Origin of the sequence: Streptococcus sp. 2018110, from assembly GCF_019754115.1 — a bacterium.
GTDB classification, from domain to species: Bacteria; Bacillota; Bacilli; order Lactobacillales; family Streptococcaceae; genus Streptococcus; species Streptococcus hashimotonensis.
Genome location: NZ_JAIJZO010000003.1, coordinates 57,672 through 115,342, shown reverse-complemented (window position 1 = coordinate 115,342; position 57,671 = coordinate 57,672). Strand labels below are relative to the sequence as shown.

Sequence of the window (57,671 nt, the reverse complement as noted above, 5' to 3'; positions counted from 1 at the left end):
ATGATTAAAATATTCATACCATTCAGAAATCTTCTGCGCTTGCAACTTCATCAATGGAATTTGTTCGGAATCTATTTGTTCTGCCCAAGAAAGAGCGCCTAGACTATTTACTGTTACATAAAGAGCCATAAGTCTCCAAAATTCCTCTGGAACGCTTCCTTCAAAATAGGCATCTACCTGACCACGCGCAAAGGCTGGAGACAAATCTGCCGTGAAAATCAAACGGTTGAATTCTTCCCAGGGGTCTCCTATGTCGTAGCGATCAAAGTCTAAGATTTTTAGTTTTCCATCTCTTCCCAGTAGAAAATTCCCTGTATGAAAATCTCCATGATGGTAGGCAATCTGTCTCCCTTCAAGCAAGTGACGATTGGTCTGGACAAAGTCTATCATAGCTTGACCATTTGGATAGGAATGACTAGCTGCTTGGTAGGCAGCTAATTTACTATCAATCTTAGCCTGATAAAAACTGTTCCAGTCCCGTTGACCTTGGTCAATCGGTAGAGCATGCAAGGTTCGCAAAAACTGCCCTGACTGACAGCCCAAATCATACAAGACAGAATCAGGCAGATCGGAAGCCACTTCATTCATGTCCTGACCTTCCACCCATTCATAGAGGGTGTATACGGACAAGTCATCCGCCCAAAAACTTAGTGGCACTGCCACAGGCAAACCTAGACCAAACAGGTTTTCAACTAACTGAAACTCTAATCGCTTAGCCTCATAGGCTGGTCGCTCTGCTATTCTCAACAGACCAAAGCGACCATCTTCTAGCTGGACCTTGTACTTTTGGTCCGTGGACCAGCCTTTAGTAAGGGGCTGTCGAGACACTATCCTAACTGCCATTAGTCGATATTGGGCTTATAGAAGGCGCGGTTATCCATGGCAAAGATACGGTTGGTCATCTCGCCTGGGCCAACCTTGTCCAAGGCCGACAGCATCATCATCATTTCCGCATCGATGTTGTCAATCATGTGGAGGATTTCCGCCTCCATAATCTGCGGACGGACTGGGCTACCATACTCTAAGAGGCCGTGGTGGCTGAGGATAACGTGGCGCAGAACAGTCACTTCCTCCAGACTGTCATCGATGCCCAATTCCACCAAAACCTTGGTAATCTCTTCATCAATCAAGGAAATGTGTCCAATCAGATTGCCACGGACAGTGTAGCCTGTGTTATCAGGTCCTGTCAGTTCAATCACCTTTGCTAGGTCATGCAGCATGATTCCAGCAAAGAGCAGGCTCTTATTGAGCTGGGGATAGATGTCACCAATTTTATCAGCCAAACGGACCATGGTCGCCGTATGGAAGGACAAGCCTGAATAGAAGGCATGGTGATTGGTCTTGGCCGCTGGATAGGAATAAAATTCCTTGTCGTACTTGCTGTAAAGAGCACGGACAATCCTCTGCCAAGTGGCATTTTCGATGCGGAAAATCATCTGGCTCAGATAATCCTTTGTGTCCTTGACATCCACAGGCGGTTTTTCCTTGAAATCCGCAGGGTCGTTTGGTTCGCCAGCTTTTGGCAAACGGAGAACCAATTGATTGACTTGGGGTGTATTATTGTAAACTTCGCGGCGTCCCTGCATGTGAACAACTGTCCCAGCAGTAAAATCCTTGATTTTCCCTGGCTGGGCGTCCCAGACCTTGCCTTCAATCTCACCAGTATCATCCTGGAAGGTCAAAGCTAGGTAGTCTTTGCCAGCCCGTGTTTGACGGACATCTGCGGTCTTGATGAGATAGAATCCTTCGAAGAATTCATCTTTTTTCATTTGGTTAATTTTCATTATCTTCCTCATCTAATGGGGACAAGCCAAGCAGTCCCTTGGTTTGGTCATCTTCGTACAGGTCAATGGTACGAAGACTACGCTCGATAGCGTTGGTGCGAGTGGTTAGGAGTTTGTCAATATTGCTGCTGGCTTGATTGAGTTGTTTCTGAGCCTTAAGCAAGAGGTCAGAAAACTTGCCAAATTCCAGCTTGACATTGCCCAAGACCTTGGAAATATCATCGGCTGACCGTTGAATGTTGAGGGTCTTAAAGCCGACGGAGAGAGAATTGAGCAGGGCAGAAAGAGTGGTCGGTCCTGCTACCACGATATTTTCCTGACGGCGTAGGTCATCAAAGAAAATGGGATTGCGGACCACCTCTGAATAAAGCCCTTCGGTTGGCAAGAACAACACGCCAAAGTTAGTCGTTTCAGGCGGATTGAGGTACTTGTTCTGAATATCTTTGGCAAAGCGCTTGATAGCAGCCAAGAGATTTTTCCGATGGAGGTCAATCTGGTCCTTGTCCCCACTTTCGTAAGCATCTTCCAAGCGGTAGTAATCCGCCAGCGGAAACTTGGAATCGATTGGCAAGTAGATATAATCACCTTCCGTCCGTCCTGGTAGCTTGACCGCATACTCCACGCGCTCACTAGAGCCTGAAACCGTGGCAAACTCTCGTTCATATTGGCTAGGTGTCAAAATATCCTCGATAATCTGTCCCAGCTGCAATTCACCCATGATACCACGGGTTTTGGTGCCAGACAAAACCTTGTTAAGACTGCCCACATCACGCGCCACCGTCTGCATTTCGCCCAAACCACGATTGACCGATTCCAATTGCTTGGACACCGTTTCAAAGGAGGCTTGTAGGCGGGTTTGCAGGGTTTTCTCCAGCTTTTCCTCAACCGTCTGCCGCATTTCTTCCAGGCGTTTTTCATTGGACTCCTGAATGGCCTGCAAACGGCGGTCGGTGGCATCTCGTGTTTCCAAGTGGCTCTTATTCAGCTCCTGACGGATGTCAGTTAGCTGTTGGTAAAGCTCCGTGCGGAGTCTTTCTACTTCCTGATGAATGGCTTGCTGCTGTTTGAGGGTTGCATTTTCTAGTTGATAGCTGAGCTGATCAGACAAGTTGTCTGCTGTGTCTTCTGCCTGATCTTGCAAAAGCAGGGCCAAGCTCTGCCATTTTCCATAAAGAAAAACCAAGGCAATCAAGACCAGTATCAGCAAAATAAGTAATACAATATCCATCTAATTCTTATCCTTACTGTAGATAAGGACTACGTAGCCCTTATCCAGTTGAATGTCTATGTCTCTATCTATAAATTCGTTAGAGGAATAGCATTTTTTGAAAAAATAATTGCTGGCATCCAGCGGGTACTTGGCATGACGAATGGTCAGGCGACTCTGGTCCGACGGCATAAAGGAAATGTACTTCATACCAGCAATCGGCAAAATCCTATGACTGCCAGCAGGTCGAAAACGGACGACGTTCTGACTGTCCACCAATTCAATTTGCTCCATATAGGTTGCCAAGTCAGGCTCCGCAGCCAGAAATAGATTAGTCATCATGTGGTCCATGCGGCCACCCAAGGCACCGTATATGCGAACCTGGGCCTGCGGATATACCTTGAAGATTTCCTTTAAAGCCAGCTCCAAATCTGTATCATCTTTTTCAGCAGGAGCTTGCAAAAAACGCTCTGCTTGATCCTTTATCCGCCCCAACTCCTCAGAAGTCACCGAGTCAAAATCACCCATGGCCCAGTCAAGAGGCAGGGAATGGTCCAGAAGACGAAGAGAGCCTGCATCTACCCCCACATAGAGGTCGGCAGGCTCAGGAAGGCAGTCAAAGGAACCGCCTGCAATGACAGCAATCTTAATCATGGAGGGCCGCTCTCAATTTGGCAACGTTGGCATCCAAGTCTCCTTTGAAGAGATAGGAACCAGCCACAAAGACATTGGCACCCGCATTTTTGGCTGAATGAATGGTCTTGTCGTCAATTCCGCCGTCCACTTCGATGTCAAAGTTCAAGCCTTTGGCTTCACGGAGTTTGACCAAGGCCTCAATCTTCTCAGCCACTTCTGGAATGTAGGCTTGTCCACCAAAACCTGGGTTGACCGTCATGAGCAGAACCTGATCCACCAAGTTGAGCACAGGCTCAATGGTCACAAGAGGTGTACCTGGATTGATGACCACGCCAACCTTCATACCAGCGGCACGGATTTTCTGCAGGGTCCCATGCAGGTGAACCGTTGCTTCTGCATGAATGGTTAAAATATCTGCACCCGCACGTGCAAAGGTCTCAATATGATTTTCAGGATTGGACACCATGAGATGGCAATCAAAAACCAGCTTGCTATGAGGACGCATAGCCGCAACCACATCCGCCCCAAAGCTGATATTTGGCACGAAATGACCGTCCATGACATCAATGTGCACATACTCCACACCTGTCTTTTCTAGACGCTTGAGCTCTTTTTCAAAATTTGCATAATCTGCCGCCAAAATAGACGGTGCAATCTTATAATGTGACATACAGAACCAACTTTCTATTTGAATTTCTTACTTACCTTGGTATAGGTTTCACGCTGATTTTGGATTTCGCTGAGGAATTGAAGATAATTGTCAAAGCGACTTTGGGAAATGGCAGAGCTAGCAACAGCTTCCTTGACCGCACAATCCGGCTCATGGGTGTGGGTACAGGTCCTAAATTTGCAGTTCTGGCTGCTTTCCGCAATCTCTGGAAAACAATCTGTCAGAGCCTCAGCCTCCTTGACTTCATAGTCTAGGGATGAAAAACCTGGCGTATCCGCAATTTTCCCACCAAAGACATTGTAGAAGCTGACCGCACGAGTGGTATGGCGACCACGTCCCAGACTATCTGAAATAGCCCCTGTTTCCAAGGCTAATTCTGGTGCAATGCGATTGAGCAGGGTTGATTTTCCGACCCCTGTCTGCCCCATAAAGACCGTCACCTTATCCTGCAATAATGGCGTCAATTCCTCCAAATGATAGACAAATGGATAGCCAATTTTCTCATAGATAGCCTTGAAGGCATCCATCTCCGTCTGATCTTCTACCAAGTCCATCTTAGAGATATAGATAATGGGATCCATGTCCTTCTGTTCCAAAAGCACTAGGAAACGATCTAGTAGATTGGCATTAAAATCAGGCTCCTTGGCCGACATGATAACCACCGCCTGATCAATATTAACGATAGGAGGTCGAACCAAGCTATTTTTTCGCTCATGAATCTTTAAAATGTAGCCTTCTGAATTTTCCACCGCAGAAAAGTCCACAAAATCACCCACGTAGGGCGTTTGGCCTTTCTTACGAAAATTTCCTCTGGCTCTGGTTTGATAAATCTGTCCATTCGCCTCGACATAGTAAAAACCAGCCAAGGCCTTGATAATTCTTCCTTGCAATGAAGACTCCTTTGTGTGTACTTGTTCCTATTATACCAAATTTCCTAGGAAAAAACCGCAAACGGTTTCGATTTTACATTTTACTCTAGTCATTTCAATTTAAAAATAGTATAATAAAAAGCAAGCGGAGGTGGTGGAACGGCAGACACGCATGCTTCAGGCGCATGTGCCCATCGGGTGTGAGGGTTCAAATCCCTTCCTCCGCATTATTTATAAAGGATAACCCCAAGTCAAAGTTGATGGCTTGGGGTCATTTTTATATCTTCTCGCTCAATTTTCCATCACGCATTTCCAAAACCACCTCAAACATGTCTAGGATGGCTGGGTCTGATTGGTGCAAGATGGTAACGATGAGTTTGTCCTCCAGCTGCAAGAGGTTGGTCAAGACCTGCTTGGTCAGGGCAGGGTCTAAATGGGCGGTCGGTTCATCCAAGAGCAAGATGTCCTTGCCACTCATCAGGGCACGGAGCAGACACAGGATATTTTTTTCGCCACCACTCAAGAGACTGGGGTCTGTTGTTGTATGCAAGGTGTCCTGTAAACTCTTTGGCAAGCTCTTCAACAAGCCAAGCATAACATCTCTTCCCTTCTCATAAGTTCCAAAAACAGACACATTGCTTTCAAAATCGGTATGGTAAAGATGTTCAAACTGGCTGAGATAGAAGGCGGTAGCTACTTCCATTTCATGTGAAACATCATGTTCCAGATAGGAAATACTTCCCTTGTCCAGAGCTAGTTCTCCTGCCAACACTCGTAGAAAAGTGGATTTCCCGCTGGCTGACGGACCAATGATGGCATACTTTTTCCCCTTGTCAAACCGATAGGAAAAATCGGTGACTGCTAATTCTCCCACATGATAGGCCACATCCCTGACTTCTAAGGCTGTCACATTGAGATAGCTTGGCACTTGCTCAGACAAGACCTGACCAGCAAGATAGTCTTCTAAATTGGCAACTGTTTCCTTGGTTGAATGGATATAATTGACATCCAAGAGGATGTACTTCATAGGATAGATGAAATTTTCAACATAGCTAAAAGTCGCAATGGCAGCTCCAATGGTCAACTCTTTTTGCAACAAGAGGTAGCCGACCAAGCCAAAAGCTGTTAATTGCACCAAAAACATGGAAAATCCATTGACAACATTAGCCAGGGTCTTGAATTGCCCAAAGCGAAAACGAGCCTGTTCACTTTCTTCTACTGACCGATGGTGGACACGACTGATGGAGCCGAAAGTTTCGGTATTAACGCGGTTCTTAGCAGAAAAGAGGTCAGTCACCACTTGAAAATAACTTTCCAAACTCTGTAAAAATGCCCGCTGCCGCTGAGAAAGGGGGCCAGAAATCCACTTGGGAATGAAGACCGCCAAGGCAGACGATAGAATAATCCCAACCGCAACCAGCGGATGAACAAAGAGAAAGAGGGAAACCGCATAGATGAGCATGCTCAAGCTAGAGCGAATAATGTCCATGAGAGGACTCAGATAACTCTCCTCAATGGTTTCCAAATCGTTGTCAAAAATGGACAAATAGGCAGAGACATTCTTCTCTGAAAATTTAGCTAAAGGCTGTGATAACAAGCTGTTTGCCAGGCCTTTTTTTGCCGTGACATAGAAGCCCTGAGACACCTTCCACTCATAAACCTGGGAAACGTACTGAAAAACTGAATTGGCAATGATGGTCAAAGCGTAGGCCAACAAGAGCCATACAAGCCCTGTCCAGCCCATCTGAAAAATATGGTCAAAAAGATACTTATTTAACTCCGGCAAAACAACATTGGTCAAACTATATAAGATATGGAAAACCAACTGAATGGCAATAACAAACCGCAATTGATAGATGATTTTTTTCATAACTCCTCCTAGATAGGAACAATCTGACAAAAAATTAATTGCTCTCCCCAATCCGTACCACACCATCATAACGAGAAAGGACCTCATCGGACACACGGTGGGAAATATGAATGAGCGTCTTATCTGCTAGTGAGGTAAGGTAGGCTTCAATTACTGTATAGGTTTCCTGATCCAAGGCAGACAGACTTTCATCCAGCAACAAGATGTCCTTATCTTGCAACAAGGCACGAATCAAGAGCAGGCGCTGCTTTTGTCCGCCAGACAGTCCGCTATCATCACTAATTTCCTCGCTCAAAGAAGCATAACTTGGGAAACGACTGTCAAGGTTCATGGTCTTAACGAGAAACATCAGCCTATCTGCTGAAACCTCCCGTCCCATGGTCAAGTTGTAAAGAACCGTATCATGGAAAAGGGCTCCCTCTTGTGGCAGATAGGCAATCTTGTCTTGAATGGCTTGGTAAGACAAGTCTGCAAGAGAGGTTTTATCAACGTAAATATCCCCTGCTTGCAGTTGGCTATTCTTGGTCAAAATAAGAGCCAAGGAAGATTTGCCAGAACCACTTTCCCCAAGAATTAAATACTTCTTGCCACGTTCAAACGTTACGGTCAGGTCTTCAAAGACCTGCTTCTCACCGATAGCATAACTAGCCTTGACCAGTTGCATGCTCTGGAAAGCTGAAGCTAGTTCCTGTCCCTTCGTTTCTTGCCCCAAAGTAGATAGCTCAAACTCTCGCTTCAATTCCTTAACGGCATGCCTGTCCAAAAAGGCTGCCGCAATGCTATTAATAGGATCCACCAACTGCTCTGAAATGGTCAGAATAGCTGTCAAGCCACCGATGGTCAAGGCGCCAGAGAAGACCTGAAAACCACCGATAAAGATAATCGAAAGAGTGGTCAGATAAAAGACGAAACCGACTAAGAGCCGCATGGTTACTGTCGTTCGAGTGGCCTGATTGACCTTGTCATTTACTGCTTGATAGCGATCGTTCAGCCCATCTAAAACCTGCTGTCTTTGGCGGCTATTTTTCACTTGCAAATAACCTAGAAAGACATCTGAAACCCTTGTATTATAGACCTGCTGACTGTCCGAAATCGCCTCCTGATTGAGCCTTCTCCGCTTTTTAAACAAATAGGGAATCACAACTGGCAAGAATGAAATCAGAATCAAGAAAATAGCGGTCAGACCATCCAAGCTAAGAAGGGCCAAACTGGCAATGCCAAAGGTACAAGCACCTTGAAAAATCGTAAAAAAGGCGTCGTAATAATCTTCTTTCACCGTCTCCAAATCATTATTGAGCTGGGAAATATAGGCTCCTGCCCCCTGCTCAACAAACTGCCTAAAAGGTAAATTAAAAATTTTCCCAATAAAGGTCGCCTGCAATTGGAAACCTACTTGATTGAGATAGCTGACATTGGCAATCTGACGAATGTATTCAAAGACCAGCATGACAAGGACAGTTAGCCCCATCAGCACAAAATATGACGCAAAGGCCTGTCTATCTCCAGTCGCAATAGCATCAATAATATAGCGATATTGGTACAGAAAGCCAACATTGAGCAGGGATACTGCAAAAATACAAGATAAGGTTAGCCAAAAATTCCTCTTTTTCATTTCCCCTCCACCGTTTGATAGATTTCTAAGCAAACATTTGGTCACTTTCATCTACATTATAGAATACGAATTCAAGCTGTTTCCATACGTCCCCTATATGCAACTATTTCTCGTTCACTATTTTTTCAAGTATCGTTTCATACCAATCCGCTATATTTTGACTATCAACAGCTCGTAAAAGTTCGATACACTTTCTCATCTCTAAGATAGCATTGGCACTTCCTGTCTTTCGATAATCATAAAAAGCCTTACCAAATTTAAACAAAATCCGTTCAAAAATTTCCGTTTCATCGAAAAACAGACTTTTGATGGTCTTTTCAAGAAAGACTGCATCGGTAAGTTCCTTATGTTGAACGCTGACGAGATAGGCACTAAGTAAAATTTGAGAAACTACCAATCGATGTTGTTTCATTTCACAGTAAAACTGTGTACGATGAAGTAACTCTCTACAAAAAAGCATCATTGTTTGATGACCCAATTTGTCAATCGTATTCGCAAATAGTAAGATCTCATAGTAGCTCCAATTCTCAACTCGAAATAAGTAATCCGTTAAAAAGGCTGTATCTTCTTTCGAAACAACTACTGTCTTATCTAAGTCGCTCAGTTTATACATGATTAAAATAGCATTCAACCGATGAAACTCCCTACGAGAATCTCTTTCCGCTTTTGCTAATTGTTCAGACAAGATTTTCTTTATGGTTACAACATCTCTGATATAGATGGATTGTTTTAGTTGTTCCAAAATTCTAGTCAGCTCATCTTTTTTGAAATCCTGACTAGCATACACGAACTCGTCCACATCCACATTCATTTCCGCCAGCACACCAAATAATTTACTAACAGTGATGTCGGATTCCCCATTTTCAAACCGAGAAAGTTGAGAAGTAGAAATATGTCCCTTGGCGACCTCCGCCAGACTCCTCCCCTTTCCCTCTCGTATCAATTTTAATGTCCTACCAAAACGATTCATACTTCACCTCTACACTCACGATTAAAAATCATTTGTAAACATAATTATTATACCACGTCTTCCTATGTTTGTGTCCTTTTTCACATAAAGAAGAAACCAAGCCAGCTATCTGACTTGGTCTATTTTTATTCTGTCGTTTCAGTCGCTACTTTGAAAAAGTCTTTGTATTTCAAAAGGTAGCCTTTTCCTGTGGATAGGTCATATTGGACCAGTTTGAGTTCTTCTGCAACTTTCGCATCCCGCTCAGCCTGTCCTACTCGGTCCTTATGAAGCACTTCTGTCAGGAGGGCATAGTAAGGACTGACCTTGTTATTGGTCGTCTCCAGCATAAGAGCATTCATGTCGCTAGAATTGACCAAATCATAATGGTAGTCTTCTGTTTCAAAATTACTCCACACGAAATAATCTGTCTTGTACTGCGCGCTTGGGTCCGTCACGAAAGCAGACTCTGGATACAAACCTGGTAGGTGGTCCCCGTAAAAAACAACTGTCACTTTCTTATCCAAGGTCTTAAGCTGGTCTAGAAAATCCCTTGTTGCCTGATCCGTAAAGGATAGGAGGCGAACATAGCTGGTCAAGTTTTCATTTTCCTCAGCCGTGAAGCCCTCACCCGAAGCTGTTATACCAGCAGGCTCTAGAGAATTCCACTGAACATGGTTCTGCATGGTAATAGCCGACACAAAGCTGGTATCGGCAGAACGTACTTGATCCAAAATCAAGTTATAGGTCTTCTTATCGCTGACAAAATTCCCCTGATAATCCTCAGGCGTCACAGCAAGAGGATACTTGGCGCTATTGAGAGTGTAAAATTGCTCAATCCCCAGTTGCTTATAGATAGAATTTCGGTTGTAACTGGTATCGTAGTAAGGATGGATAGCGATACGATTATCTGCTGGATAGAGGTCACTGATACTTGGCAACTTCTTCATATTAGGCGCCACATCCAAATAGACTGAAGAAATGGATGAGCTGTAATTGTAGAAGGGCAGACCACTGTAGACCTGAAACTCGATATTAGCCGTACCACCACCATAGTGGTCACTCTTCATCAAGCCACTGGTAGTCTGGCTCATGATGTACTCAATATTTGGAAGGACATTTTGACTAAGGGTCACGCCTGGAATTCGACGCGGGTCAGCCAAACTCTCACTAAGAATGTAGATTACCGTCTGGTCAGTCAATTGACCTGTCCGTTCTGCATTGATTTCCTCAGCCAAGGCGGTGTACTTCTTCACAATAGCCTTCATGGTCTTCTCAGAGTAATTCTCAGGCATTTCCATACTGGTCTTGCTGAGTTGCTGCAACCAGAGGAATGAAAGAGTGCGATAACGAGCTACAAAAGCATATCCCTTCCAGTCCACGTTACGCCAGTTATTAACCTGAGAAAGAATAGGAATCCAACCAACAATCTTGTGGTCTTTTTCATTGCGAATTGCCCAGCCCATTCCCAAAATTAGGGACACAATGACTGAAATTCCTGCCAATCGTTTCCAGATAGAAGCGACAATCCTCCCTTGGAAGTACTTTTTGTGAATACGTCGGTAGATAAACACAAGGAGGACTATAAAGACGAGCGATACCAAGACAACACGTAGACTGATGAAACTGAGAATCATCCCCATATTCCCAATCCATTTGAAGTCATTGGGGGTCATTGGCTCCGAACGGTAGCGGAATTTGAGAAAATTGGCCGTAACCAAAATGACGTTTAGACTAGCAATCACGGCAACAGATAAGATTTGGCGGTTGATAACTAGGCTAATGATGACATTGAGGAAAAAGAGGCAGGCAATTTGGAAGACAATGGCTCCTGGAAAGAGGTGGCGTGTGAAATAAGAACCCGTTCCCCCAGCCATAGAAGCCTGATAACCAATATGCGATAGCGTAGCCAGTGCCAAACTGATAAAGAGCATGCTGTGGACATTGGTCCGATTGGCCTTAAACTCTACAAATGCCTTATGAAGATAGCGAAGAAAAATGTAGGTCCCTATAAAATGAATAGGTGCAAACAAGGGTGTCTGGCTGAAAAACTCTATGTAAGAACCTTTCTCAACCAAACTCTCATAATGGCTATCTTTCCAATAAGATATAGCTAGTGGACTGAGAGAAAGCAAGCTGGTCAAGAGCAAATAGCTATCCGGCACCAAATGACTGGCTGACCACTTACTTAATTTTTCTCTGATTCCTGCATTCTTCCGCCACAACAATGCCAACAATACTGGAAGAAGCAACATCAATAGAAGTTCAAACTGAAAGAGATTATTACGAAAAATATTCCAGGGTTGATACTTCTTGGCATTGAGCCGATAAACCAGGTTGACAAGATATAGAAAACCTAGAAAATAGCCGACATACTTGGCAAAGGTTTTGGTCTTTACAAATTTCTCATATTTATCAAGCAAGGCCAATACATAAAAGGTAAAAATAGAATAGGCAAGCAGGGGCAGAGGAATAAACCAGAGCGGAAAAGATACACCGCTTAACAAAAGGGCCCGCCCCATCGCCAGCAAAATGGTCATAATCATAACCAGAATAAATTGCTTGCTTGCCTTGGGATTGATTTGTTTCATAACATTTCTCTCTTAGGAAAGATTGATTTTCGATAGGCAAAGATATAGTAAATCAACCAGAGTAGCCATCCAGTCAAACTGATAAAGATAACTGGCGATAACCACCACTGTTGCTTGTAGGATAGGACAAGGGTATTCTGCCCTGTTTGGCTAGTAACCGTTGGTACACCAATTGTGGAAAGCTCCATTCCTTCTCTATCCAAGACCTGATCATTCAAAACGAGCTGACTATCTTGGTAGACAATGATTGGCAGGGCTGTTTCTTCTGCTTCCGACGCCGTCCAAGTCACCACCAGCTGATCACCATCAACTTCTTTGGTAAAGTCTTGATTTGGTAAAATCACTTGGTCACGATAGGTAAAGTAGGTATTATCCGACTCTTCATTGGTGATGTGACCTGTACTATCTGACAAGTCTGGTACGTAGTCTGGCGTTGATTTCTGAGCAATGTGGATAAATTCGCCCAAGTCTTTAGAATGGAAAGAAGCCCGTAACTCTTCCGTTGTACCGTACAGAGTCGTATGAATTCGTTTTTGCAGGAAGGTATCACTATAGTAATGCCCATTGATTTCCTTATAACTCTGATTCCAGAGGAAACCAACCGAAATAAGCAAGGAGGCAAGGGCCACACCTGAAAAGATTTTCTGCAGTTTGTCGGACAAGCCAGACACCTGGACTCCTACGACTGCCAGTAAAAGAGCATTGGCGTAGAGGAAAAAGCGGAAGGGAAATTGAATCAATTCGACAAGTGTGATTCCTTTCCCTGCAAACAACTGCCAAGGGAAGAGGTTGGTTGATAAGATCAAAAACACTGCGTAGGTCAGAGCAAGACCACCCAGAACCAGCGATTGTTTCTTCCAATTTTTCACCAAGAAATAGAGATAGATTCCAAAGAAAATTGGCAATGGATATGGATAGTATAGAAAGGCTGTTTTTAGCCATGTTACAGTATTGAGGACAAATTTTTTGTTAACAAATGGTGGCACCAAGGTGTTGGTCGCATTGATATAGACAAGCGGCAACCAAATATTGATGGTCAGAAGTAAGAAAATTCCTACCGAAAGGGATACTTGACCAATAATCTTCATTTTTTGGTCTGATTTCCACCAACCAATCAGGAAGAGAACACCATAGGCAATGACCAAGAACAAGGTTGATAGCATATGAACCTGCAACATGAGCCCTACCGCTCCTGCCATGAGGAATATCGGTACTTTTTTAGTCTGTAGGAAACGAACCGCAGGAATCAAACAAAGTGGAAAGAGGGCCACTCCCCAGCTGGTAAATCCTTGAGTTGCCCACCAATACTGAATCGAGTAGGTCGTTACAAAGAAGAGGGACAAGAGGATGGAATGAGCATATTTGACCTTGACCTCACGCATGAGGAGATAGAGGGAAGTCGCACTCAGAGTGCCCAAAAGAAGGTTGGACAAAATCTGATAGCGGAACCAGGTCCCACTCAAAAGAACTAGCGCTCCTTGTAGATAGGCAAAATAAGGCCCGTAGAGAGCATTAACAATCCGTCCTGACTGCTGATAGCCATACAAACTGATAATATAGGAGAAATTCCCCTCCTTCATCTGCATAGCCGCATCATAGAAACGATTGTAGTGGAAAATCAAGTCCGCACCTGTCACCATGCCCTTGGTCAGCAAGTGAGGAACCAATAATAATAAAGAAAAGCCCACAAATAGGCCAAGAGCAACTAAATGGGGATGCTTTTTTAACATGTTTTTAAACATAAGGATACCTTCATAAAAAAAGAGGGAAACCCTCTCTTGTTTTTGTAAATATTCTGCCAATTTGCAGACAATATTTTTCAAAAGTTAGTTACATTTCAGTATAGCAAGCTTTCTCCCCACTGTCAACGGACAAGGCAAGTAGAAAACTACTATAAATTCTAAATAAACTAAATATTGATTGCAGATTTCTCCACAATCAAATATTTTTTTATAAGCCAACTTCCTGGAGGCTGTCAGACAAACGCGCGAAGTCTGCCATAGAAAGTGCTTCTCCACGGACACTGGCTTCCAGCTCTGCCATGCCAAGTGCCTGCGTCAGCTTGTCCTTAACTTCTTCGGACTTGCCGAAATGGTTGGTCAGGTTGTTCCACAGGGTCTTGCGGCGGTGCACAAAGCTGGCCTTGGACACCCGGAAGAAGAAATCTTCGTCTTTGACGCTCACAAGGGGTTGCTCGCGGCGGACCATTTTGAGAATGGCGGAGTCCACATTTGGTGCGGGCACAAAGACGGTCCGAGGCACGATGAAGGCTACCTTGGCAGTCATGTAGTACTGGACCGCAATGGACAGGCTACCGTAAGCTTTGGTGTTTGGCTCGGCAGAAATGCGGTCGGCAACCTCCCGCTGCATCATGACCACGAACTCGCTGAAGGGAATCTTGCTCTCAATCAGGTGCATGAGGATAGGAGTGGTGATATAGTAAGGCAGATTGGCCACGACCTTGATAGGCAGGTCAGGATTTTTGAAATTCTGAATCTGGGTCTGCAGGTCGGTCTTTAGGATGTCTTGGTTGACCACGGTCACATTGTCAAAGCGGCCCAAGGTGTCCGCCAAAATCGGAATCAGGCGGTCGTCAATCTCAAAGGCCATGACCTCAGCAGCATTTTCTGCCAAAAACTCGGTCAAGGCCCCGATTCCAGGCCCAATCTCGATGACATTGACCTGCTGGTCAATCTCTGCCGTGTCCACAATCTTCTGTAAAATATTGGTATCGGTCAAAAAATTCTGACCGAAGGACTTCTTAAAGGTAAACCCGTGGCGTTCAAGGACGGCACGAGTAACGTTTTTGTCTGCGATTCTCATGTGTGTTCTTTCTTGTTTTTTTATTACCAATGACAATAATAAGTCATTTTTGAGTTAGCGTCCTCAGTTATCGTGTTAATACATTTTTGGTTTGAAATTAAATCAACTAAAACTTCCTTGTGCGGGTGCCTATATCTATTATGTTTTCCAGCCGATGCAAAGTAAGCAGCGAAATTAATCTTCTTTCTAAATCCTTCATTATAATTATGTCTTGAACCGTGATGTGGAATTTGAACAAGGCCAATATTTCTAAAATACTTAGAGTAGACATTTTCAACAGAATCCCATTTTTGTTTACAACTAATCCACTTTTTTTTATTCCAATCGTATTTACCAGATTCATAGTCACCTGTATAAAGACAACCATTAAAACATATGTATTCATAGTTCCCATTATGGTGGTAAATGCAGGAAAATAATCTACATTTATTAGAACAACCATTAAAAGGCAGATCTGCACCAGAATATAACATCATTGAATTTACATTTAAACTTCCAGGAACTTTTGAATAAGCTTTTTTAATCTCGCTTTTATCCGAATTTGTCCCTTGACTCCATAGTTTTTTTAATTTCTGTAAATCAACTTGTCCATTCAAATCTAAAATACTCATACTTAAACTTATTTTTTTTAATTCTGTCTCGAAGATTTGTTTTCTCGTATCTTCACGAAAATTATGCGGAAGATATATCCACCCCAATTTTCTGTAATTACTACCAAATATCGCTTGAGTTACCTCTATTACTCTATTATCATTACTTGCATCTTCTGAAATTGGATGTAATTGTACCTCTGAACCACCCTCTAACTCTCGAATACTATTCCCTTCACTATTAATAAATTGAGTTAAAAATCGAGATTGAGGATTAATGAGATTTCTAATTGCATTAAATTGCTTTGTTTGTTTGGTTATTAATGGAAAGAACAGATTCTTAACGTTACAATGCTTTAGTAAAAATTCCAGCCCGTTCACATGATCATCGTCTAGATGCGATATAAATACAGCATGAATTTCTTCATTTTTATTTAAGTTAGCTTTTATTTGAGTCTCCACATAAGTTACATCAGTAGCCGAACCACAATCATATATAACCCTATATTCGTTTCCTCTTAGCATCAAAGTTTCTAAATAAAAAGCACCTTGACCAACTGGCAAAATTTCTCTCTTAACGCAACTCATTGACGATATCCTCCTATCTATATTAGTTTTATTGAATTATATATGCAATCGCCAACCCCTTACTTCAACAACTTGACATAATCACTCTTGGTCGCAAAAAGGTGTCCAACTCGAACTTCATTTTTCACTACGCGATAGAGGACGATGTAATCTTTTCCAATAACGTAACCTCGGGTTAGATGTGGCGGGTCTACCTGCTTACCAAAACGATTATCAGCGTTAAAACCACGTTCAGGAAAAATCTGCAAACTCTCCAAAGCTTCAACAATCATCCCAATTCGTCTTTTGGCAATTTCTTCTGAGAACTGTTCCGAGAAATAGGCATAAATATCCGCCAATTCCTTTTCCACTGCAGGAGCAAGTATCACTGAATATGACTCAAATTCCATACTTCTCTTTGACGCTTTCTAGACTGATCCCTTGACCTACCTCAATCGCCTTCTGATTTTCCTGGATTTCCTTCTGTAACTGTAAAAACAACTCTTCTCTTTCCAACTCTTCTTCTGTCAGAATGGGCAACTCATTTTTTACAGCAATGTTTTGCAAGAAGAGGTTAAAACCAGCAGTCAAATCCAGCTGGTTCATAGCAAATACTTCCTTGGCTTTTTCTAAAAGTCTAGAGTCGGTTTTAAAATTTACTTGGGCATCCTTCTTTATAGTTAGCAATCTAGTTTACCTCCTAGTTTTCTATATTGTAACACGAATAGATACCAGTAGCAATCTTCAAAAAAGTAGAAATAGTAACATTTCCGCCCTAGATTGTTTATCTCCCCAAATCATCAAAATAATAGAGATTCAAAAATTCTTCCTCAGTAACTAGACGTTCAAAATTGTAAAACCAGCGATAGACTTCCACAGCTGGGCCATCAAACTCTACTCTGTCGTTCATTTCTTGCACACCGGCAATATGAAACAAACGGCTCTGCTTCCAAATACCATCCGCATTGACATAGCCATCTTCAACTGATTCACGCAAGTAGCCTGCTAGTTTGTTCTTATCAACCTGCTCATCCTCCCAAACAAGGACATTAGCCGGCAGCAAGTAGGTCACTTCTTCATAAGATGAATATTTTTCATAAGAAGGTTCAAACTCGTTTTTAACCAAGCACTTAACAGCGTAGACCCTATCCATGATAGCTCTCCATCGCCTCCTCGACTTCCGCCAGACTTATCCCAAACAGCTCCAAGCGTTTAAGCAGTTGCTTGCCGTTGCAGTAGCCGATGCGGAGCTTTTCTCCCAGATATTCCCTCCGCTTGCGACTGTCTCCGCCCATAAGCAAGCCTAGGCGCATTAGGTCTGACTTGGTGATGTCAAAGTTATTTTCATCATCGTAGTAACCACGCACGCCTGCGAGGGCTTTTTCCAAGTCCTCAAAGTTGGCGTGCTCAATGCCCAAGGACCGCCCTTTTGTTTTGGACTGGGGCCGAGCCTCGTCCCGCTGTAAAAAGGCGTGCTTGACCGTGGGAATAGCCTGCATAATCATCTTCCGAATCCGCTCCCCATTGTAGTCTGGGTCAGTAAAGACAATGACGCCACGCAGGTCATGGAGTTTCTCGATGCGTTCCAAGTCATCGTCTGATATGGCAGAGCCTCTGGTTTCGTAGGTATCCACCTCGTAAAAGCGTTTGAGGTTTGCCGTGTCGTCTTTTCCCTCAACAACGAGGACTTCCTGTATCTTAATTTTCTGAGTCAATTCTGAACAAGCTCCTTGCATTCTCGTAGGTCGCTTTCGCCACTTCTTCGACCGACTGGTTGCGAAGCTGGGCCAGCATATCCACCACATATCTGGTGTAGCCGGTGCGATTTTCCCGACCACGCTTAGGAACTGGGGCCAGATAGGGCGCATCCGTCTCGACCAGGATTTTTTCTAGGGGCAATGCTTGCGCCGCTTCCTGAAGTTCGACGGCTTTTTTGAAGGTCACGACTCCCGAGAAGGAAATGTGCATACCCAAATCCATGAAGGCTTGAGCCTCCTCCAACGTGCCAGAGAAGGAATGCATGATCCCTCCACGCGGACCGATGCCGACTTCCTTGATGATCTGGTAAGTATCTTCCAAAGCATCGCGAGTATGAACCACAAAGGGTAAATCCAACTGTTTAGCCAACTCCATCTGACGTTTAAAGACGCGTGCCTGGGTTTCCTTATCAGCCGTCATCCAGTAGTAGTCCAGCCCAATCTCCCCCAGGGCAATTACTTTAGGGTGTTGGAGAGCTTGGAGAAGAAATTTCTCCACTTCGTCATCATAAGAACCAGCCTCTGTCGGATGCCAGCCCAGTGTCAGATAAATTTCAGGATGCTGGTCAGCCAGTTCCATAGCCTTGTCAATGGTTGCTCGGTCAAAACCGACCACATTGTGGAGGGTGACCCCCATTTCCTTGGCAAAGTCTAATTCTTCTTGGACCCGACCGTCAAACTGCTCTACGTTGAGGTGGGTGTGGGTGTCAAAAATTTGTATCATCGTTCCATCACTTTCTTTCCTACTATTGTAACATATTTCAGAAGATTCTTATGAGAAGAAAAAAACCAGCAGACTCGAGTTTCTGCTGGCTTCTCTTTTCATCTTCTTATGCTACTGTAAGAACTTTACGTCCCTTACGGCGACGAGCAGCTAACACGCGACGGCCGTTTTTAGTTGCCATACGGCTACGGAAACCGTGTTTACGCGCGCGACGGATTTTACTTGGTTGAAAAGTACGTTTCACGATGAATACCTCCTCTTAGATTCTTGTATTCGTTTAGCCGGCTAGTTTTGATCAGTTACTAAACATACCAAACTATTTTATATAAATTCTGTTCGTTTGTCAAGCTATTCTGCCATACTTTTAGGAAAGAATCAGAAAATCATTGAAAAAAGAGGACTAGCCTCTTTTTAATCATGATTCCCTTCAATATCTACAACGACATATCGGTTCGGCTCGCTACCTTCTGAATAGCTTGTCAAACCGTCCATTTTAGAGATAATGCGGTGGATAATTTTACGTTCGCTACTTGACATCGGATCTGTATGGTAGGCTTCCTGCTCTGCCAAAACACGTTCTGCCAATTTTTGTGCGTAGCCTTGAAGAACCTCTGCGCGGTGTTCTACATAATCATTCACATTGATTGTAATATAGAAATTACGCTCATAACGGTTGTATAAGAAGTTCTGAGCCAAAAGTTGCAAAGCCTTTAAGACTTTTCCGTGATAACCGATAACACGACCTGGTTCATTGGTATCCACTTGAATATTGATTGTACGGCGATTATGACTTGTATCAATACGTGCCTCAACATCCATATCATCCAGAATTTCTTGTACATAAGCTGTCACTTCTGAAACAACTTGTTCAATATCATACTGGGGCTCAATCTTAATATCTAAATCAGCAAAATTATCTGCTTGATTTTCTGAGACGACTTCTTGATTTACGTCTTCCTTAGCAGATGTTGTTGCATCTGTAGTAGTTAGTAAATCTTCTGAAAGAATTTCAATCCGACCTGTTTCTTCCAAAATCGTTGTCGCTTCTTTTTCATTTTTCAAGATCTGCGCTTTAATATCATCATCAAGCGTTTGACCAGACTTTTCAAATTCTTTCACCGCTGCAACAACTTTTCCTAGGTCAATCGTAGCCTCTGAAACGCTTTTTACTGGTTCATTGAGGTCATTAATTTCACTTGGAACGCCACGAACTGCTTTCTGATTAGCCTTAACAACCGTTGTTTCATTGATAACATCAATATCCACAATCGCTGGCTTTTTACCGAAACCAAGGAAACCTTTTTTCTCACGCGCAACCACAGTAATATGTGCTTTTTTTCGAGGAATATTCAGCTCTACCAAGCCATTCTGGATGGCCTCTTCAACACTTGCTCCTGTAAATTTCATCTTCTCTCTCCTAGTTTTCCTATTTCTTTTTCTGTGCTTTTTTCTGTGCTTTTTTCTGTGCCCGTCGAATTTTTGCCTGACGTTCTTTTTCCGCAGCAATTTTCGCTTGACGCTCTGCTATTATTTTAAACGGATTATTGAACACCAAGGTTTGAGCAACCTGATAGGCATTTGACACCGTCCAATACAAAGCCACCCCACTAGCAGCTACCACAGCAAAGAAAAAGATCACCACGGGCATGACATAGGTCATAATTGTCATTGCCATATTCTTCTCAATTGCTGATTTATTGGTCAACCATGAGCTAAGGAATGTAAACACTGCAGCCAGAATCGGCAAAATAAAGAACGGATCCGGCTCCCCAAGATTTAACCAAAGGAAGTGACCTACTTTCAAGGCTTCAACACGTGTCAGAGCTTGAAAGAGGGCCAAAAGGATTGGCATTTGAATAAAGAGCGGAATCATGGACGCCCTCATGCTGACGCCATTCTCTTTGTAAAGAGCTTGCGTTGCTTCATAGAGCTGCTGGCGACTTTCCATATCCGTTCCTGGATACTCCGCTTGCAACTTTTTCAGCTGAGGTTGAAGCTCCTGCATCTTCCGTGAGGAATTCATCTGTATTTGGAACAAGGGCAACAGAAGGGTTCGAATTAAAATGGTAAAAAGTATAATACCGATTCCAATTTGACCGTTGATAGATAGGAACTGAATAATGCTGGCAAACCAGTAAATTAATCTATCCCACGCATCTGTAGATTGACTGGTCACTGGCCCTGTTCCGCAGGCTGTTAAAACAATTAGAGATACTACCAGTAGACCTGCCCATTTAACTTTCTTTTTCAATCACAACACCTTCCTGGTATAGTTTAGCTAGTTTCAAAACATGGATGAGGTTTTGCTTCATTTCTTGATAGGACAATTCCTCTACACCTTTGCGAGCAATGATAACAAAGTCATCTGCTACCAGTTGATGTTGGCATTCAATTAAGATGTGACGAATCCTGCGCTTAATCTTATTTCGCATGACAGCGTTTCCCAATTTTTTGCTGACAGATAAACCTACTCGGAAATGCCTTTGCTCTTTAGGTAATCGGTAGACAACAAACCTCCGATTGGCGACATTGTTTCCTTTTGTAAAAATGTCATTAAAATCTCGTTCACGCTTGACACGATAGCTTTTTTTCAAACTGCCACTCCATCTTTCAAAATTACTTCTATTATACCACAAAATTCAAAAAAGCCAATAAACATACCGTTTATAGGCTTTTTGCGTTCTGAATTTCCTCTTTGGCACTTTTCAACTGGTCTGCAATCGATTCAAAACCTGTCCCGCCAAGGGAATTTCTACGACTGACAGCAACTTTGGAGGACAAGGCATCATAAATATCTGCTTGAATGAGAGGCGAAATAGCCTGGTAGGTCTCAAACGATACATCCTGGAGATAGTGTCCTGCCTTGCTACATTCCAAGACCAGTTTTCCAACAATCTCATGCGCTTGGCGGAAGGGCAGACCTTTACTAGCCAAATAATCAGCCAACTCTGTAGCATTTGAAAAGTCCTTCTCTGTCGATTGAGCCATCCTTTCCTTATGGACCGTCATCGTTTTCAGCATACCTGCCAAAATATCAATAGATACTAAAATCGTTTCCGCACTATCAAACATTCCCTCTTTGTCTTCCTGCAAGTCCTTATTATAGGTTAAAGGCAGGGATTTCATGACTGTCAGTAGGCCAACTAAGTTCCCATATACTCTACCTGTTTTCCCCCGAATCAGCTCAGCCATATCTGGATTTTTCTTCTGAGGCATGATGGAAGAACCTGTTGAAAAGGTATCGGATAGGGTGACAAATTGGTATTCATGTGAACACCAGTTAATGATTTCTTCACACAAGCGCGACATGTGCATCATGAGAATACTGGCATTTGACAGAAATTCCAGGATAAAATCACGGTCAGACACAGCATCGAGAGAATTACTATAGGGCTTGGCAAATCCCATCAAATCAGAGGTCATCTGACGGTCAATCGGAAAGGTCGTCCCTGCCAAGGCCGCCGCACCAAGTGGGGATACATTTGTATGCTGCATGTTGAATGCAAAGCGCTCACTGTCTCGACTGAACATGTTGTAATAGGCCAACAAGTGCTGAGCAAAACTGATAGGTTGAGCATGTTGCAGGTGGGTATAGCCGGGCATGATAGTTTCCACATGCTCCTGTGCAAGGTCTACTAAAACCTGACGTAGGTTGGTCAATTTGTCTACCACTTGAAAGAGGGTATCCTTCAGATAGAGGTGCATATCGGTCGCTACTTGATCGTTACGAGAACGAGCTGTGTGGAGTTTGCCTGCAACTGGACCTATTTTCTCCGTCAATAGACTTTCGATATTCATGTGAATGTCTTCGTTTCGAATATCAAACACCAACTTGCCAGCTTCATATTCTGCTAACAATTCTTCCAGACCAGTTTGAATAGCCTGGGCTTCTTCAAGCTTGATAATCCCTGTGGCTCCAAGCATCTGTACATGCGCCAGTGAACCTTGAATATCATACTTGGCCAATTTTTGGTCAAAGCGAATGGAGGCTCCGAATTCTTCAACCCATTCCTCAAGACTGGCTTCAAAGCGACCTCCCCATAATTTCTTTGCTTCCATAAGCTCCTACTTTCTAGCTCTTTTTATGAATTTCCGCATTGACTTTGGTTGGTAATCCCCAAAGCTTGATGAAACCAACTGCTGCATCTTGGTCAAAAGTATCTGCACTGGTATAGGTTGCCAAATCTTCATCATAAAGGGAATTTGGAGATTTCCGAGCAACTACTTTGGCTGATCCCTTGTACAATTTCACTTTTGCGGTGCCATTAACAACTGCCTGGGTCTGAGCAAGATAGGCCTTCAAGGCATCTGTTGCAGGATTGAACCACAAACCATTGTAAATCAAGTTAGAGAGTTCATTTGAAACAATCGGTTTGAAATGCGATACTTCCCGCACCAGGGTCAAATCTTCAATTTCCTTGTGGGCTGTCAGAAGGGTAATAGCACCTGGACACTCATAAATTTCACGTGACTTGATTCCGACTAAACGATTTTCCACGTGGTCAATCCGTCCCACACCATGCTTACCAGCAATGACATTGAGTTTTTGAATGAGATTAGCCAGACTTAACTCTTCACCATTCACAGCAACGGGAATCCCTGCTTTAAACTCAATATCGACATACTCAGGAGTATCTGGTGCATTTTCTGGAGAAGTAGTGATGCCAAAAGCATCTTCTGGCGCTTCATTCCATGGATTTTCTAAAACTCCGCACTCATTGGCACGACCCCAAAGGTTTTGGTCAACTGAGTAAGGACTGTCCAGGTCAGCAGGGACTGGTACACCATTTTCCTTGGCGAAGATAATTTCCTCTTCACGCGCCCACTTCCATTCACGGACAGGAGCCACGACTTTCAAGCTTGGATCCAGGGCTGCAATGGCTACCTCAAACCGCACCTGGTCATTGCCCTTACCAGTACAGCCGTGAGCGATAGTGGTTGCTCCTGTCTTATGAGCCATTTCCACCAACTTTTTAGAAATCAAAGGACGGCTGAGAGCCGATACCAGCGGATATTTTTGCTCATAGTAGGCATGGGCTTGTAGGGCTGGTAGGACATATTCTTGGGCGAATTCTTCTTTTACATCCAATACATGGGACTCAATAGCACCGATTGATAAGGCCTTATCATGAATAAAGTCGAGGTCCTTACCCTCTCCAACATCCATACAAACCGCAATGACATCATAGTCTTTCTTCAACCAAGCAATTGCAACTGAAGTATCCAGGCCACCTGAATAAGCTAAGATTAATTTTTCTTTTGACATAAGCATTCTCATTTCTATATATATTAGCAAATAAAACTTAGTGACTATTATAGTGTATATTTATACTTTTTGCAACATATTTATGCAAATTTTCTTAAAAAATGAATAAATATCGTACATTTCCAGAAAAATTTCCAAAAAAAGCTAGAGAATATTCTCCAGCTTCTAAAATATATTCCTCATCATAACTGATTATGGTTGATAAATTTTCCGTTCTTTTAACATTTTCCAGAAATAATAAGCTAAACTAAAATCAAGCAATCCATGAATAGCCGAACCAACACCCACCAAGCCAAACATCGTTATCCAGTAGGTAGCAGAAGTTTGTTCCCCCGACGTAAGTACCATCACCACAATATATTCTCCTAGACCATGCAGGAGATTAAGCCCAATTCCTAATAGTAAAAAGCGCTTAGAGTCCATAAGAATCGGAAAACGCTTGACCAAGACCGCACCTAAGGTAAGGAAGAACAGATGCGTAAGCGCCCGAAATACAATAACGATTGGAAAACCAGCGAGGAAAAATCCCAAACTAGAACCTAAAGCAACAAAAATAGCAGTAGCTGGTGAAATAAACATGGCTATAAACAAAGGAATGTGACTAGCAAGTGTATAGGATGCTGGGCCAATAATGATTTTAATCGGCATCATTAAAGGTATTAAAATGGCAAATGCGGTTAAAATTGCACTAATTGATAGCTGCTTAACTGAATTTTTAGATGATCGTGTTAATTGGGACATTAGGCACCTCTCTTTCTATTGGTTTGATTATAAAACAAAACCTTACAGGTGTCAAGACACCTGTAAGGTTTATTGATTTTCTAGTAAAATACCTGCATGTTTTAAAGCTGCTGAAAGTTCATTATAGGCTTGCACAGATGGGAAAGAGACTGTATGTGTATGAACTCCTTCTGTTAAATTACTCAGTAACACACCTTGGTATTGACCCAAGGCATCCAAAAAATGATCCCTATCTTCTAAACTTGCAATATTCAGCTTGCCTGATAATAAGCCGTAAATGGGATGCTCAATTTCAACATCTAATATTTGAGCTCCACCCTCTAGCAAGATTGTCAATTCTCTTTCTACCTCTTCTGGACCATGTTGACAAGCTATCTTTCGAATGTAGGCTCCTTCAGTAGATGGCAAAGAAGATTGGAGCAAGTACCCTCTCGGAGTTGCCAAGACAGCTTCTCCCTCCGCACGAAGCAAGGCTACATCTCCAACAATTACTTGCCGACTCACTCCAAACTCTTTCGCCAGATAATTAGCCGCAAGGGGATCGAGGCTTTCTCGTAAAAGGGATAGGATTTTCTTACGTCGTTCTGTTGCTTTCATACACATTCCTTTCGTACACTTTTTTCCATTATATCAAAATTCCTGTAAATCAACCTTTCCTCAACCAAAAAACGGAAACTGCAGAACAGTCTCCGTTATCATCCGCTAGTTTAGCAATGCTTGAATAGCCGCAATGTCCAAACGCTTCATGGTCATCACAGTCGCATTGACTGCCTTGACCTTTTCTGGACTTGCTGTATCGTATGCCTCCATCAAAATCCGCGGCACAATTTGCCAGGAAATCCCAAATTGATCCTTGGCCCAACCGCAAATCTCCGCTTCTGGAACTGCCGACACTTTTTCATACCAGCTCTCTGCTTCTTCCTGACTGTCTACATAGACCATGAATGAGAAGGCTTCGTTGAAAGAGCCCACGCCGCCGTAGCCATGGTCCATAGCGATCATTTTTTGGTCTCCGATAAAAAGCTCCGCATAATTCAACTTGGCAGCAGCCACCGCAGCTTCACCTTCGCCATAGTAAGACAAGCGACCAAGACGAGCTTGAGGCAACTTATCCTTGTAATAATCTAGCATAGGTTGGGCTAAACCGACCTGGTCCTGCGAGAAGAGCAGGCAGATGTCGAAGCTATAGGGCACATCCAAATCAGGTGCATACGAAAGCTGCCAAGACAGACCGAAGCGGTCTTCCAGCCAGACATAGTAAGGGCTGAAGGGATATTCTGCCAAAGGCATAAGCACACGACCACCGTCTGATAGCGCCTCATAAAGACGGCTTACGTCATCCTTACTCGCTACATTTACCATGAGGGACATAGACTCATTGAGTTTGAAATAAGGCCCTGCACTAATAGCAGCCAGGGTCATGTCCCCCAGTTGGAATTGGACCAAGTCAGAGTCGCCAGAAGGCGTATCTGTAATGGTATAGGTCCAGTCAATCTTGCCGCCGAAAAGGTCCACATAGAACTCTACTGCTTCTTTTGCCTCTGTATTGTACCAGAGATGTGGGATTATGGTTTGCATTGATTTCTCCTTTGAGTTAGTAGCCCCAGTATAACACTTGTCCGTACAAAAACAAAGCCTATTGCTTTGCACTTTTAGATGTGCTATACTGAATAACTACAAAATTGACAGGAGAATGAAATGGAAACTTGGAACGCCTACACAGCCGACGGTCACTTGACCGACCACACCCTCACACGCGGAGAAGCCATTCCCGACGGCCTCTACCACCTAGTCGTCGAGTGCATCGTCCGCCACCGCGACGGTAGCACCCTCTTCATGAAACGCGACAGCACCAAGCCCTCCTACCCTGACTATTATGAAGCGACAGCAGGAGGCTCGGCTTTGTTTGGGGAAATAGCAGAGCAGGCCATTTTACGCGAAGTCCGCGAGGAGACAGGCATTGAACTGACAGCTAACCAACTCCGCCACCATACACACTTTGTCGCCCATGATGACCAGTGCCTCTTCCACTGCTACTGGGCTGAAACCGACTGGGACAAATCTGCCATCCAACTCCAAGCCGAAGAAACCAGCCACTACATCTGGGTCCCACAAGAAAAACTGAAAGATTTCCTGGAAAATGAACAGGTTATCCCAAGGCAGAAAGGCTATGTGGAGAACTTGTTTTTGGAAAACTAAGTCCGAATAAGAAATAGATCCCCGCCGTCACGAGACAGCGGGGATTATTTATCTTACAAACCCTTCAACATATTATCAATATGCTGGATAGATTTTTCTCTGCCGAGTAGGAGAAAGTTAATAGTCACGGAACTTTTTAATCTCTTGATAAATATCCTTTCGGAATTTTCCGAGAGATACATTCTTTATATCCTCCTCAAAAATCACATCACCATAAATCATTCTATCTATCTCGTCATCTGTTAGAGATAGGTAAAAGTCATAATATTGAACGACAGTATCTATTTTCAGCATATCTCGCAACTCATCCCTATAAGATTCTGAGTACCTAACTTCACGTTCCAACATATTCTGTATATCTATACCATGAATCTCGTATGCTTCTTTTAGATTAAGAGTTTCAATATCTCGTAGTTTCTGTAGTTTCTCCTTAATTGCTTCAATATCTTGATTCTTATCTTTATTGGGGGAGATAACAACCTCAATATCATCAATAGATTTGTAACGGTATTGAAAAGCTAGGTTAGTTTCCTCTACATCCTTTTTAATGAATGGATGAACATTTAAAGCTTTAGTCCCCTTGATATGATTACAATATCCACAAGATGGGATTAAATTATATAGACTAACAGCTAACCATGGAAATTCATCCTTACTATAGAAATGGTCCATTTGTGCCGCAAACCTATCCCCACGATTGTTTATATAATTTCGATTACAATAAGGACAGACAGTTACTCCCAATTCCCTAACAAGAAATTGATTGATATTAATTTCTGATTTACCAAAAACAATTGATTTAGACAAAATATTATAATCTGTATAAACCTTTTTTAAGTCATCAATTGCTTTAGATTGTTCTGGTGTCTTACAAGTATTTTTAATAGCAAACTTAGCCAGCTCCTCGGGCGGTAATAATATTAAATGTCTAAAAAACGTTTTCCCATCCCAGCTGCTATTAATACACTTAGGAATATATTGTTCTATAAAGCTCTTCAACTCAGCCAAATTTAAAGGATCATTATACCTAGCTAATATTCTTTTAAAGTATAGCTCTTCAACAGTGGTCCTATTCCCAAAATAGTTTTTCTTTTTGCGATATGGTTCTGTATCAATATATATCATCTATTCCTCCCCATTATGTGAATTCATAAGCTCTTCTATCTCTGATACTATTGTCAGTATCTGCTCATTATTGGCCGATGCTTCTTTCAATTGCTGAAATAATCCGTTCAGCTCACTTTTTTCTGAAGGAGAATCTGACAAGTTTTCACTAAACCAAATTTTATCCCAGATAGACAGCAACTTACGTTTGATTAACTGTTCGCCAATTGCATCAATCCTATACTTCAAGATTTGTTTGAACTGATCATCACTCGAAGATTTTTGAATTTTTTCTCTAATGAAAGAGTTATTTAAGATACCCTCTCTTAATTTTATATACTTCGCTCTATATTGTGTTTTATATTCATCCTTGAAATTTGTTTGGTTAAATTCAGGGAAAATGATTTCACCAGACTTAAGTTTATCAATGATTTGTTTATCGACTTTAAACTTTTCTCTGAAAAGTTTTGTAAATTCCCCTTGATAGCTCACTTTCTTTTTGTAATATTTTTCGTAAAAGTAATTTGCATACTCCTTTTCGTTACTGATTTTTTTAATATTCTCGATATCTTTCTCAATCTGTGAACGATGCGAAAACCACACTTCAAAAGCTTCTTCATCCATTTTTTTGTCTAAATCATCTGTGTCACCTACAAAGAGTTCTTCATATCTCTCTTTACACTTCCCTTTGTATATATCAAAAATCCTAGATGCTTCATCCTGCCATAACTCTAGCTCATATAGTACCTCGATTGTTTCTTGAATTTGTTCTTTTGCATACTCTCCACGCGTACTCTCTAGGAAAAAGGAATCACGGTACAAGTCATGGATATTCTGACCAAATGTTGTCACTTGATTTTTTTCCATACCTTGATTTTCGACAATAATCCTGTTGTCGTTAGTATCTTTTCTTAGCATGATGACATTATCTGCATAGATATCCGACAGCATAATCGGAGAGTGAGTTGTCATGATAATCTGAATGTGTTTACCTTTGAAAATCTCCTGAATGATTGGCAGAGCAACGCTAATCCACCGACGCTGCCACTCTGGATGAAGTCCTAAATCAACTTCGTCCAAAAGCAGAAGAATGTTGGTAGCTTTCAATCCCTTTTTAATGCTATATAAACGTCCAAATAGATTCAGTAAGGCAAGTTCTCCTGAGCTCAAGCCATCCCAAGAGAATGTAATTGTACTCAATAACTTATCTATATAAAATTTATAGGAAGGGTTGAGCTTCAGGGATACATCTGCCCCATCAATTTTCGTGCTCTCTAATTGTTCTACCAACTCTAGTATGGAGTAATGTTTTTTATAAAATGTATCAAAATCTTCCGATTCCGATACTGTCTTTCGTTCCGCTGACTCTTCTGGCTCTTCAAGTCCCTCAATTTTCTTAACTAGTGACACTAATTTTTCACAATATTCTTTTCCTATACTCTCCAAACTCAAAAAATCGTTAATAACTACTTCTCTATCAATATTCCTTCCTAATCGAATTTTACGTTTTTCTCTATCTAGAAAACTGTCTTCAGGATGTTTAAAATAGTCTAAATATGCATTTGCTTCAGCCCAAGCCGTCTGAATACGTTCATCTTTATCCCATCGGATTAGAAAATCATTCCAATCTTTAACTCCTAATTTTTTTTTGAGATTATAACAAGATGGAATCTCTTGCCACTGCTCATCTTTTGTAACTAAGTTAAATTTATATCTATCGTTTTCTGTCGGTTTTTCTAGTGGTACAGCCTCTCCTACTTTTCCTACATTTACGATAGTATAAATAAGTACATCATATAAATTCTGAAGTAGTTGCTTTTTTGGTGAGTATTTATGAGCTATTGGATATAGGCTATCATCGTTTATTCCAGAAAGTTTTCTTGGAGTAAGAATTTTGTCAATATCCAAACTAGTTTTGTAGTATTTCAACAAGTTATCTTTATCAATGACAATTTTCTTACTTTTTATAAAACGAAGTATTTCAAATTTATTCACAATTGCACCATTGAGAAAACCTATTTGTTTTTTCATATCACTTAGATTCACATAGTGCAACTCTGATTCTTTTAATAAACGACTTGTAGATACATCTTTTGAAATAGTTAACTCCCTCTCAGGAGAGCTTAGTTCTATTGCATTAGAAAACTTGACTATATTGGTCTCTGAAACTCTTGGCGACTTTTGAGTGTAATGTTTGCTATCACTCTTTTTCGTCAAAAACTTTATCTGGGAAGCCCAATGATTTTTAATATCAGTTTCTATCTGCGTATAGTATCTATATCTATCATTATCTACATCATAAAATACAAAGACTTTGTCAGCCGACATACTCAGTACATCATTCACCAACCTCGTCTTCCCAACGCCATTTTCCCCAACAATAACAGTTAAGTCATCAATTCCTTCTGCGTATGGGATTTTGATATAATCCTCATTTTCTTCTATCTTAATTTTTTTTCCACCTGTATGTTTGACCTTAATGTCTGGTAAAAAGTTGATGACTTTATACTCCTCATACTTTTCCTCAATCATCGCAACCAATCGCATTCTTTTTTTCTTCATCGTCCTTATCTCCTTACTACATTTATTTCTTATTATAACCTCAAATGTAATTTTTAAAAAGCAAAAATAAAAGAAGTTGAACATAGCCAACTTCCTTATTATTTATTTCATTACAAACTCTTCAACATATTATCAATATGCTGGATGGATTTTTCACGGCCGAGCAGGTAAATGGTATTTGGTAACTCTGGTCCGTGCATTTCGCCTGAAACGGCGATACGGATTGGCATGAAGAGGTTTTTGCCCTTGATGCCTGTTTCTTTTTGAACAGCTTTGATTTGTGGGAAGATGTTATCTGGTTGGAACTCTTCGTCCGTCATGGCTTCCAATTTTTCCTTGAGGGCGTTGAGAACAGTCGGTACCGTTTCGCCTGCCATGACTTCTTTTTCTTCATCAGTCAATTCTGGGAAATCAGAGAAGAAAAGGTCTGTCAAACCAACGATTTCATCCGCAGATGACATTTGTGGCTTGTAAAGTTCCACCAATTTTTCTGCCTTGTCTGTCAAACGACCCGCTTCTTCCAAGAATGGTTTGGCAAGGTTGAAAATAGTTTCCAGATCAGCATTTTTGATGTACTCATTGCTCATCCAGTCCATTTTCTTCTGGTCAAATGCTGCTGGTGACTTGCTGAGACGATTTTCATCGAAGAGTTGGATAAATTGCTCACGGGAGAAGATTTCCTCTTCACCACCAGGGTTCCAACCCAAGAGACCGATAAAGTTGAAAACAGCTTCAGGCATGTAACCCTTACGACGGTAATCTTCGATAAACTGAAGAGTGTTGGTATCACGTTTGGACAGTTTTTTACCAGTCTCAGAGTTGATAATCAAAGTCATGTGACCAAATTCTGGCGCTTCCCAACCAAGTGCTTCGTAGACCATGAGCTGCTTAGGTGTATTAGCAATGTGGTCATCTCCGCGGATAACGTGCGAGATGTTCATCAGATGATCATCGATCACCACGGCAAAGTTATAGGTTGGATAGCCGTCGCGTTTCTGGATAACCCAGTCGCCACCGATGTTGCCACCTTCAAACTCGATTTCGCCCTTAACCATGTCATTCCACTTGTAGATACCTGTTTCATTGACAGCCAAGCGAACCGTTGGGACAATGCCAGCCGCCTCACGCTCTGCAATGTAGGCTGTTTTTTCATCTTCAGACATACCAAGGTATTCGTTGATGTAGCGAGGTGTTTCGCCCGCAGCTTCCTGACGCTCACGCTCCGCCGCCAATTCCTCTTCTGTCACGTAAGATTTGTAGGCCTTACCTTCTGCCAAAAGTTGATCAACATACTTTTGGTAAATATCCAAACGCTCTGATTGACGGTATTGCTCATGGGTTTCTGGGCTTTCATCCCAGTCAATACCCAACCAACGCAGGTTTTCAAGCTGAGAACGCTCGCCATCTTCCACATGGCGTTTGCGGTCTGTGTCTTCGATACGAATAAGGAAAGTACCGCCGTGATGACGGGCAAAAAGATAGTTGAACAATGCTGTACGGGCATTTCCGATATGCAACAGTCCCGTTGGACTTGGTGCGTAACGCACACGAATTGGTTTAGTCATGTTTCTCTCCTGTAAAATTTCAATCAAGAACATTATAGCATAGAACGTAATAAGAAGATAGAAAAATCAGCCTAGATAGACTGATTTTGAGGTGTTTTTTGATTATACTCTTCGAAAATCAAACTCAGACGTCGTTGACTTGATTTGATGAACTTCAGTTCTATCTACATCCTCGTCGCCTAGTCTGAATTCGATTTTCATTGAGTATTCCGTGCCAGCCAGTAGAGGACATAGAGGACCAACAAGCCAGTTGCCGTTAGGAAAAGTCCGCTAATCTGATTGACAGTCAATACCAAGACCAAACCTGATACCAGCAGTCGAGTAAAGGCTTGACCTAGCATAAAATAGGTTGACACCGCTCCGCCAATGGTCGCCAACTGCTCCTCTGGCATAGAATTGACAAACTTAGCGTTAAACTTAGGTCCACTAGCTCCAGAGCTAATCCCCATTGTAGTAAGGAAGAAGAAAATAATTGGCAGTTGATGTAGCAACATTCCGACAAAAACGCCAAGAAGAGAGAAAGTAGCAGCCACTTCCAGCGTTACCATGCTGGTCTTTTTGAAAAGGGTAAAGACCAAGGTCGAACCCAAGATGTTGCCGACAAAGAAAATCAGAATGGTCAGGGCAAGAGTTGTTTCAACATTGAGAAAAACAAGGCTTGAGGCTTCGCTAATCAGCAGGACCAGAATAGGATAGAGAATCGCTCCACAGGCGTTGATTATGGGGCTGGTAATCAGGACCAGGCGGAACTCGGGGATCTTGCGAAGCTCCACGATGGCTTGCTTGAATGAAGCTAGAATGCTTGGACCTTTGGTTTCTGACTCGGGCTGGCTCGGCTGCTCTGCTATTTTCAAAGGCTGCTCCGTCAGGAGTTGGCGAAAGGCTGGCGTCAGCAGCTGCATGATGAGAAGGGAGGCTAAAAAGGTGCCGGCGTTGAGAAAGGCAAGGTTTTGATAGGAGAGGAAGCCGACCAAGAGGGCAGAGAGGGCCTGAAAGGCGATGTTGAGGAGGCTGGTCACGGTCTGGCGAAAGGCCGAGTACTGCTCCCGCTCTTCTTTGGGCGCTACGCGTAATCCCAGAGGTGAATAGAGGCCGTTTTCATAGAAGCCAGCGAAGTCTGCAAAGACATTGAAGCTTGCAGCCACCACGACAATCCAGAGGGCTGGCTCAAAGCCCATGCAGAATCCGAGGATGACATAGAGGGCCACACGAAAGAGTAGGGTCAGCTTGATAGTACTGATTTTGTTGACCGTCTTGTCTGCCAGATAGCCTGTGAAGAGGCCCATAAAGCTAGGAAAGATTTCTGAGAAGGTCACAATCGCCAGCGCTAGACGGCTGTCGGGCACCAGCAAAACATAGTTCATCAGGGCCAGATAATAGACAACATCGCCAAAATTGGACAGCATATCCGCCGTCAGTACCCATAGGTAGGTAGCATTTTTCAAAATCTTTTTCATGATAATTCCTTTCTTTTGTGTAATTTTCAGAATATTCAGATTTTTTATCTTACAGAGGAGCCTGGATAGACTTTCCTCTGTGATTATTCTTTTACATAGAGTAAATATTTAATGTAGAAAATGCCATATCACCCGTTACCAAGAGAACCTTTTCTTTTGGCTCAGATGCATAATTGTTAGTTGTTGACATGGCGCTATCCAACTCTACTACCGCTTGCCAGTCAGCAGGCAGGTAGAGTGTGATATTTGAAAAGGCCGCATCGATATAAAAATCTGCCTTATCACCTAGAATCACCGCCTGATCAAAATAGATCGTACTAGATCCAAAGGCTACATCAACACTGTCATGAATAAAATTCTCCTCATGGATATAACGAGTCGAGGAACCAAAAGCTGTATCACGCCCCTTATCGCCAATCACTCCTGTACCAACTCCATGAGCCAGTCTACGCTTCTTCGGCTTAAGCATCAGTTTCAAGCCAAGGCAAAGAAGAACAAGCGATAGAACCATATTCCAAGTCCCAAACTTCACCCAATCGTAAACTGAGTTCACCGCTATAAAAGCCAGACCGAAACAAAAGATACTGGCAAGCCAATCCTGCTTCACCAAACGGTGAAAACCCGTCACAAAGGTTAAAACAAACCAAACAGTTGTCCAAAACGGCATGGCCAGATGTAAGCCTAAGGAATCCCTTAGCAATACCAAGACCGCTAATCCAATCACTAAACAACCTATCATAAAACGTTTCATCTTCCTACCTCATTTCCTGTAACTTTTCTTTTAATAAATGGTAATAATGTCGCGACACGTGAACTTCCTTGTGAGTCTTATAGAAGGAAATCCGACTGGTGCCTGAGAAGGACTTATCTAGCGAATAAACTACCTTGCTATTGACAATAGTTGACTTAGCTACCCGACAAAAGTAGATAGGCAAATACTCCTCAAGTTCATAGAGTTTCATCTTAACCTCGTAGGCATCATCGCTTGTATGAGCAAAAATCTTGGTTCCGTCCGTTTCAAAGAAAAGTATGTCACCCAATGAAAGAAAATACTCGCTGCTCCCCTTGTAAAAAACAAGCGAGGGACGACTAACTTGTTGCAAAGCTTGCTGAATCTGTTCAATCTCTGGTCCCAGCTGACTGGTTCGGATAACAACTTCAACCTGATCTAAGCTGTCATCAAATTCAATCCTAACTTTCATAGCTCCCTCCTTTTTGATAGCTCTATTATACCAGTTCGACATCCAATTACAAGGGCATTTCAGTAAGCGGCAAAATTAGACAGGTAAGTGGTAAACATTCATCATTAAAAGCCGCTAGAATTCTCTAACGGCTTCATAATTATTTCAGTGGAGTTCTTTTATCCTCTTCTCTTTTACGACGCTTATAAAATGCGCCTAGAAGGAGACCTGCTCCAAGGATTCCTGTCCAAGCTGATGATTGTTCACCAGTATTTGGTAGCATTTGTCTTTCTGACTCTTTTGCTGGCTGAGGAAATGCAGGTTTCGGAACAATTTCGCTAACTAATTCCAACTGCCCTTCTATCTTAGATTCTGATATTATTTCAGTAGTCGTTCCGCTCACTGACTCAGAACTGAATTCTGAAAGAGAGTTTACCGAAGACTCGGAAATGGATTCTGAAGTTGATTCTGAAAGGGACTCGCTGACCAACTCGGAGATAGATTCAGATGTGGATTCGGAAATAGATTCGCTGACCGACTCGGAGATAGATTCACTGATTGATTCTACAATAGAAATTAGATGTGAAATAGAGGTAGATAGTGATTCTATTTCTGATGGAGTGTATTCCGACGACCTTATTTGCTCAGAACGCCTGATTGAGTTAGAGTATGATACTGACTCTGAGATAGATTCTGAGACTGACTCTGAAATCGATTCAGATACGGATTCTGAAAGGGATTCACTGACTGACTCGGAGATAGATTCACTGATTGATTCTACAATAGAAATTAGATGTGAAATAGAGGTAGATAGTGATTCTATTTCTGATGGAGTGTATTCCGACGACCTTATTTGCTCAGAACGCCTGATTGAGTTAGAGTATGATACTGACTCGGAAAGGGATTCTGAGACGGATTCGGAAAGGGACTCGCTTACCGATTCAGAGAGAGATTCAGAGGTAGATTCCGAAAGGGATTCGCTTACTGACTCGGAGATAGATTCACTGATTGATTCTACAATAGAAATTAGATGTGAAATAGAGGTAGATAGTGATTCTATTTCTGATGGAGTATATTCCGACGACCTTATTTGCTCAGAACGCCTGATCGAGTTAGAGTATGATACTGACTCTGAAATTGATTCAGAGATAGATTCTGAAAGGGATTCGCTTACTGACTCGGAGACGGATTCGGAAATTGATTCACTCACTGACTCTGAAATTGACTCAGATGTAGATTCCGAAATAGATTCGCTTACTACTGACTCGGAAAGGGATTCGGAAATTGATTCAGAGATAGATTCAGAGACGGATTCTGAAATCGATTCGCTGACCGACTCGGAGAGGGACTCAGATACAGATTCAGAAATTGACTCGCTAACTGACTCGGAGACGGATTCTGAAATCGACTCGCTGACCGACTCGGAGACGGATTCAGAGACGGACTCGGAAATTGACTCGCTGACCGATTCAGAGATAGATTCTGAAAGGGATTCTGAAATCGACTCGCTGACCGACTCGGAGAGGGACTCAGAGACGGATTCAGAAATTGACTCGCTGACCGACTCAGAGACGGATTCTGAAATCGATTCGCTGACCGATTCAGAGATAGATTCAGAGATAGATTCAGAGATAGATTCAGAGACTGATTCCGAAATAGATTCACTTACTGATTCGGAAATTGACTCGCTGACCGATTCAGAGATGGACTCAGATACGGATTCGGAAAGGGACTCACTTACTGACTCGGAGATGGATTCAGATGCAGATTCTGAAAGTGACTCGCTCACTGATTCAGAGATAGATTCAGATGTAGATTCCGAAATGGATTCACTTACTGACTCTGAGATAGACTCGCTAACTGATTCTGAAAGTGATTCGCTAACCGATTCAGAGATAGACTCAGAGACTGATTCGGAAATTGATTCACTCACTGACTCTGAAAGAGATTCAGATGTGGATTCTGAAAGGGACTCACTTACTGACTCAGAAATTGACTCAGATACGGATTCTGAAATCGACTCGCTGACCGATTCAGAGATGGACTCAGATACGGATTCGGAAAGGGACTCACCTACTGACTCGGAGATGGATTCAGATGCAGATTCTGAAAGTGACTCGCTCACTGATTCAGAGATAGATTCAGATGTAGATTCCGAAATGGATTCACTTACTGACTCGGAAATTGATTCAGATACAGATTCAGAAATTGATTCGCTGACTGATTCTGAGACGGATTCTGAAATAGATTCGCTCACTGACTCTGAAAGGGATTCAGATACAGATTCTGAAAGAGACTCACTTACTGACTCGGAAATTGACTCAGATGTAGATTCAGAAAGAGACTCGCTGACTGACTCGAAAAGGGACTCGGAGACGGATTCAGAAATAGACTCACTTACCGATTCTGAGATAGATTCAGATACGGATTCGGAAATGGATTCACTCACTGACTCGGAAATAGATTCAGAGACGGATTCAGAAATTGATTCGCTGACCGACTCGGAGAGGGACTCAGATACAGATTCAGAAATTGACTCGCTAACTGACTCGGAGACGGATTCTGAAATCGACTCGCTGACCGACTCGGAGATAGACTCAGAGACGGATTCCGAAATAGATTCGCTGACTGACTCGGAAAGGGACTCAGAGACGGATTCGGAAATCGACTCACTTACTGATTCTGAGATGGACTCAGATGTAGATTCTGAAATCGATTCACTTACTGACTCTGAGATAGACTCGCTAACTGATTCTGAAATTGATTCGCTCACTGACTCGGAGATGGACTCAGATACGGATTCAGAAATCGACTCGCTGACTGACTCGGAAAGGGATTCTGAGACGGATTCGGAAATTGACTCAGATGTAGATTCAGAAATTGATTCGCTGACCGACTCGGAGAGGGACTCAGATACGGATTCGGAAAGCGATTCGCTGACTGACTCGGAAATCGATTCAGATGTGGATTCTGAAAGAGACTCGCTGACCGATTCAGAGATAGATTCGGATACAGATTCGGAAATTGATTCGCTGACTGACTCGGAAAGGGACTCAGATACAGATTCAGAAATTGACTCGCTGACCGACTCTGAAAGGGACTCAGATGTAGATTCAGAAATCGACTCGCTGACCGATTCAGAGATAGATTCTGAGACGGATTCTGAAATCGATTCGCTGACCGATTCAGAGATAGATTCTGAGACGGATTCTGAAATCGATTCGCTTACCGACTCGGAGATAGACTCAGATGTAGATTCTGAAATCGATTCGCTCACTGACTCGGAAAGGGATTCGCTAACCGATTCAGAGATAGACTCAGAGACGGATTCAGAAAGGGACTGACTTACTGACTCGGAGACGGACTCGGAAACCGACTCACGAACTGATTCGGAGACGGACTCAGAAACAGATTCACGAACCGATTCGGATACCGACTCAGAGACGGACTCACGAACTGATTCGGAGACGGACTCAGAAACAGATTCACGAACTGACTCGGAGACGGACTCAGAAACAGATTCACGAACTGATTCGGAGACGGACTCAGAGACGGATTCGGAAATAGATTCGCTCACTGACTCTGAAATAGAGTTCGAAACTAAATTTGAAAGGGATTCCGACTGACTGATTGACTCTGAATTAGACAAAGATTCAGATTTACTTGTCGATTCGGAGTTAGACAAGAGCTCAGACTTACTTACCGATTCTGAAAGGGATTCGGATACAGAGGTGCGAATTGACTCAGATAACGAATGCTTAATTGAAGAAGAGAGCGACTCAGAAGTTGACAGACGTATACTATGTGAGTTTTGAATAGATTCAGAAGTTGATTGCAAAAAACTATCCACCTCATTGCTTATAAATGAAGTTTTATAGCCAATCATCATCCCACTCAAATTCGTACGACCACCATCCTCTTTCACAGTTGCATGAACACTTGCTGAAGTCGGATGTAACGCAGCTTGAACATATAAAGCAATATTGGCTAAACTCGATCCCGAACTTGTAGTAAACGTGTAGGTTACTGGTCCAGATAGAGAAATTTTCTGGCTCCCTAGACTATAGTTATGCCCATAAAACCTTCCTGTATAATCTAAGGTACTCAAATTTGTTCCCAATGTTTCACGACTGGCGAAACTATCATCCAATTGTAGTGATATACCATTGACTTGTAGATTTTGTGGTGCTCCCATTTCTGATACAACAGCAATATATAACCCCATATATGCTTGCGATAAATTTGTAACAGGATTATAAACCACTCTCCAGTTAATAAGATTGCTGGTTGTATCCAGTCGCCCCTCGATTAAGGAAATCTGTTTGTCTCTATATTTTGCACTAGAATCTGACTCTGAAAAAACCAAGATATTTTGATTTGTTCCAGTAGCAGTCGCTCTCAAACTGACTCCATTATCCATACTTCTAGCAGTTCCAAGCAGTTGAGTAATACGCCCTGTCAACACGTTTGCAGCCTGAGCAATCTGTTTGCTGGCGATGTCCAGTTCTTCCTGCGTCATTTCTTTACCTGCAAGAATCGATTCTGCCATTTGCCACGCTTTGTCCGCTGCCTGCTTTGCAACTATATATTTTTGATACTTCGTCGTTCCAGTCTCTATCGAATCTGGAACAATGAGTGAACGAGATTCATTAAGAGAAGTTAAAGCTATATCGAATAACTGGCGGTTTAATCCTGCAAATGGCTCGATCGCCCTTACAGAATCACTCTCCGATTTAAGTATTGACTGAAGCTCTGATTCACTAAACGCGGGTGTTAAAAAAGCGCTTTCTGACAACGATTCTGAAAGAAGATCTGACTGAGATTCTATCACCGATTCCGAAATAGATTGACTCACTGATTGAGCCATCGATTCCGAGACTGAGAAAGACTGGATTTCCTCGATAGATGAGTCTTTATTGTCAGTTAATACGGTACTCATCTCTACAGTATCAGCCGTCACCAACCGTTCTTTCTCGGTTTCGAGAGTTGATGTTTCATCTGCCATTACAGTATCCATTACGGAGTAACTTCCCGCAAGAGTCCCTAATAACATAGCACCTTTTAATACAGCACTACTTGACTGAATTCTCTGTACTGTCTCACTTGAAACCGTCTTCTTTTCTGATTCAAACACTCTTGAAACGGTTCGAATACGTATCTTCGATAGAACCGTTCTAACCCAATGCTTTCCCGATTTATGCATTCTAACACGTGTCTTATGCGACACCGCTGTAACTTGTCTTCTTCCCCTATTGATTCCTACCATTTTTACCTTTTGCCATTTTAATGTTGTCTAACGTTTCTATACTACATACTATTAGTAAACTTGTCAACTATAACAGCTTCTTCTACATGTTTTTCAATTTCTTTTCCCATAAAATGGTCCTTTAGAAAGAAGAGACAGACCTAGCACAACGAACCTTTAACTCTCTGTATTCATCGCTTCTTCGTTCGAAACAACAGCTATTCTGACCTAAAAATAATTTAGAGCCTGAAACTCCTGTTCCAGACTCAATCAATATAGTTGATAAAATGACATTAAAAAATCGCATCCAGCAATGATGTGCTTCCACCACCACCGTCACCACCTGCACCGACAATATGATTGCCAATGACCTGAGCAAAGGTTTCAATGTTCAAGCTCTGTACATAGATTTCTCCATAACCTGTAAAGGTATTAACGATTCCTTCACCTGTACCGATAGATTGGAGGAAACCATTTTCCATATGGATATTGTAGTCCAAATCACGACTCCACGCAACCACATGAGCATTGTCAATGGTGATACTTCCACCATCCAAAGTTAGCTTCTTAATAGAACCAAACGCATTCGCCAAAAGTGTGCCATGCCCCTCCGTAGTCATCACAAAGAGACCGCCCTGACCACCAAAGAAAGCTTTCCCAACACTCTGGCGTTCCATTTTATACTGGGCAGAACCATCAAGGGCAAGGAAGGCACCATCATTTAGTCGATATTGCTCTGCACCAAGTTCCAAGGCAATAACCTGACCTGGCGTTGAAGGCGCAAGTGCAATTTTTCCGTCGTCGCTATTGGAAATGGCTTGCGTGATAAACATAGATTCGCCTGATACCATTGACCGACCGATGGCCCCCATCAATTTACCAAAACCTGAACCACCACGCGCATTGAGCTTGGTATTCAAGGTCACACTCGGCGTATGGTAGACCATGCTCCCTTGTTGAATATAAGCTGATTCACCAGCTTCCAAGGCGATTTCCACCAAAGGAAACTGCATATTACTATCGATAGTATATTTCATCCGATTGTCTGACATAATTGACTCCTATTTTTTACGAAAGGTCCTGTTAACCACAGGATAGCCATAATAAACCTAGAACAAACAAGCTAAAATAAACCATGTATCATTTATCTCTTTGTTTGTTCTGTTGTGATAATACAATTTTATCTCATTCAAAAAAACTTGTCAAGGATTTCTCGGCCATTCAGATAAAATTTACAGGAAAAACCGAATTTCCTGAGCATTCCTATATAACTTCTGTCATACGCCCCGTATCCACATCATAAACCGCACCAGAAATTTCAACGTCGTCAGGTATGAGCGGAGATTGTTTCAAGAGAGCAATATCCTCCCGCACGCTTTCTTCAATGTCTGTAAAAGGAAGAAAGTCCTGACCAGCCACATCCACTCCCAAATCCCGCTTGAGTTGGACCGCAAAGTCCTCATTGGTAAAGGTCTGGGCACCGCAGTCTGTATGGTGGAGCACCACGATTTCCCTTGTGCCGAGCTGCTGCTGGGAAATGACTAGCGAGCGAATCATATCCTCCGTCACGCGCCCACCCGCATTCCTCAGGATATGGGCATCACCCAGAGCCAAGCCCAAGGCCTGCGCCACGTGAAGCCGTGAGTCCATACAGGTCACGATAGCCACCTTTGTCTTTGGACGAAGAGGCAAATGGTAATCACCATGCAGGTCAACATAGGCCTTGTTGGCCTTCATAAAGTTTTGAAAATAAGACATAGGACCTCCTTGTCTGATGAGAATTTCTGAAAGTTTCAGAAATAGGTTAGACCTAGCTTACCACATTCCCGACTATTTGTCGCAAAAAGAGGAGCGACTAGCTGTCACTCCCGAATGATTTCATCAGTTGAACACTTTCTGCAAGACTTCGCCAATGGTGGTCACGCCGATAACGGTGATTTCCTTGGGCACCTTGATACCGGTCAGAGAATTTTTGGGGGCATAGACCTTGGTAAAGCCCAATTTGGCGGCTTCGTTAATCCGTTGTTCAATCCGATTGACGCGGCGGATTTCACCTGTCAGACCGATTTCGCCTATAAAGCACTCTTGTGGATTAGTTGGCTTATCCTTGTAACTGGAGGCAAGGGCAACTGCGACCGCCAGGTCAATAGCTGGCTCATCCAGTTTGACACCGCCAGCTGACTTAAGATAGGCATCTTGGTTTTGGAGGAGCAGGCCTGCTCGTTTTTCCAAAACCGCCATAATCAAGCTGGCACGGTTGAAGTCCAAGCCTGTCGTGGTCCGCTTGGCATTGCCAAACATGGTCGGCGTCACCAGAGCCTGCACTTCGGCAAGGATAGGGCGGGTGCCCTCCATGGTCACGACAATAGCAGATCCTGTCGCCCCGTCCAGACGCTCTTCCAGAAAGACTTCGCTAGGATTGAGGACTTCGACCAAGCCCTGCGACTGCATTTCAAAAATGCCGATTTCGTTGGTAGAACCGAAGCGGTTTTTGACCGCCCGCAAGATACGGAAGGTGTGCTGCCGCTCGCCCTCAAAATAAAGAACGGTGTCTACCATATGCTCCAAGGTCCGAGGTCCAGCCAGAGTACCTTCCTTGGTCATGTGGCCTACGATGAAGGTTGCGATATTGTTGGTCTTGGCAATCTGCATGAGCTCGTTGGTCACTTCACGAACCTGACTGACAGAGCCTTGCACGCTAGAAATGTCAGGGCTCATAATGGTCTGGATAGAGTCGATAATCAGGAAATCTGGTTTTATCATCTCAATCTCGGTCCGAATGCTCTGCATATTGGTCTCCGCATAGAGATAGAACTCGCTGTCGATGTCGCCCAAACGCTCCGCCCGCAACTTAATCTGCTGGGCAGATTCTTCCCCCGACACATAGAGGACCGTGCCAATAGTAGAAAGCTGGGTAGATACCTGTAAGAGCAGGGTGGATTTGCCAATCCCTGGATCGCCTCCGATCAGGACCAGACTGCCTGGGACCACACCGCCACCGAGGACACGGTTGAACTCCTCCATGTTAGTCTTGGTGCGAGCCACTTGAATGGAGGAAACTTCATTGAGTTTCATGGGACGGGTCTTCTCACCTGTCAGGCTGACCCGCTCGTTCTTGACTTCAGCGACTTCCACTTCCTCGACAAAGCTAGACCAGGAGCCACAGTTGGGGCAGCGGCCCAGATACTTGGGGGAGTGGTACTCGCAAGATTGACAGACAAAGGTTGTTTTTTTCTTAGCCACTCTAACTCTCCTTTTTACGTAAAACACTTAAACTACCATCATCAACATGGACGTAGTAGCGACCATCCTCACTGAAACCATAGATGTAAGGTAAATAAGATTTATAAATCAAGCACGGCTCCTGCTCTGCCAATTTCCAAAAAATAGAGCAAATCGGATATGGGCCTGAAGGGTCAACATAAGTCTGAATCGCAACTCCCGACTGATTTGTCTGAGGAAGACTACCGCCGTATTGACCAGCGATGCTAACAGGTTTCTCTACCCCTTCACAAAATACCAGTAGCTCTTCCTCATCGTAATCGCCAACAACCTTTGTCACCTGACCGTCTAACAACTCGATTATCGAAATGTATTCACCAGAAACACAGATTAAGCGGTCTTGGTCGGGCACAAATCCAAGATAAAGAAAACCACCAATACTTCTCTCAAAAATCAGCTCATAACCTTGACAGAATTTTTCTTGAAAATTTATCAGCCCCACTCTTAATCCCCCGTCGAGCCAAATCCGCCCGTCCGAACGCCGTCGGCCTGGTCGCCGTCAGCCAAGAGGAAGGGGGAAAAAACAGCCTGTACAATCCGCTCGCCGGCTTCCACCACGACGGTTTCCTCTGTGATATTTCGCATCTGGGCAAAGATATGACCTTCATTGGCTGGATTGCCGTAGTAGTCTCCGTCGATAACCCCAACCGAGTTAATCAGGACCAGGCCCTTCTTGCGAGGGTTGGACGAACGGTCGTAGAGATAGAGGACCTCGTTGGCCTGCATATAGGCCTTGATACCTGTTGGAACCAACTTAATCTCTCCTGGCTCCAAGCTGACGGTTTCTGCAGCCTTCAGGTCGTAACCTGCTGCGTGGGCTGTCTCACGTTTTGGCAATAAGTTTTCATCAGTAAACTGGCTGACCAGTTCGAATCCACGGATTTTCATGTTTTTTCCTTTCGAGTACTTATTTTGAAGATAAATCTTCTAGTAATTTTTCAAAATCAGAATTTATCTTTTGGGTTTTATTAAAAATTGCATATTCTGACCGAGCTTTCTCCTTGGCTGACTGCCTTGTAATTTGACCATACCCCTCTAAAAGTTCATAATCTTGAAAGGCTAAAAATCGGTCAATACTATCTGCCAAATCTTGCATGGTCTGAGTTTTTCCTTGCTCAATTTGTCGCTCCAGATAGTCAAAGTAGCCCGAAATACTACGTTCCAGCGAACGAATTTCCTTTTCGTTCAGATAATTTTTAGCCACAAGAGCGTCCGATTGCAAAATACGTCCGTCAGGAGAGTGCTTCCAGGTTACCAACCCCATGTTCGCTTTGGTGTGGTCTGCCTTTTCATAAATAATTTCTGCAGCTGTTTTACCTGTAATCGCATAATGAAATTTATTTTGCACATGAGCATAGAATTGCTTAGTCATCAAGCTATTAGCGTCATAATCAATCGCAATCTCTGCAAAAATATCTGTGATTTGTAACCAAATTCGTCGTTCACTAGCACGGATAGAACGAACTCGTTCTAAGAGCTCACGGAAATAATCTTTTTCCAACAGGTTTTCGCCTTGCTTCAAACGCTCATCATCCATGGCAAAACCTTTAATCATGTATTCTCGAAGCACAGTTGTTGCCCACTGCCTAAACTTAGTAGCCTTTTGAGAATTGACACGATAACCGACGGAAATGATGGCATCGAGATTGTAATAGCTAGTTAGATAATTTTTACCATCACTTGCAGTTGTTTCCATTTTGGAAATAACTGAATGCTCATCTAGTTCGCCTTCTTCAAAAATATTTTTCAAATGTTTGCTGATAGCTGGCACACCAACATCAAATAGTCTTGCCATTTCCTTTTGACTGGCCCAAATCGTCTCGTCACTGACAATAACACTAGCCTTTTCTTGGTCATTTTCTGCTCGGTAAATTAAAAATTGTAATTCCTTCATATTTGCCTCTTTAATTATTTAGGGCTCACTCCCCACTACAAATTCATTCGCATTTTTCGTCACAAATGCAAAAAGTGTTGTCAAGGGAAAGGCATACTCGTCATCAAAGCGAGCTGCACGTAGCCACAAGTCTTGGTCAACCTTGCGAAGATAGACACTGCGAGGGAAGGTAAACTCTTCTTCCAACTGAGGCGACAGTAGGCAAACGGCTCCGTCTGGTGATTTCCCTTGGGAGAGTATTGCATCTTGACTGACTTCCTGTTTCAACAAGGCCAGCCGAAGATAAACTCCCAGATGAGCTGGTGGTAATTGATAACCAATCTCCACGGCTCTCTCCTCTATCTGAGGAGCAGTCGCTTCCCTATCAAATCCCATGTCGGCTAGACTGACAATCTCAACTAAACACCTCTGTCTCTCCACCACTTCTTGATAAGTTGGATGAGCTAGGTAGGTCTTGAAATAGGCATTTACCAAAATCCCCTTGTCATCTAAGTAGGCAAGGATTTCTTCTTTTTTTAGGGGAAATAATTCAACTCGAACGCTCAGTCTTTTCATAGGTCTATTATACACTAATTCATCAAAGGCTGCGATTTTCAGCAAAAAACACCTGATAAACAGGTGCTACAAATATAAATTAGCTCAAGCAGTTCAAACCTCTTCCGAGCCAAAAATCTCCCAATACTCCTCGACTTCTTGCTCCAACTGTTCAACCATCTCTAGCAAGTCTGCGGCTCGAAGAATAGCAAGCCCCTGGTCCACCATCCCTCTATCTTGCTGAAAGATGCCCATACGGACATTAGCCATGCCTACATAGTCAATCCGCATACTTTCCTGAGCCATAGTGTAAACTCTCTCCATTACTGAAACACAAAGTTGATACTCCCCATTTTTCAATAAAACAGTCGATAGATTATAGAGAAAAGCAAACTGGCTAACCTGTACATCTCTGAAGTCCTTATACTTGTCCAAGGAAAGCAAGATTTTATCTACAAAGCCTTTCAAATGGGATATAGGAATGATAGGAAGCACCAACCCCAACTTACGAAAGTCAGCTAAATACCAAGTGTCTGACTTCTCCAATTCCTTCCAAAGTGCTTGCCCCAACTGTCTGGTCCGCTCCCCATCTCCTGTTTGATAAATGGATAAAATTAAGCGTAATTGTTGCTCAATTCGTTGAACCCGTATATCTTCTTGCTTCTTCAAATACTGCTCTACTTGGTACAAAAAATCTTGACAGCTTGATTCAGAAAAAAATTGTCCTCTCAGATTTTCAAAGCGATGGATGATAGAAGAACGCTCCGAAGGCTGATAGGCATGACAGATATAGTCAAACTCTGCAAAGGTCATATCCAGCTGACGAAGAATATGGGAAAAGTGAGCAATGGTCGGGTACTCTTTGTTGTTTTCAATTTTTGATAGGGTCGTCCGTGACAAGGCATCTCCACAAACTTCCTGCTGGCTAAGCCCTTTTGATTTGCGAATCTCTTTTAAGACTGTTCCAAAATCCCACTTCATCATAACCTCCCAAAACGTGAGAAATGTTTACGTTTTCAACAATTGCACTTATTCTAAGATACCATAATAGTAAATAAAAACAAACAAAATGATAGGAGGTCTTCTTATGAAAACTTGGAAAAACTATCTTTTACTTTTAACTTACTCAGCCATCTTACTAGCACCTCAACTTTTAGGGGGTGGATGGAATCTGATTATACCAATTATCAACAAATAAATAAGATACCACCATCTCACCACTCTGGAAAGGAGGAAAAAGACTGGAAACTATATGTTGGGTGGAGAGGGGAGTAGGTACATATACACTTTATGTTGGTATAAAAAAGATGGTTAAGCATTTGTGATACATCTTGCTAAATAATGCGTAAAAATCTAAATCTTATAATATATTTTAGCTATATACTTTGTCATTAGACACATTTTAACTTGGTATGCAGTGTCGGACTTATCAAAAGAAATAAATGATTAGTTTCCTAAGTTTAATTCAAACCGTATTTTACGAGGAGGTAGAATGTATGAAAATAAAAAAATGTGCTTCTATTTTACTGGCGACTTTGGTGATTGGTGTAAGTTGTTCACCAATCAGTATTATTACAACATTTGCTAATGAAATATCAGTCAATTTACAAACTGAGGTAATTAGTGAAGATAATATGCATAAAACAATTAGAACGTTTTCTCCCGAACTTAATGAATACGTAATTTATACCTATCATAAAGATACCAAAATTTTGGATATTGATAGAGGAGGAGATATTTCATCGTATGATATATATGCGATTGGAGCAGAAGCATTAAGTGCTAATGTTTTAAGAGCGGCTAATAGTAGTATGTTTAGTCCGTGGTCGTATTCTTCTTCAGGTAATCGATATACTTTAAAAGTTTCTCACATTTCTTATGGTGGAAATCCTGTATCTAAAACTGTTACTAGAACCAGTAGTAATGCTGGATATATAGATAATTTTATGAGAGATGTTGATAATATAAGAAATGTAGAAATGGATTTACTTAAAACTGCTGGATGGGAGCTAGGAGCAACGGTAATCGGCGCTTTGATATCTGGAGGAGTTGGTGCTATTGGCGCCATAACTTCGATAGCTTCAGTTGTCGGTATTGCTAATCAATTACCTCCGATATATGATAGGGCGCTTTATAATTATAAGAGAGCGTAAAATTGAATCTATTACTACTTATTTTAAACCTAACTTCCTTATATCTTATATATTCTTTAAGAAATGAGCGCCCTAAATATTTAATTTATCTAGGATATTTGATGTTTGGAGGAAGTTTAGTTGTAAGTATTTTGTTATTGGTAAAAGAGTTAGGTGGTTGATTAAACAATCATCTATGTAAAAGATAATAATCCGCTGAGTATATACTGCTTTTAGGATTATTATCTTTTATTACCAAAATCCCACCAACTGGCATGGAATATTTCTATGGTTTTTGATATGCACTGAAATTAGTTTTCCACAGACCATGAAATTAAGAGAAAAACGATTACCATGCTCAGAAATGTTTGATAGTAGGGTAATCGGGAACAACTGTTACTCATCAATTGCTAAATGACTGATAGTCAAATTCAAAAAGATAGTTAGTTTCCGACCAGCTCTATTGGTGTGCTGGTCGGAAAGCGTTTATAAGGAGGTGTTCAGATGAAAAGGCTAAACCATTTCTGTATGATTCTACTTCTGTGTTGTGTCAGTTTTATCGTTGTAAATCTACACTATACAAAGGAAATCAATCGTATACGTGAATTAGGAACGACTGACTATTCATTTCAATTTTATTTACGCGATAGTGCCGTTCCTTCACAGGATTTACTGCATTTTTTTGAAAAAATTGCTGATAAATACGACGTTTCAATTGTCAAAACAGATAGCAACACCGAGGTAATAAAAGCAGGTGTTTTTTCTCATGAGACCTTTCCTTATAAAGATTTTGGAATCCAGCAACTTACTTTTAACGAAGACGGAAGTGGATCTTATACAAATATACAATCCTCCGACAAACTAGGGCATATCCCAACATTTTTGCAGGCCAAGACGATACGGCTCATCACTTTAAAAAACTATTTTCAAGATACATCCCATACACTAAATGGTCAGTATACCGTCACATCAACAAAATCCATAAACGACACTGAAATCGTACAGGAATTAAGTCATTTTTTCAATATTGATTCTTCTACACTATTGACTCCAACCTTTGAAACAGCAGTAGAATTAATAAACAGAGACTTGCTACTAGTAGCACTCATCTGCTGTATCGCATTTTTACTCCTTTCATTAACTTCTGTTTACCAACCAATTTTAGATATCAAACATATCGGCGTTGAAAAAATACTTGGATACAGTAACTTAGAGATTTTCTATCGCTATGTAAAACAAAATATACTAATCATAGGAATCGGTAGTATCATTCTAAATAGTTTATCGTTTCTGTTTTTTGACTACATGCCTCAAGGTTTTACAACTATGATGCTGTTAGCGCATTTTATCCTCCTTCAAGTCTATCTACTCATCAACATTTTAGTCATCACAATTATCCAACGCATTAATGCCGCATCTATCATAAAAGGATTTGTTTCCTTCAAAACAGGATTCTATATCAATAATTTCTTCAAATGCTGTCTCACACTTCTTATCACTATATTGATGATTGGTGTCGGAAATAGCATTTATGAGGAACACCAAGAATTGAACTATCAAGAACAATGGGAAAAACAGGGAGATTTCCTAACACTCGAAACCGTAAAATCAGGAAATCAACTCTGGCAAGATAGCCTGTCTGGTTCCGACAAAGCTCATCAATATTATTACTCCTTATATAAGAATTTGACAGAAAATCTTCCAACTTACTATATTCGTTCTAGTATCATAAACCCTGGCAATTTCTCACATCTTAAAGAATTTGAACATTCAACATTGGCTAATGACATCCCTGTTCTATACGCCAACAAAACCTATCTAGAAAGTATAGGATTTCCGATTCCGCATACAAGTAAACAATTGACTGTACTCTTTCCAGCATCAATGAAAGAGAATGAAGAGTCTAACAAAAATCTAGCAAAATTGATTGGTTTTCTGTCACTGAAATATGAAGAACAAGTGGCAAAAACAGTCAGCGAGGTAGATGTTGAATACATTTATTATGACGGCGACTGGACATTCTTCCCATACAATGAAACCTTATCCAACAATTTCACTAATCCAATGATTAGCCTGGTCAATGACAATGATATGTCGTGGGAAGATAAAGCACATCTATCAAATACTGGACTAAGTAGCCCAATCAAAATTGCAAATTCCCCTCAACATCAACAAAAAATCGAACAAATTCTTCAGAAATTACCTGATGATAGCTATTTCAAGTTCTCGTCAATAAAATCTATTCAACAAGGACGTGTAGATAGTTTCCGAGACGCTAGTCGTAACTTCGTCACCCTGTTTGCGATTATCTGCTTACTGAGCATTGTTGTTTCCTATTTTATTGTAAAAAGTATGTTTCTTTGGAGAAAATCTCATATCATCACTATGAAATTTTTAGGATGGTCACTTTTTGACCGCTACAAACCTATTCTAATCGGACTAACTCTACTATATTTGCTACCTCTTCCAGTTATTTTGATAGCTGGTAAGTCACTATTTCCTCTTGCACTTTTTTTACTATTTGCCATTGCTGATGGGGGTATTTTCCTATTTACATCACTGCGCATGGAGCAAAAGAATCTTGTACAATACTTGAAAGGAGAGAACCTATGATTCATTTAGAACATATCTTTAAAAAGATTGGTCAAAAACATATCCTACATGATTTTTCCCTCAACATTGAACAAGGTGAACTAGTCGCAATTGTTGGAAAAAGTGGTAGCGGAAAAACAACATTACTAAACATCATTGGCTTGCTTGACGGTGAATACGAAGGAAATTACCTCCTATTTGGTCATTCAAACGTACCTGTAAACACTAGGACATCTCAAAAAATAATTCGGGAACAAATTTCCTATCTATTCCAAAATTTTGCTCTAATTGAGAACGAAAGCGTCGAGTATAATCTCCTGATGGCATTAAAATATACCAGATTATCAAAAAAGGAAAAGGAAGAGTCCATAAAAAATATACTAGAAAAAATCGGACTAGCAAACACGCTAAAACAAAAAATTTCCGAGCTGTCTGGAGGAGAACAACAGCGAATTGCTATCGCTCGTGCTCTACTCAAACCAAGCAATCTTATCTTGGCAGATGAGCCAACGGGATCATTAGATCAGGAAAATAGGGACTTAATCCTGCAATTTCTCATAGAAATGAATAATAGTGGAAAAACAGTAATTATCGTCACACACGATCCATATATTGCCGATAAGTGTCAGCGGATTGTTCGTTTATGATTTAGATAGTTTCTACACCCTTTGCGAATAAGCTTTCCGCTAAGAACCTGCATTCACAAGTGAGGTACTTCCACACCCAGAAGCAGGTCGTCTATGGCCTGACCCGAATACGGCATTGACTCTGCCGAGGTTATCATATTCAAGAACAATTTAGATACAACAAGAAAAGGTCTGAAAACCAGCTCATCTGGTTTTCAGACCTTTTCTATCTTCCCTATTCAAACACAAACTGGTTGTGGTAGAGTTCGGCGTAGAAGCCGTTAAGTTTAAGAAGCTGGCTGTGGTTACCTTGCTCGATGACTTTTCCGTCTTTGAGGACGATGATTTCATCCGCAAGTCTGGATCTATTTCTCTGGTATAACCCAAAAAAGATAGTAAGTAATAAAGACTGTCAGCAAGCCAAGTCCAATTTTGACAAATAGTACAGGAGCCAACCAAATGGAAATCCCCATGAGTATGTAGATTTGCCAGATAATTTGTCTTTTCCGTTTACGGGAAATGGCTTTGGTTTCAGCATAATCCGCTACGTAAAATTGATAAATTTTTGTATTGCGTAGCCATTTTTCAAAATTTTTAGAGCTTCTAGCAAAACAAAATCCGGCCAAAAGTAAAAGAGGCGTTGTTGGAATTATAGGTAGAACAATCCCAATCATGCCAATAGCAAGACTAACAAAACCAGCTACTAGATAAACAATTTTTTTCATAATACTATTATACCAAAAGAGTTCGTGATTTTTTGAACATTTTCTGTATAGTTTAGGAAAGCGCTTGCTTTCCACCCTGTAAACTGGTATGATAAGGATATTACATTTAGAAAAGAGAGAAGATGCTATGAAACTTCTAGGACTTGTCGGAACCAACTCCGCTCGCTCAACCAACCGCAAACTCTTGCAGTACATCAAACAGCATTTCGCAGACAAGGCTGATATTGAATTGGTTGAAATCAAGGACCTTCCTGTCTTCAATAAACCGGCTAATCGTGAACTGCCAGAAAGTGTTAAAGAATTAGTTGCAAAGATTGAAAGTGCTGATGGTGTCATCATCGGAACACCTGAGTATGACCACTCAATCCCCGCTGTTCTTATGAATGCACTAGCTTGGGTATCATATGGAGTCTACCCTATGCTTAACAAGCCGGTTATGATTACAGGTGCCTCATACGGAACGCTCGGTTCTTCCCGTGCTCAATTGCAACTACGCCAAATTCTCAATGCTCCTGAACTCAAAGCTACTGTTTTACCAGATGAGTTCTTACTATCTCATTCCATGAAAGCCTTTGATACAAACGGTGAGCTTATTGATTTAGAAATCAGTCAAAAACTGGATGCCATCTTTGATGACTTCCGTCTCTTTGTCAAGATGACAAGTAAACTGTCTAGCGCCAAAGAGTTACTTCAAAAAGAAGCTGAAAACTTTGACTGGGAAAACTTGTAAGAGAGGAGAACAATCATGAAATTTGTCGGAATTGTCGGGTCTAATGCAGACCAATCTTATAACCGCATGCTATTGCAATTTATTCAACGCCACTTTAAAGTAAAATTTGAATTAGAGCTTTTGGAAATCAAAGATGTCCCAATGTTCAATCAGGACGAAGACCAGTCTAATAGTTTTGCGATCCAATACCTTTACAACAAAATCACACGTGCTGATGGTGTCATCATTGCTACACCTGAGCACAACCACACCATCACACCTGCTCTTAAGAGTACTCTAGAGTGGCTAAGTTTCAATTTACATCCATTTGAAAATAAACCAGTTATGATTATCGGGGCTTCTTACTACGACCAAGGAACGTCTCGCGCTCAAGTCCACTTGAGAAAAATTTTGGACGCTCCAGGTGTCAATGCCTACACGTTACCAGGTAATGAATTCCTCCTTGGTAAAGCGAAAGAAGCTTTTGATGATAAAGGGAACATTATCAATGAAGGGACTGTGAAATTCTTGGAAAGCTGTCTAGACAACTTTATCAAGTATGTCGGCGTTGTATCTAAATTGAAACAACCCAAGCCAATTGCACCCGAAGATTTAGACTGTACCCATCCAATCGCAACGACCATCACAGGTGTGGACCCAGATGACCCAGATTGGCTGGATAAGGCTTCTAAATTGGTCAACGCTGTCGAGGGAGATACGTATGTTAAATTAGATAACGGTCTTTTAACAGTTAACCAACTCAATATGTTCCTCAACGCCATGCCATTTGAGTTGACCTATGCAGATGATAACAATCAGTTCCTCTATTACAACAATAGCCACCAAGAGCCTGATACTATGTTAGGTAAGCGGGTCCCAGAGCAAGTAGGAAACCGTTTGTCAACCGTTCACGGCACTTTACCACCTGCTCGTATGAAGAATGTCGAATGGGTTGTTGGAACCTTACGTAATGGTAACCAAGAGTACGTTCGAACAATCGTCCCGGGCACACCACCTGAAATTATTAATACTCATAACTACCAAGCTATGTACTATCCTGACGGGTCCTACGCTGGTATCAATGAAATTATCTTTAATTTTAAGCCATGGTTAGATTGGTATCTTGAAACCACTGGACAACGCTTGGTGGGGGGTGCAGGAAACACCGCATCTCCTGCCCATGTTGATGCAACCTCTGGCGCTTCAGATACAGGTAGTACCCATACAGCTTCCACACCGACAGATGCCAATTCTGGTGCATCTGCTCACTAACAAATAAAAACTAGTGGGAAGGGGCTCCCTTTCCACTATATTTTTCAATAAATTTTTGATGATTATGTCACAAGGAGGCCCCATGTCCCCATTTCAAGAAAAAATTTCGGTTGCAGTTTCAAAAAAAGAATCCCTTTTTGATGAAAGTCTAAGCCGTTACGCCTTACGCTCCATGTATGCAGGAGCTTATTTGACCATGTCAACAGCTGTTGGTATTATTGGAGCTGATGTCATCTCCAGTCAATTCCCAAGTCTATCGCGTTTTGTTTTTACCTTTATCTTTGCTATCGGACTGATTTTTGTTCTTATTTTTGGTGGCGAATTGGCTACATCTAATATGATGTATCTAACGACTGGTGCCTATTATAAGCAAATTACTTGGAAAAAAGTAACGCTGATGTTACTTTACTGCACCTTCTTCAACTTTGTAGGTGCTACCATTCTGGCTTGGCTTTTCAATCAGTCCTTCTCCTACCTTAACTTATCTAACGAAAGTTTTGTTGTCAACGCTGTCACCATCAAACTAGGAAAATCCGACTGGAGTAACTTCTTTGAGGGAATTACTGCCAATATGTTTGTGAATATGGCTATCCTTGGGTATATGCTACTCAAGGAACAATCCGCCAAATTCTTTGTTATTGTATCTGCTATTTTTATGTTTGTTTTCCTTATCAACGAACACTTAGTTGCTAATTTCGCATCATTCATGCTCTTAGCCTTTAATGCTGCTCGTACTAATGTAGATACCTTTACTATGGTAAATATTCTTCGTCAGTGGATTGTTGTTTTCTTTGGAAATTGGCTTGGAGCCGGACTCTTTATTGGAATTGCTTATGCTTGGCTCAATCAGACCAAAACCAACCATCTTGAACAGTAATGATACTACAAAAACAGCCAAGATAAACCACATCCTAAAAGTTTAAGGATTGTGGCCTGCTTATCTTGGCTGTTATTTTTTACTATTCAAACACAAACTGGTTGTGATAGAGTTCGGCGTAGAAGCCGTTGAGTTTAAGGAGCTGGCTGTGGTTGCCCTGCTCGATGACCTTTCCGTCTTTGAGGACGATGATTTCATCCGCATTGAGAATGGTTTTGAGGCGGTGGGCAATGACGAAGCTGGTCCGTCCTGCGATAATAGCCTCCATAGCCTTTTGAATTTTGGCTTCCGTTACGGTATCGACGTTAGACGTTGCTTCGTCCAAAATCAAGACCTGTGGATCTGTCAAGAGCGTACGGGCAATGGAAATCAGCTGTTTCTGACCTGTCGAGAAGACATTCTCATCATCGGTCACAAAGGTTTCATAGCCCTCTGGCAGGCTCATGATAAAGTCGTGGATATGGGTGGCACGAGCTGCGGTTTCCACCATTTCCTGCGAAATGCTCTCATCGCCAAAGCGGATATTGTCCGCAATGGTACCAGAGAAAAGTACCGACTCCTGCAAGACAATACCGACCTTATCCCGCAAACTATCCAGGTCATATTCCCGAATATCGCGACCGTCAAAGGCCACGCTACCACCATTGACATCGTAGAAGCGGTTAATCAAGTTCATAATAGTAGTCTTACCAGATCCCGTTGGACCAACGACCGCCACCATTTTGCCCTTAGGAGCTGAAATAGACACCTTGTCCAAGACCTTCTGACCTGGCAGGTAGCCAAAGTCGATGTCCTTGATTTCAACACCTTCTTTTAATTCGGTAAATAGCGGAGCGTTTTGAGGACGAACTTCCTCAGGCTCATCAAACATTTCCTGAATACGATGAGCACCTGTGAAAGCCAACTGCAATTCTGCCCAGCTAGATGCAATCTGCATGATAGGCTGGTAATACTGTTGCGAATACTGAACAAAGGTCACGACCAGACCAAGTGCGGCAGCTGTTTCCAGCGAGCTATCATTGAGAACAATGCTAGAGCCTGCAAAGATAACAATGGCAGTATTAACCAAGCTCATACCGTTCATAAATGGAAAGAGAATCCCACCAAACAAACGTCCCTTGAAAGTTGTGCGACGAACTTCTTCATTGAGCTCCAAGAAACCATCAATAGTCTCTTCCTGCACACCCTGTACAATAATCGCTTTTTGTCCTGAAATCTTCTCATCCATGTAGGCATTGAGTCTAGACACCGCAGCCTGTTGCTTATCAGTATATTTCCGTGACAGGCGAATGATAATCACTAGGGCAATCAAAGCAACTGGCGTAGATGCGATAGTTACCAGAGCCAAGCGAGTATCCTGACGGAACATCATGATAACCATACCGATGTAAAGAGCGATATTGGTCACTACCTGAGTCAAGGACTGGTTAAAAGCATTTTGGATATTATCCAAATCACTGGTAAAACGAGAAAGAATATCTCCATCCTTGTGGCTGTCAAAGAAGGCAACTGTCAAGCGTTCCAACTTGCCAAACAAACCTTTTCGCATCCGGTTGGTTGAATGAGCAACGATGCGTGTAAAGAGCAGGGTATAAATCAGGGTCGACACCACCGTCGCCACATAGGCCAACAAGAGATTGAGCATAACCCCATTAAAATCAGCTAGGTCAGGCTTGAAATCTGACTGACCCATTTGCACCGAAGCAAAATAAGCCTGACCAATTTTCCCCATCTCTGCAATAGCATTACCCAGGAAAACAGGTGTCTTAACCTGCAAATAGGTCGCCGTCACAATAGCTAGAAAAATCACAGCAAAGGACAGCTTATAGCGTTTAAAATAAAACCAGAAAAATCTAAGTGTTTTCATAACATGATACTAAGGTCGCCCAGAAAGCAACCGAAAAATAGGAAACCAACGCCGCGTTCCGAAACGCTAGGAGGTTTATCTTTTTTCGAAGCTTTCCGACCGAGTTCAAATACAATCGTACTATATAGACTGCACTTGCTTAGTTTTCCTCCTTCCCTTTCTGTGTTTCGTAAATTTCTCGGTAGACGTCATTTGTCGCTACCAATTCTGCGTGTGTTCCCTGACCAATCAAGCGACCTTCATCAAGAACCAAGATCTTATCAGCTTTGACAACAGAAGAAATCTTCTGAGCAACGATGACCGTCGTTGTCCCCTTCAAATCATGGTTGAGGGCTTCTTGGACCAGCTTCTCAGACTTGGCATCCAGGGCTGAGGTCGAATCATCTAGTACCAAGACTTTAGGATCACTAATCACCCCACGCGCAATGGACATCCGCTGTTTCTGACCTCCTGAGAAGTTATTTCCACGTTCTTCTACTTGGCTCTCATAGGTATCATCCAAGCGGTCGATAAATTCTTTGGCTTGGGCAATACCTGCGGCCCGCTCCAAACGTTCCAAATCTGCACCAGGTGCACCTTGACGCAAATTGTCCGCAATGGTCCCTGAAAAGAGAATAGCTTTTTGCAAAACGATAGACACTGTATCTCTCAAGGTTTCCTGACTGATGTCTTTCAAATCACGACCGCCAATTGACACAGTCCCTTCCTGTGGATCAAACAAACGCGGAATGAGCTGAGCTAGTGTTGATTTACCCGCACCCGTTGCACCGACCACACCGACCATCTGACCAGACTCAATCTCAAAGGAGATATTTTTCAAGGTCGGCTCGGTATCATGCGGATAGGTGAAGCTGACATTGTCAAAGACAATCCGTCCATCCAAGTCCTCTTTTGCACCTTCTTTAAAGGTCATCGCTGGCTCTGTATCTAAAACCTCACTCAAACGTTTAATGGAAATAGCAGCACGTGAAGCCTGCATCCCCATAAAGCTAGTCATGATAATGGCAAACATGATTTGCATGAGGTAGCTCATAAAGGAAGTAAAGCCCCCAACTGCTTCGATATTAGTGTCTAACATCCCTGAAACGAGATAAAGCGACACAAAAATCGCCATGTAGGAGATAAACATCATCAAAGGTTGCAAGATAGAAAAACCATAACCAATAAAGAGGTTAAGATCCAAAAGCTCATT

52 protein-coding genes, 1 tRNA gene and 1 pseudogene (2 of these 54 cut by a window edge) are annotated in these 57,671 nt (G+C 42.1%); 8 read left to right on the top strand and 46 right to left on the bottom strand.

What is annotated here, in order from left to right:
• The 6 genes in view from K5Q34_RS03760 to rsgA are tightly spaced (at most 14 nt apart) and all read right to left on the bottom strand, a layout consistent with a single transcriptional unit that may run on beyond the window.
• Window positions 1–843: the 5' portion of an aminoglycoside phosphotransferase family protein gene (locus K5Q34_RS03760; protein WP_221864545.1), read on the bottom strand. 24 nt of this gene lie to the left of the window's left edge; 843 of the gene's 867 nt are visible here — the first part of the coding sequence; it begins with the start codon at window positions 841–843; its stop codon lies off the left edge, out of view.
• Window positions 843–1,784, bottom strand: a complete 942-nt coding sequence (locus K5Q34_RS03755; RefSeq protein ID WP_044758634.1) for a 3'-5' exoribonuclease YhaM family protein — start codon at window positions 1,782–1,784, stop codon at window positions 843–845. Before K5Q34_RS03755 ends, K5Q34_RS03760 begins: the two co-directional genes overlap by 1 nt.
• A complete protein-coding gene (locus K5Q34_RS03750) occupies window positions 1,774–3,012 on the bottom strand; it encodes a DNA recombination protein RmuC (RefSeq protein ID WP_221864544.1) in 1,239 nt (412 codons plus the stop codon). The genes K5Q34_RS03755 and K5Q34_RS03750 overlap by 11 nt, the downstream gene beginning before the upstream one ends.
• Window positions 3,013–3,645, bottom strand: coding sequence for a thiamine diphosphokinase (locus K5Q34_RS03745; protein WP_024414599.1), 633 nt, complete (start codon window positions 3,643–3,645; stop codon window positions 3,013–3,015). It lies immediately after the preceding gene.
• Window positions 3,638–4,297: a ribulose-phosphate 3-epimerase gene (gene rpe, locus K5Q34_RS03740; protein ID WP_024407309.1), complete on the bottom strand. Its 660-nt coding sequence runs from the start codon at window positions 4,295–4,297 to the stop codon at window positions 3,638–3,640. The genes K5Q34_RS03745 and rpe overlap by 8 nt, the downstream gene beginning before the upstream one ends.
• Window positions 4,298–4,311: 14 nt before the next feature.
• Window positions 4,312–5,187: a ribosome small subunit-dependent GTPase A gene (rsgA, locus tag K5Q34_RS03735; protein WP_221864543.1), complete on the bottom strand. Its 876-nt coding sequence runs from the start codon at window positions 5,185–5,187 to the stop codon at window positions 4,312–4,314.
• A 124-nt stretch (window positions 5,188–5,311) separates the two neighbouring features.
• On the opposite strand from rsgA, the gene K5Q34_RS03730 reads away from it, so the two are divergent.
• Window positions 5,312–5,393, top strand: a tRNA-Leu gene (locus tag K5Q34_RS03730).
• Window positions 5,394–5,443: 50 nt separating this feature from the next.
• On the opposite strand, the gene K5Q34_RS03725 is transcribed toward K5Q34_RS03730, so the two are convergent.
• From K5Q34_RS03725 to K5Q34_RS03625, 21 genes are all read right to left on the bottom strand, one after another.
• Window positions 5,444–7,036: an ABC transporter ATP-binding protein gene (locus tag K5Q34_RS03725; protein WP_221864542.1), complete on the bottom strand. Its 1,593-nt coding sequence runs from the start codon at window positions 7,034–7,036 to the stop codon at window positions 5,444–5,446.
• Window positions 7,037–7,070: 34 nt separating this feature from the next.
• Entirely contained in the window at window positions 7,071–8,648 is a 1,578-nt protein-coding gene (locus K5Q34_RS03720) for an ABC transporter ATP-binding protein (protein WP_172115001.1), read from the bottom strand.
• Between the two features lie 103 nt (window positions 8,649–8,751).
• The gene (locus tag K5Q34_RS03715; protein ID WP_172114999.1) at window positions 8,752–9,618 is read right to left on the bottom strand and encodes a helix-turn-helix domain-containing protein; all 867 of its coding nucleotides are present in this window, start codon (window positions 9,616–9,618) and stop codon (window positions 8,752–8,754) included.
• Between the two features lie 125 nt (window positions 9,619–9,743).
• The gene (locus K5Q34_RS03710; protein ID WP_221864541.1) at window positions 9,744–12,188 is read right to left on the bottom strand and encodes an LTA synthase family protein; all 2,445 of its coding nucleotides are present in this window, start codon (window positions 12,186–12,188) and stop codon (window positions 9,744–9,746) included.
• Window positions 12,185–13,930: a hypothetical protein gene (locus tag K5Q34_RS03705; protein ID WP_221864540.1), complete on the bottom strand. Its 1,746-nt coding sequence runs from the start codon at window positions 13,928–13,930 to the stop codon at window positions 12,185–12,187. The genes K5Q34_RS03710 and K5Q34_RS03705 overlap by 4 nt, the downstream gene beginning before the upstream one ends.
• A 208-nt stretch (window positions 13,931–14,138) precedes the next feature.
• Window positions 14,139–15,011, bottom strand: a complete 873-nt coding sequence (gene rsmA / locus K5Q34_RS03700) for a 16S rRNA (adenine(1518)-N(6)/adenine(1519)-N(6))-dimethyltransferase RsmA (RefSeq protein WP_221864539.1) — start codon at window positions 15,009–15,011, stop codon at window positions 14,139–14,141.
• A gap of 23 nt (window positions 15,012–15,034) precedes the next feature.
• The gene (locus K5Q34_RS03695) at window positions 15,035–16,189 is read right to left on the bottom strand and encodes an MBL fold metallo-hydrolase (protein WP_105119752.1); all 1,155 of its coding nucleotides are present in this window, start codon (window positions 16,187–16,189) and stop codon (window positions 15,035–15,037) included.
• A gap of 59 nt (window positions 16,190–16,248) precedes the next feature.
• The gene (locus tag K5Q34_RS03690) at window positions 16,249–16,578 is read right to left on the bottom strand and encodes a type II toxin-antitoxin system RelE/ParE family toxin (RefSeq protein ID WP_172114996.1); all 330 of its coding nucleotides are present in this window, start codon (window positions 16,576–16,578) and stop codon (window positions 16,249–16,251) included.
• Window positions 16,568–16,855 carry a toxin-antitoxin system antitoxin subunit gene (locus K5Q34_RS03685; RefSeq protein ID WP_105119754.1) on the bottom strand — a complete coding sequence of 96 codons (288 nt, stop codon included), beginning with the start codon at window positions 16,853–16,855 and terminating at the stop codon, window positions 16,568–16,570. The genes K5Q34_RS03690 and K5Q34_RS03685 overlap by 11 nt, the downstream gene beginning before the upstream one ends.
• Before the next feature lie 97 nt (window positions 16,856–16,952).
• Window positions 16,953–17,321: a hypothetical protein gene (locus tag K5Q34_RS03680; protein WP_172114994.1), complete on the bottom strand. Its 369-nt coding sequence runs from the start codon at window positions 17,319–17,321 to the stop codon at window positions 16,953–16,955.
• Window positions 17,314–17,883: a ribonuclease M5 gene (rnmV, locus tag K5Q34_RS03675; RefSeq protein WP_172114993.1), complete on the bottom strand. Its 570-nt coding sequence runs from the start codon at window positions 17,881–17,883 to the stop codon at window positions 17,314–17,316. The genes K5Q34_RS03680 and rnmV overlap by 8 nt, the downstream gene beginning before the upstream one ends.
• Window positions 17,867–18,649, bottom strand: coding sequence for a TatD family hydrolase (locus tag K5Q34_RS03670; RefSeq protein ID WP_172114991.1), 783 nt, complete (start codon window positions 18,647–18,649; stop codon window positions 17,867–17,869). Before K5Q34_RS03670 ends, rnmV begins: the two co-directional genes overlap by 17 nt.
• 106 nt (window positions 18,650–18,755) lie before the next feature.
• Window positions 18,756–18,893, bottom strand: a complete 138-nt coding sequence (rpmH, locus tag K5Q34_RS03665) for a 50S ribosomal protein L34 (RefSeq protein WP_002939016.1) — start codon at window positions 18,891–18,893, stop codon at window positions 18,756–18,758.
• Window positions 18,894–19,060: 167 nt separating this feature from the next.
• A complete protein-coding gene (gene jag / locus K5Q34_RS03660) occupies window positions 19,061–20,056 on the bottom strand; it encodes an RNA-binding cell elongation regulator Jag/EloR (protein ID WP_013730624.1) in 996 nt (331 codons plus the stop codon).
• A gap of 19 nt (window positions 20,057–20,075) precedes the next feature.
• The gene (locus K5Q34_RS03655) at window positions 20,076–20,900 is read right to left on the bottom strand and encodes a YidC/Oxa1 family membrane protein insertase (protein WP_221864538.1); all 825 of its coding nucleotides are present in this window, start codon (window positions 20,898–20,900) and stop codon (window positions 20,076–20,078) included.
• Window positions 20,884–21,243 carry a ribonuclease P protein component gene (rnpA, locus tag K5Q34_RS03650; RefSeq protein WP_221864537.1) on the bottom strand — a complete coding sequence of 120 codons (360 nt, stop codon included), beginning with the start codon at window positions 21,241–21,243 and terminating at the stop codon, window positions 20,884–20,886. The genes K5Q34_RS03655 and rnpA overlap by 17 nt, the downstream gene beginning before the upstream one ends.
• A gap of 70 nt (window positions 21,244–21,313) precedes the next feature.
• Window positions 21,314–22,708, bottom strand: a complete 1,395-nt coding sequence (argH, locus tag K5Q34_RS03645; RefSeq protein ID WP_221864536.1) for an argininosuccinate lyase — start codon at window positions 22,706–22,708, stop codon at window positions 21,314–21,316.
• Window positions 22,709–22,721: 13 nt separating this feature from the next.
• Entirely contained in the window at window positions 22,722–23,915 is a 1,194-nt protein-coding gene (locus tag K5Q34_RS03640; protein WP_208546247.1) for an argininosuccinate synthase, read from the bottom strand.
• 192 nt (window positions 23,916–24,107) lie between these two features.
• Complete coding sequence (locus K5Q34_RS03635; RefSeq protein WP_221864535.1) at window positions 24,108–24,656, bottom strand: hypothetical protein; 549 nt, start codon at window positions 24,654–24,656, stop codon at window positions 24,108–24,110.
• A 69-nt stretch (window positions 24,657–24,725) separates the two neighbouring features.
• Window positions 24,726–25,253: a transcription repressor NadR gene (locus tag K5Q34_RS03630; RefSeq protein ID WP_044761407.1), complete on the bottom strand. Its 528-nt coding sequence runs from the start codon at window positions 25,251–25,253 to the stop codon at window positions 24,726–24,728.
• A 105-nt stretch (window positions 25,254–25,358) separates the two neighbouring features.
• Entirely contained in the window at window positions 25,359–26,234 is an 876-nt protein-coding gene (locus K5Q34_RS03625; protein ID WP_221864534.1) for a VOC family protein, read from the bottom strand.
• Window positions 26,235–26,354: 120 nt separating this feature from the next.
• Between K5Q34_RS03625 and K5Q34_RS03620 the strand changes: the two genes are divergently transcribed.
• Complete coding sequence (locus tag K5Q34_RS03620; protein WP_172114981.1) at window positions 26,355–26,855, top strand: NUDIX domain-containing protein; 501 nt, start codon at window positions 26,355–26,357, stop codon at window positions 26,853–26,855.
• 117 nt (window positions 26,856–26,972) lie between these two features.
• Here the strand turns inward: K5Q34_RS03620 and K5Q34_RS03615 are convergent, their stop codons facing one another.
• From K5Q34_RS03615 to K5Q34_RS03545, 16 genes and pseudogenes are all read right to left on the bottom strand, one after another.
• Complete coding sequence (locus K5Q34_RS03615; RefSeq protein WP_221864533.1) at window positions 26,973–27,980, bottom strand: hypothetical protein; 1,008 nt, start codon at window positions 27,978–27,980, stop codon at window positions 26,973–26,975.
• A complete protein-coding gene (locus K5Q34_RS03610; RefSeq protein WP_172114977.1) occupies window positions 27,981–30,521 on the bottom strand; it encodes an AAA family ATPase in 2,541 nt (846 codons plus the stop codon). It lies immediately after the preceding gene.
• Between the two features lie 110 nt (window positions 30,522–30,631).
• Window positions 30,632–32,086: a glutamate--tRNA ligase gene (gltX, locus tag K5Q34_RS03605; RefSeq protein ID WP_172114975.1), complete on the bottom strand. Its 1,455-nt coding sequence runs from the start codon at window positions 32,084–32,086 to the stop codon at window positions 30,632–30,634.
• A gap of 197 nt (window positions 32,087–32,283) precedes the next feature.
• Window positions 32,284–33,543: an MFS transporter gene (locus tag K5Q34_RS03600; RefSeq protein WP_172114973.1), complete on the bottom strand. Its 1,260-nt coding sequence runs from the start codon at window positions 33,541–33,543 to the stop codon at window positions 32,284–32,286.
• A 91-nt stretch (window positions 33,544–33,634) separates the two neighbouring features.
• On the bottom strand, window positions 33,635–34,294 hold the full coding sequence (locus K5Q34_RS03595; RefSeq protein WP_074391215.1) for a LiaF transmembrane domain-containing protein: 660 nt from the start codon (window positions 34,292–34,294) through the stop codon (window positions 33,635–33,637).
• Between the two features lie 4 nt (window positions 34,295–34,298).
• A complete protein-coding gene (locus K5Q34_RS03590) occupies window positions 34,299–34,745 on the bottom strand; it encodes a LytTR family DNA-binding domain-containing protein (RefSeq protein ID WP_172114971.1) in 447 nt (148 codons plus the stop codon).
• Window positions 34,746–34,884: 139 nt separating this feature from the next.
• Window positions 34,885–35,076: an LPXTG cell wall anchor domain-containing protein gene (locus K5Q34_RS11925; RefSeq protein ID WP_024411703.1), complete on the bottom strand. Its 192-nt coding sequence runs from the start codon at window positions 35,074–35,076 to the stop codon at window positions 34,885–34,887.
• Between the two features lie 1,260 nt (window positions 35,077–36,336).
• Window positions 36,337–39,990: pseudogene (locus K5Q34_RS03585) on the bottom strand (KxYKxGKxW signal peptide domain-containing protein); the annotation flags it as partial.
• Window positions 39,991–40,262: 272 nt separating this feature from the next.
• Window positions 40,263–41,021, bottom strand: coding sequence for a TIGR00266 family protein (locus tag K5Q34_RS03580; protein ID WP_002939965.1), 759 nt, complete (start codon window positions 41,019–41,021; stop codon window positions 40,263–40,265).
• Window positions 41,022–41,232: 211 nt separating this feature from the next.
• Window positions 41,233–41,727, bottom strand: a complete 495-nt coding sequence (locus tag K5Q34_RS03575; protein ID WP_014638738.1) for a carbonic anhydrase — start codon at window positions 41,725–41,727, stop codon at window positions 41,233–41,235.
• 123 nt (window positions 41,728–41,850) lie between these two features.
• Window positions 41,851–43,212 carry a DNA repair protein RadA gene (gene radA, locus K5Q34_RS03570; RefSeq protein WP_398578127.1) on the bottom strand — a complete coding sequence of 454 codons (1,362 nt, stop codon included), beginning with the start codon at window positions 43,210–43,212 and terminating at the stop codon, window positions 41,851–41,853.
• A gap of 1 nt (window position 43,213) precedes the next feature.
• Window positions 43,214–43,693 (bottom strand): hypothetical protein, encoded by a 480-nt coding sequence (locus K5Q34_RS03565; RefSeq protein ID WP_024384170.1) that lies wholly within the window; start codon window positions 43,691–43,693, stop codon window positions 43,214–43,216.
• 2 nt (window positions 43,694–43,695) lie between these two features.
• Window positions 43,696–44,139, bottom strand: coding sequence for a dUTP diphosphatase (locus K5Q34_RS03560; RefSeq protein WP_221864531.1), 444 nt, complete (start codon window positions 44,137–44,139; stop codon window positions 43,696–43,698).
• Between the two features lie 19 nt (window positions 44,140–44,158).
• Entirely contained in the window at window positions 44,159–45,145 is a 987-nt protein-coding gene (locus K5Q34_RS03555) for a virulence RhuM family protein (protein WP_024384172.1), read from the bottom strand.
• Window positions 45,146–45,163: 18 nt separating this feature from the next.
• Window positions 45,164–45,700, bottom strand: coding sequence for a hypothetical protein (locus K5Q34_RS03550; RefSeq protein ID WP_221864556.1), 537 nt, complete (start codon window positions 45,698–45,700; stop codon window positions 45,164–45,166).
• A gap of 93 nt (window positions 45,701–45,793) precedes the next feature.
• A complete protein-coding gene (locus tag K5Q34_RS03545; protein ID WP_221864530.1) occupies window positions 45,794–46,660 on the bottom strand; it encodes a helix-turn-helix domain-containing protein in 867 nt (288 codons plus the stop codon).
• A gap of 515 nt (window positions 46,661–47,175) precedes the next feature.
• Between K5Q34_RS03545 and K5Q34_RS03540 the strand changes: the two genes are divergently transcribed.
• From K5Q34_RS03540 to K5Q34_RS03530, 3 genes are all read left to right on the top strand, one after another.
• Entirely contained in the window at window positions 47,176–47,832 is a 657-nt protein-coding gene (locus K5Q34_RS03540; protein WP_105138830.1) for a geobacillin-26 family protein, read from the top strand.
• A gap of 483 nt (window positions 47,833–48,315) precedes the next feature.
• Window positions 48,316–50,424, top strand: coding sequence for an amino acid ABC transporter permease (locus tag K5Q34_RS03535; RefSeq protein ID WP_105138831.1), 2,109 nt, complete (start codon window positions 48,316–48,318; stop codon window positions 50,422–50,424).
• The gene (locus K5Q34_RS03530; protein WP_014638747.1) at window positions 50,421–51,050 is read left to right on the top strand and encodes an ABC transporter ATP-binding protein; all 630 of its coding nucleotides are present in this window, start codon (window positions 50,421–50,423) and stop codon (window positions 51,048–51,050) included. The genes K5Q34_RS03535 and K5Q34_RS03530 overlap by 4 nt, the downstream gene beginning before the upstream one ends.
• Before the next feature lie 344 nt (window positions 51,051–51,394).
• Here K5Q34_RS03530 and K5Q34_RS03525 read toward each other — a convergent pair whose 3' ends face one another.
• Window positions 51,395–51,754 (bottom strand): YbaN family protein, encoded by a 360-nt coding sequence (locus K5Q34_RS03525; protein WP_024407654.1) that lies wholly within the window; start codon window positions 51,752–51,754, stop codon window positions 51,395–51,397.
• Window positions 51,755–51,881: 127 nt separating this feature from the next.
• Between K5Q34_RS03525 and K5Q34_RS03520 the strand changes: the two genes are divergently transcribed.
• The 3 genes from K5Q34_RS03520 to K5Q34_RS03510 all read left to right on the top strand — a co-directional run bounded on the left by K5Q34_RS03520 (window position 51,882) and on the right by K5Q34_RS03510 (window position 54,612).
• The gene (locus tag K5Q34_RS03520) at window positions 51,882–52,484 is read left to right on the top strand and encodes an NADPH-dependent FMN reductase (protein ID WP_024384178.1); all 603 of its coding nucleotides are present in this window, start codon (window positions 51,882–51,884) and stop codon (window positions 52,482–52,484) included.
• 15 nt (window positions 52,485–52,499) lie between these two features.
• The gene (locus tag K5Q34_RS03515) at window positions 52,500–53,735 is read left to right on the top strand and encodes an NAD(P)H-dependent oxidoreductase (protein WP_024384179.1); all 1,236 of its coding nucleotides are present in this window, start codon (window positions 52,500–52,502) and stop codon (window positions 53,733–53,735) included.
• Window positions 53,736–53,817: 82 nt separating this feature from the next.
• Window positions 53,818–54,612, top strand: coding sequence for a formate/nitrite transporter family protein (locus tag K5Q34_RS03510; RefSeq protein ID WP_024407655.1), 795 nt, complete (start codon window positions 53,818–53,820; stop codon window positions 54,610–54,612).
• Window positions 54,613–54,694: 82 nt separating this feature from the next.
• Here K5Q34_RS03510 and K5Q34_RS03505 read toward each other — a convergent pair whose 3' ends face one another.
• Both K5Q34_RS03505 and K5Q34_RS03500 read right to left on the bottom strand, forming a co-directional pair.
• Window positions 54,695–56,479: an ABC transporter ATP-binding protein gene (locus tag K5Q34_RS03505; protein ID WP_208546555.1), complete on the bottom strand. Its 1,785-nt coding sequence runs from the start codon at window positions 56,477–56,479 to the stop codon at window positions 54,695–54,697.
• 139 nt (window positions 56,480–56,618) lie between these two features.
• Window positions 56,619–57,671: the 3' portion of an ABC transporter ATP-binding protein gene (locus tag K5Q34_RS03500; RefSeq protein ID WP_024384182.1), read on the bottom strand. Its footprint extends 657 nt past the window's final position; the window shows 1,053 of its 1,710 coding nt (coding positions 658–1,710); its start codon lies beyond the right edge, outside the window; it ends in the stop codon at window positions 56,619–56,621.

Coding starts and splice junctions, on each gene's coding strand:
- K5Q34_RS03755 (WP_044758634.1), bottom strand. CDS start 1,784: ATGAAAATTAACCAAATGAAAAAAGATGAATTCTTCGAAGGATTCTAT.
- K5Q34_RS03695 (WP_105119752.1), bottom strand. CDS start 16,189: ATGAGTTGCGTTAAGAGAGAAATTTTGCCAGTTGGTCAAGGTGCTTTT.
- K5Q34_RS03620 (WP_172114981.1), top strand. CDS start 26,355: ATGGAAACTTGGAACGCCTACACAGCCGACGGTCACTTGACCGACCAC.
- rsmA (WP_221864539.1), bottom strand. CDS start 15,011: ATGAGAATCGCAGACAAAAACGTTACTCGTGCCGTCCTTGAACGCCAC.
- argH (WP_221864536.1), bottom strand. CDS start 22,708: ATGGAAGCAAAGAAATTATGGGGAGGTCGCTTTGAAGCCAGTCTTGAG.
- K5Q34_RS03530 (WP_014638747.1), top strand. CDS start 50,421: ATGATTCATTTAGAACATATCTTTAAAAAGATTGGTCAAAAACATATC.
- K5Q34_RS03600 (WP_172114973.1), bottom strand. CDS start 33,543: ATGAAAAAGATTTTGAAAAATGCTACCTACCTATGGGTACTGACGGCG.
- K5Q34_RS03750 (WP_221864544.1), bottom strand. CDS start 3,012: ATGGATATTGTATTACTTATTTTGCTGATACTGGTCTTGATTGCCTTG.
- K5Q34_RS03670 (WP_172114991.1), bottom strand. CDS start 18,649: ATGATACAAATTTTTGACACCCACACCCACCTCAACGTAGAGCAGTTT.
- K5Q34_RS03525 (WP_024407654.1), bottom strand. CDS start 51,754: ATGAAAAAAATTGTTTATCTAGTAGCTGGTTTTGTTAGTCTTGCTATT.
- K5Q34_RS03575 (WP_014638738.1), bottom strand. CDS start 41,727: ATGTCTTATTTTCAAAACTTTATGAAGGCCAACAAGGCCTATGTTGAC.
- K5Q34_RS03545 (WP_221864530.1), bottom strand. CDS start 46,660: ATGAAGTGGGATTTTGGAACAGTCTTAAAAGAGATTCGCAAATCAAAA.
- K5Q34_RS03635 (WP_221864535.1), bottom strand. CDS start 24,656: ATGTCCCAATTAACACGATCATCTAAAAATTCAGTTAAGCAGCTATCA.
- K5Q34_RS03610 (WP_172114977.1), bottom strand. CDS start 30,521: ATGAAGAAAAAAAGAATGCGATTGGTTGCGATGATTGAGGAAAAGTAT.
- K5Q34_RS03550 (WP_221864556.1), bottom strand. CDS start 45,700: ATGAAAAGACTGAGCGTTCGAGTTGAATTATTTCCCCTAAAAAAAGAA.
- K5Q34_RS03715 (WP_172114999.1), bottom strand. CDS start 9,618: ATGAATCGTTTTGGTAGGACATTAAAATTGATACGAGAGGGAAAGGGG.
- K5Q34_RS03595 (WP_074391215.1), bottom strand. CDS start 34,294: ATGAAACGTTTTATGATAGGTTGTTTAGTGATTGGATTAGCGGTCTTG.
- K5Q34_RS03615 (WP_221864533.1), bottom strand. CDS start 27,980: ATGATATATATTGATACAGAACCATATCGCAAAAAGAAAAACTATTTT.
- K5Q34_RS03540 (WP_105138830.1), top strand. CDS start 47,176: ATGAAAATAAAAAAATGTGCTTCTATTTTACTGGCGACTTTGGTGATT.
- jag (WP_013730624.1), bottom strand. CDS start 20,056: ATGAAATTTACAGGAGCAAGTGTTGAAGAGGCCATCCAGAATGGCTTG.
- K5Q34_RS03745 (WP_024414599.1), bottom strand. CDS start 3,645: ATGATTAAGATTGCTGTCATTGCAGGCGGTTCCTTTGACTGCCTTCCT.
- K5Q34_RS03640 (WP_208546247.1), bottom strand. CDS start 23,915: ATGTCAAAAGAAAAATTAATCTTAGCTTATTCAGGTGGCCTGGATACT.
- K5Q34_RS03590 (WP_172114971.1), bottom strand. CDS start 34,745: ATGAAAGTTAGGATTGAATTTGATGACAGCTTAGATCAGGTTGAAGTT.
- K5Q34_RS03720 (WP_172115001.1), bottom strand. CDS start 8,648: ATGAAAAAGAGGAATTTTTGGCTAACCTTATCTTGTATTTTTGCAGTA.
- K5Q34_RS03510 (WP_024407655.1), top strand. CDS start 53,818: ATGTCCCCATTTCAAGAAAAAATTTCGGTTGCAGTTTCAAAAAAAGAA.
- gltX (WP_172114975.1), bottom strand. CDS start 32,086: ATGACTAAACCAATTCGTGTGCGTTACGCACCAAGTCCAACGGGACTG.
- K5Q34_RS03625 (WP_221864534.1), bottom strand. CDS start 26,234: ATGCAAACCATAATCCCACATCTCTGGTACAATACAGAGGCAAAAGAA.
- K5Q34_RS03680 (WP_172114994.1), bottom strand. CDS start 17,321: ATGGATAGGGTCTACGCTGTTAAGTGCTTGGTTAAAAACGAGTTTGAA.
- K5Q34_RS03535 (WP_105138831.1), top strand. CDS start 48,316: ATGAAAAGGCTAAACCATTTCTGTATGATTCTACTTCTGTGTTGTGTC.
- K5Q34_RS03710 (WP_221864541.1), bottom strand. CDS start 12,188: ATGAAACAAATCAATCCCAAGGCAAGCAAGCAATTTATTCTGGTTATG.
- K5Q34_RS03555 (WP_024384172.1), bottom strand. CDS start 45,145: ATGAAGGAATTACAATTTTTAATTTACCGAGCAGAAAATGACCAAGAA.
- K5Q34_RS03705 (WP_221864540.1), bottom strand. CDS start 13,930: ATGTTTAAAAACATGTTAAAAAAGCATCCCCATTTAGTTGCTCTTGGC.
- K5Q34_RS03690 (WP_172114996.1), bottom strand. CDS start 16,578: ATGGAATTTGAGTCATATTCAGTGATACTTGCTCCTGCAGTGGAAAAG.
- K5Q34_RS03520 (WP_024384178.1), top strand. CDS start 51,882: ATGAAACTTCTAGGACTTGTCGGAACCAACTCCGCTCGCTCAACCAAC.
- K5Q34_RS03725 (WP_221864542.1), bottom strand. CDS start 7,036: ATGAAAAAAATCATCTATCAATTGCGGTTTGTTATTGCCATTCAGTTG.
- K5Q34_RS03505 (WP_208546555.1), bottom strand. CDS start 56,479: ATGAAAACACTTAGATTTTTCTGGTTTTATTTTAAACGCTATAAGCTG.
- rpe (WP_024407309.1), bottom strand. CDS start 4,297: ATGTCACATTATAAGATTGCACCGTCTATTTTGGCGGCAGATTATGCA.
- K5Q34_RS03515 (WP_024384179.1), top strand. CDS start 52,500: ATGAAATTTGTCGGAATTGTCGGGTCTAATGCAGACCAATCTTATAAC.
- K5Q34_RS03580 (WP_002939965.1), bottom strand. CDS start 41,021: ATGTCAGACAATCGGATGAAATATACTATCGATAGTAATATGCAGTTT.
- K5Q34_RS03560 (WP_221864531.1), bottom strand. CDS start 44,139: ATGAAAATCCGTGGATTCGAACTGGTCAGCCAGTTTACTGATGAAAAC.
- K5Q34_RS03630 (WP_044761407.1), bottom strand. CDS start 25,253: ATGAAAGCAACAGAACGACGTAAGAAAATCCTATCCCTTTTACGAGAA.